Origin of the sequence: Nostoc sp., from assembly GCF_036918015.1 — a bacterium.
Taxonomy (GTDB): domain Bacteria; phylum Cyanobacteriota; class Cyanobacteriia; order Cyanobacteriales; family Nostocaceae; genus Nostoc.
The window spans coordinates 57,672-115,342 of record NZ_JBALEO010000018.1 but is presented as its reverse complement, the minus strand read 5'-3'; the positions used below and the strand labels follow the sequence as shown (position 1 = coordinate 115,342).

Sequence of the window (57,671 nt, the reverse complement as noted above, 5' to 3'; positions counted from 1 at the left end):
TGAAGAAGAGAAATATAAACCATATTATATGCACCGCACCAGTCATTGGTTAGGTTTAGATGTCCATGATGTCGGTGTTTATCAGCATGGTGAAGACAAACCACAGATTTTACAACCAGGTCAAATTTTGACAGTGGAACCGGGACTATATATTGTGCCAGATACCAAACTAGCAGAAGACCAGCCACAGACCGATCCTCGATGGGTTGGCATTGGCATTCGGATTGAGGATGATGTGTTAGTGACACCTGGGGGACATGAGGTGTTAACTGCGGGGGTTCCCAAAGAAATAGATGAAATCGAAAGATAAAAAATGGCGATGGTAGACATCATCCCTAAGAAAAGCCCCGGCGATTGAAATCGCGGCTATACAGACTTGTGTTGAGCATCTCGACTTCGCTCGATGGAGCCGGAGTCGAAATACAAAACCCACCTCCGTGGGTTTAAAACCCTTTATTTTGTATTAGTCCACGGAGGTGGACTTTGCTTTTGTAGCCGTGACTTCCAGTCGCCCAATACTTCTAAAACTCCACTAAAGGAAAAATTGTGGTGAAAGTAGAACCAACACCTACCTGTGAAGCTAGATTAATTTGACCTTGCAATAGTTTTACTAAACGCGAGACGATCGCTAATCCCAATCCTGTACTATCAGGAAGATAGGGGCGATCGCTAGAACTCACGCGAAAGTAGGGTTCAAATATCTGGTCTTGGTTTTCGGGTGCAATGCCAATTCCAGTGTCAGAAACTGCGATCGCCCATCTCTGCTTCTCCAACACCTGACACATGATAATAACAGTCCCCGACTCTGTATAACGAATCGCATTACTAATAAGATTTGTAACAATTTGTTGCAACTGAAAAGAATCTGTGATTAATTTTTCAGGGATGCGATCGCAATCGACTACGATTTGTAAATTTTTTCCCGCAGCTAAAGGTTCCAACATTTCACACACATTACCGATTAATTCACGCACATCGGTAGGTGCTAATTGGAGTTTTATCTGCCCCGCATCATAGCGCGAAAGTTCTAGTACATCATTAATTAGATGAAGTAACTGTCTACCGTTGCGTAGTACGCGTTCAATATGTTCTAGATTGGTAAAGCTGTCTTTGATCTCAGTCTTTCGTCGTTGTTGGCGTAAAAATAGATCCGAATAACCAATAATGGAAGTTAGAGGATGTTTCAATTCGTGGGCTAATTGGGAAAGATACTCTTGATTGGCGCTAATTAGCCGCGTGAGTTCTTGATTATGGAGCGTTAATGATGCGTGTAACTGCCGTAATTCCCGCAAGCGTTCCTCAACATAACTCTTGAAACATCGAGCGATCGCTTCGTCTATAATAGCGTCAATCAAACGCATGGAACGAATTATCTCTGCGGGGATTCCCTTTAATAAATCTGCTTGTAGAGCATCAAATATTACTGTTCGCAGCAGATGATATTCTCTAGCAATTTCTGCTGAATCAAAACCTTGTTCGGCTCGAATCGCTCCATGCTGAAAACTGGCAGTAACCATTGACTGAATATCATTATCTTGAGATTTTGAAAGCACTGTCACCATAGCTTTCAAGACATCGGGGATATGATCTTTGATCGCTGTGTAAGATAAGTCACCAGCACTTTCAATCCGTCTATCCTCGCGAACTGCTAAAATCCATTTATCAAGGATGGTGTCCGTTTTTTCAGCCAAGAGTTGACTAAAATCCATTATGTTAAATTCAGCTAGGAGATAGATGAGTAAACTTCTATATGCAAATAGTTTAACGACTAGAGTCGTGTTTTACCAAAATTAGTAATATCTTTCACCTACCAAAAGAAATAGATTTTACAGATTCTGTTGTTGGTGAAATCAGTATCAGTACAAAAATATTAAGAAGTATAATATATATCTTAATGCTATCAAGCTAAATATAGCAGTTAACAGCCTTGTGACTTGATTGCCAAAATTGTTTAGCTTACTGTGCAAGGATTTAATTCACAAGATAACCAAAATTATCAATTTTCTGAATTATCGAAAAGTTAGGATATGTAGTTGATTTAAGTAACAAAATAAACAACAACTATCAGAAGACAGATACTTTTACTGAAGTATCTATGTTAGATTATGTATATCAATGTTATAATGCGCATAATAACTTAGTATTTACTTAGAGTAAGTCAGCCTAATTCAACAGATCGCAGTGCGTGATGTTGGAGCGGAGGAACCAATTTGTGGGGCGTATCTCAGAGAAAGTGAGGAGTTGAGAGTGAGGAGTTAGAAATTAAATAAAATTTAGTAACTCATAACTCATAACTCATAACTTTTTTAGAAGGGCATCTCTCAGCCCTAGCCCGTCAGCTAACTTCGTAGGCATTGAGAGGAGACTGAAGAGACGGCATTTTTATAATGTTCCGATCTCATCAGTTTCCAAGGCTGGTACTGCTCAAATTTTTGTACCCGCACTTAAATCTGTTGAGGTCGTAAATGATATTTCAACTAAACTTAGCAGCGATCGCGGCGATCGCTGGACAAGCAACTTGGAAAAAGGCAAAACCGATCGTCCTTAGAGATGTCTTCATTTTACCTGTATTAGGCTTCTTGGGAATAATAGTGTTGTGGTGGATTATTGCACTTGCCAATCATGAGTTAATGCCCACCCCACCAGAAGCGCTAATTGCGAATCTAGACTACATCTTAAATCCCTTCTACCAGAGGGGCCCAGGCAATTTAGGAATTGGTTGGTTGTTGATAGCAAGTCTGCGTCGGGTATTGCTGGGCTTTTTGTTAGGTGCGGTAGTAGCCATTCCTCTAGGGTTTCTAATTGGGATGTCTAGACCGGCAATGCTAGCGCTTAATCCGATCGTTCAAATTTTTAAACCTGTATCGCCCCTAGCTTGGCTACCCATCGCCTTAGCAATTTTCAATTTAGCAGAACCTTCCGCCATTTTTGTCATCTTTATTACCTCCTTATGGCCGACTATTATTAATACCGCTTTAGGAGTTTCTAGCGTTCCCCAAGATTATTTAGATGTGGCGCGAGTGTTGGAAATGCCTCGTTGGCGACGGATTACAAAAATAATTTGGCCTGCAAGCTTACCGTATATTTTTACAGGTTTGCGAATTAGTTTAGGGATAGCTTGGCTAGTAATCGTCGCGGTAGAAATGCTCACAGGCGGTATTGGTATCGGCTTTTTTGTCTGGGATGAATGGAGTCGTTTAAACCTAAGTTCAGTATTTTTAGCTGTGTTTATAATTGGCTTAACTGGGTTAATCCTAGATTACGCCGTGGGTAAAATTCAAGAATTAGTCACCCATCGTCCTACAACTTCCAACTAATTAAATGGAATTTTAGATTTTAGATTTTGGATTGAAGAATTGAAAATCCAAAATTTAATAATATCTGTTCGCGCAGCGTCTAAGGTAACTCCAAGAAATAAATTATCCAATATTGTGGGGTGGGCTACATGAGCGCCCAGTCCAAAGGGCGGGCGAGACGCTCACCCCACAAGAGTTAATTGAATATTTTTTTATTTAGAAGTCCCTAATCAAACAAATCTAAAATCCAAAATCCAAAATTTATCCGCCAATGGAGCGACAAGAATGGGTGATAATAACTGGACTCGACGAGACTTTATCAAAGGAATCGGAGCAACCACAACGGGAATAGCGCTATCTTCCTGTGCAATTTCAGGAGATCGATCCGCCAAAGGACTAACAGAAGAAGCCTTAGCTGTACAACCACTAGTTAGATCCCAAGACCTAGAAAAATCCGATCTCACCATTGGATACGTTCCCGTTAATGATTGTGCGCCATTTGCGATCGCCTGGAAAAAAGGCTTCTTCCGCAAATATGGTTTGAACGTCACACTCAACCGCGAAGCCAGTTGGGCCACCTCTCGCGACGGTTTAATTTTTGGTCGTCTGGATGCTTCGCCCGTAGTATCCGGTGCTGTCACCAACGCCAGAATTGGTGCCGAAGGCGCACGCCATGCCCCTTTGTGTGCAGCTATGACTATTCATCGCCACGGTAACGCCATGACAATGAACAAAGCCATGTGGGATTTTGGGCTGCGTCCGTGGTACGAGTATCAAGAACAATATGGCGATGGCGCGCTAGAAGCCTTTGGGCGCGATTTTCGAGGCTACTTTGACAAGCAACCGCCAGAAAGCAGGGTTTGGGCGGTTGTTTTGAGTTCCGCCATTTACGAATACTTTGTCCGCTACGTATCCGCTGCTGCTGGTGTCGATCCCCTTAAAGAGTTTCGGATCATCATCGTTCCGCCCCCCCAAATGGTAACAAACGTGCGGATTGGTGCGATGCAAGCTTATATGGTTGCAGAACCTTGGAATACACGAGCAATAACAGGTAATGAAAACATCGGCTTTACCTTCGCCCAAGGCAAAGAAGTCTGGTTGGGACACCCAGATCGTTTATTAGGGGTGATGGAATCTTTCATTGACAAATATCCCAAAACCTATCGTTCCCTCGTCAAGGCGATGATTGAAGCCTGTCAGTATTGCAGCAAAGCAGAAAACCGCCAAGAAGTTGCCGAACTACTTACAGAACGTTCCTTTACAGGTGCTAGACCCAAAAAGAAAGATGCCCCAATCGCGAAATTTACAAGTCCGGGAATTCTCGGCAACTATAACTATGGCGGCTTTGACGGCAAAGACCGCACTATCAAAGCCGCTGACACCACGATTTTCTTCGATATTCCTGACAACCTTCCCAAACAGCCAGGAGAACACTCAACATTCTTATGGAGATCCAGAAGTATCTGGTTAATGACACAAGCAGCGCGATGGGGACAAATTAAGGAATTCCCCAAAAATGCCGAGAAACTTGCCGAACAAGGTTGGAGAACAGATTTATATCGGGAGATAGCATCAGAAATGGGCATCGAATGTCCCAAGGATGATTACAAGGTCGAACCACCAGAAGTATTTATAGATAAGAAAGGCTTCGACCCCAGCGATCCTGTGGGTTATCTGAATAGTTTTGCCATCAGGGCTAACGCTCCCACTCGCTTTTTTATGTCTTAAATTCCAAGTTTAAATTTTGATTGATGACAAAATTATTTGCGGAGCATTTGATGATGGAATATACCTCATTACCGATTAATACCCAGACCGAAGTTCTGCCCCGCCCTGGATTTTTAGAAATTGAAAATTTAGTCAAGTCTTATCCGACACCTGATAAAGATAACTTTGTCGTTTTAGATGGAGTTAATCTTACGATTGGTGAAGATGAATATATTTCTGTAATTGGTCACTCAGGTTGTGGAAAATCAACTCTACTAAAGATAGTAGCTGGTTTAGAAAAAGCAACTTCCGGCTCAGTCAGGCTAGATGGGAAAGAAATTCGTCAGCCGGGAGCCGAAAGGATGATGGTATTTCAGAACTATTCGCTGTTACCTTGGTTAACAGTACGAGAAAATATCCGTTTAGCCGTAGATGAAGTGTTAAAAAATGCTAATCGCTCTGAAAAAATCAGCATTGTAAATCAACACTTGGCAATGGTAAACTTGACGGCGGCGGCTGACAAATATCCCGATGAAATTTCTGGAGGTATGAAACAACGAGTAGGTATTGCCAGAGCCTTAGCAATTCGTCCCAAAATGTTACTAATGGATGAACCTTTTGGGGCATTAGATGCACTAACTCGTGGCAAATTAGAGCAGCAGGTATTGGATATTTGGGAAAATAATCGTCAAGCAGTGATGATGATTACCCACGATGTAGACGAAGCAATTTATATGTCCGATCGCATCGTCTTGATGACCAATGGCCCGGCTGCTAGTATCGGAGAGATTTTAGAAGTTCCTTTTGAGCGTCCGCGCGATCGCGCCGCCATGCGAAACTCAAAAGAGTATTTTGAACTCCGCAACCACGCCTTAAATTTCCTGGATCGATATTTTGCCCAAGACGAGTAAATTAGATTATCATTTTTTTAGTGGGTAGCCTAATTCAAATTCATGAAAGCTGGATTTGGAACGGAGGAACCAATGTTTGGGGCTAATCTTGCAGAGAGCGGCAATTTAAGAGTAAAAAGTTTTAACTCAGCACTCACCACGGGCTAAACGCCCCGCTATCGCTAACAGCACTCCTAAGAGAGAGACACCTTCCAGTCTTAGCCCGTCAGCTAACTCCGTAGGCAATGGAAGGAACCCCCAAGACTTTGGCTGTAATACAGTTATTATTGGGGTTTCCTTGACTAATTTAAGATTTTGGTTATCGTCACTCAATCTAAAATCGTTCAACTGAGCGACTTGTGCCGAGCATCTCGACTTCGCTCGTTGCCGTAGCCTCTCGTAGAGATGGAACCGGAGCCAAGGTAAGCCGAAGTCCAAAATCCAAAATTTGTCCCCCTGCTTCTCATTGCTAATTCATTTCATTAGGAGAAGTAAAGCTGTGCAAATTAAGCCAATGTTAGCACGTCTGCAAAGTGCCACTGGTCGAGATGACTTAATTGAACAAATGGTGCTGCTGCCAGAACCAAACAAACCTTTTTCTAAAAAACCTCAAAAGGCGAAAGTAGTTAATCTAATTGTTGCTTATGACGCATCTCCCAACAGTCATACGGCATTAGATATTGCCTTTTGGATTGCCCATCAAACGCGTTTGGCCACCAATACAGAAGTTACAGTTCAAGCCGTTTATGTAGTAGAAGATAATCAAAGCAATCAGTATCCAAATATCTTAAGCTTTCCCCAACAACAGCGTTCATTGGAATGTCAAGTTAGTGAAGTATCAAAGTCTGTCACACAGGTATTAACTCAACCTAAATTACAGACAGCGATCGCTCCTCTGCAACAAGCAGATATAATTCTCTGGCAAGCCCGAAGTTTGGCTGAAGAATGGCAGGGTTCTTTCAAATCTCATTTACGGTTTGGCTCCATTTCCACAGAACTTAACAAAGTTGTTGAATCAGAAAGTGCCGATATTTTATTTTTAGGTTGCAACTCTGTCAATCATCCAATGATTGAGGCTCTAGGTTCTAATTTTCCCTGTGCCGTTTTGGGTATTCCCAGTTGTATTGATGAATAATCGCTGTTTAAAATTTCAGTAATTTTTGTCAAATTTTGATCGGAGAAAAGTCACCTAAAACTAGGTGGCTTTTTTAGCTACCCAGTAAATAAACTTCGGGTAGAAATCAATGCAATAGTGCATAAGGCTAAAAAATAAAAATGTGTAGATTACCTTGCAATACGGTTCGGTTAAAGTTTTTTGATGAAAATTTTAGATTGCGATAAATCATCGCAAAGACAAAAGATTCATCGCGTCTCTTGACTTAACTTTTACGGAGTGGAATCGCATCGATTTATAGCGACTATCTTGAAAAGTCGAGCTTTTATATTGTAGACAAGAATCAACAAAAATCCACCTATAGAGCAATGCGCTTGGGTTAATAAAAATTGTATGTTGGGTGAAGCAAAGCGCAACCCAACAAATCCCTGGAAATTTTGGGTCTACGTTCCTCAACCCAACCTACACAACTTAAGGTTTTTGACACTAAGGAATAAGAATTAAATAACATACAATCTATGTCCTTGGTTTACCTCACCCTCAATCCCTCTCCTTTATAAGGAGAGGGAAGCTAGAGACAGGATGAAGTTTTGCATCTTATTTAATCTATGTTCCTAACCCAAGTGTATTGACCTATAGAGGGTGATAAAAAATAGCAAATATAATCAATTTAATCAAAATAAATCGCTATAAACAAGCAATTAAAAATTAAAAATCGACAGCATACAGTTAATGTTTATATGCTAATTTAAGTAATATTTTTATCAAGAGATAGTAAAAAGTTATATCTTCCGCCGGATACGGTTTTCAGCCCTTGGAGAGATGCTTTAAATAGCTAAATTCTACGATTCTGAGCTAAAGAGTTAGGTATTGCCATAGGTACAAACATAATAAATACTAAGAGTTACTTCTCAAGAAATTCTTAATTCCCCCAAATTTAAACTTAGTAGAAGGAAATCCAATGTTCCAAAGTACGGAAATCATGGTGGGACTCTATAAACCACTATTGTGGTTAGCACAGGTTTCAGCAGAACCCTCAAACGTCACACCAGAACAGGCATCAGTTCTCATTTCTGGGCCGCGCTTTTTTGTGGCTTTAATCTCCGGCGTGATTCTTGCCTTTGCTTTCCAATTAGTTCTAACTAATCTCTCCCTTGCAGCGGGTATTTCCTACCTGGGGCACTCATCTGATTCGGATTCAGATAATGGGGAAGTCGGAAGTTTGGGCGGCAGCATTCGCAAAATCGGCACAGCAGTGGGGATTTGGACATTATTCACTGTGACGATCGCCTTATTAATCGCTTCTTATTTAGCAGTAAAATTGAGCCTTGTGATCTCAGACCGAGGATTGGGAGCGATTCTCGGTTTGGTGATTTGGGGTGCTTACTTTTTGCTCCTAGTTTGGGTAAGTTCCACCACCGTCGGCTCCTTAATTGGCTCAGTTGTCAATACGGCAACATCTGGCTTTCAGGCGATTATGGGGACTGCTACCGCCGCACTAGGTGCCAAAGCTGTCAATAGCCAAGTGGTAGCCACAGCTGAAGCCGCCGCCGCCGCTGTCCGTCGAGAACTCGGAAGCGCCATCGACCCCGTAAGTATCCGGGAAAACATTGAAGATTACTTAGAAAAGATCCGTCCTCCAGAACTCGATGTATCGAAGATTCGGAGTGATTTTGAAAATTTACTCAACGATCCGCAATTAAAAGCGATCGCTGGGACTCCAGATATCCGCAACATCGACCGCCAAAAGTTTATCGAGTTAGTCAGTAGCCGCACCGATCTTTCCAAGAAAGATGTTACCCGCATTGCTGATACCTTGTATAAAGTTTGGCAGCAAGTGGTAAGTCAGCACCCACCCACCGAAGACCGTTTGGGTGAGTTGATGGATTATCTGAAATCACTTCCACCAGGACAAAGCAAAACAGACGAACTCAACGCCAAGTTGGAACGGTTATTAGCAGAAAAGAGTGGTTCCAAAGAATCTGACCAAAAGGCAGCTACCGGGCCAATTCAAAGTACACTCCAGCAAGGATTATCTGCTTTAACGGGCATTGTGTTGGGACGCACAGATTTGTCTGATTTGGATGTGGAAAAAATCTTGGGTAGTCTTACTAGCGCTAAAGATAAAGTCACCCAACAAGCAGATAAGTTAGGCTTGCCAACACCATCACAACCCTATAGCCCAATTCGGTCTGATATCGAAAACTACCTGTACAATACTTATGCTTGGCAACTGAGTCCAGAAAGAATTGCCCAGGAATTTCATGATGTCATCTACGACCCAGCAGCTGACCCTGGAATCGTCCGCAGGGAACTAGAACGACTATCCCGCAATGATTTCGCCAAAATTTTGCAACAACGAGGATTGCTGACTCAAAGTCAAATTCAACGCATTGCAAATCAGCTAGAAACTGTCCGCCAAGAAGTGCTAATAACAGTCAGAGCTGTTGAAGAAAGAGATATCGTCCAAGACTTGCAACGTGCAGTAGAAAGCTATCTGCTCGTTACTCCCAAGGCAGATTTGACATCTGAAGGCATCGAGCAGAATTTTAAACCACTGTTGGAAGACTCAGAGGCAGATTATGAAATCCTGACATTGCGACTAGCGCACATTGAGCGCCAAGAAATTCGGGAGATATTGTTACAACGTAATGATGTCCAGTTATATGAAGTAGACAGCATTCTCGATGAGTTGGAAAAACAACGCGATCGCGTCTTGGTAGAATCCAAAGGATTAGCAGAACAGGCACAATATCAAGCAGAAACCCTGTGGATAAATGTAGAATCATATCTGCGTAACACAGGCAAATCAGAACTGAATCCTGATGGTATCCGCGCCGACTTCAAAAAGCTACTGGAAGATCCGCAAGCTGGAATTAGCTCAATTCGGGCACGCTTGTCTCGCTTTGACCGCGATACTTTAGTGCAATTGTTGAGTCAACGGGAAGATTTGAGTGAAGATCAAGTTAATCAAATCATCAATGCTACTGAAGAGTCGTGGTACAGTATTCGCCACACACCCCAAGCTGTAGTCGATAAAGCTAAAGAGCAATACGATTCTGTGACGACAACGATCGCAGATTATCTACGGAATACTGGCAAACAAGAACTCAATCCTGAAGGTATTCAGCGAGACTTGACCAGATTGTTTGAAAATCCCAAAGAGGGAGCCGTTGCACTGCGCCGTCGCTTGTCGCAGGTAGACCGGGATACACTAGTGAAATTGCTCAGTCAACGCCAAGACTTGAGTGAAGAACAAGTCAATGAAATCATTGACTCCACCCAAACTTCGATTCGTAACTTTGTGCGTGCGCCTCGTCGCCTAGCTAGCCGTACACAACAAAGAGCAGAAACATTCAAAGCTTATCTGGAAGAGTATTTGCGCCAAACTGGTAAAGAAGAACTCAATCCTGAAGGTATCAAACGCGACTTGCAATTATTGTTGCACGATCCGCGAGTCGGCGTAGAAAGTTTTGGCGATCGCCTTTCCCAGTTTGACCGTGATACCATCATTGCCCTGCTGAAAATTCGGGAAGATATTTCTGATGAAGAAGCAGCACGGATTGCCGATAATATGGTGTCCGTAAGGGATCAATTTGTCGAACAAGTACGAAGCATTCAACGGGGCATTCAAGATGCAATTGACGGGGTTTTCGCCCGCATTCGTAACTATCTCAACTCCCTGGATCGCCCAGAGCTTAACTATGATAGTATCAAGCGCGATATTCGCACAGTTTTTGACGATCCCCAGGCGGGATTTGATGCCCTGCGCGATCGCCTGTCCTCCTTTGACCGTGATACCCTAGTGGCAATTATGAGTTCTCGTGAGGACATCTCCGAAGCAGATGCCAACCGAATCATCGACCAAATTGAACGGGCGCGCAACACAGTATTGCAACGTGCAGAACGCATACAGCACGAAGCCCAACGCCGTCTAGAACAGGTAAAGCATCAAGCACAGCGGCAAGCAGAAGAAACCCGCAAAGCCGCAGCTACAGCAGCGTGGTGGCTGTTTGCCACAGCATTCGTCTCCGCGATTTTCTCTGCATTAGGAGGAGCGATCGCTGTAGTTTAACAAGTTGTCTCCGCTAACTTTTCAGCCTCCCGGAATGGGAGGCTTTTCTATTTTAAGGACGTAGAGAAGAAAGTAAATAAAGAAATATGTATTGGCGAATTTTGTGTAATACCAATTGGAAAAAAATGCAACAAATAGACCATTTGTAGAGACGCGATTCATCGCGTCTTTACCCAAGGATGTGTCGCAATCGTTAATTGAATTGCTACAAGTATGTCTTTCAATATAGTTATATATGAATATCCTTTCCCGCTCTAATCTCAGCAATTAGATGGGTGAAAATAGAATTGGTTTAATGTTTTAATATTATTAAATAACTTGCAATCAAACCTCAGTCTATAATCAATAAATCACTCCGTAATTTTTGCGAGTTAATCACTATTACCTAAGTAGCAATCTCAAACAATGGAAAATACATTAATTGATAAAACCTTCCGTGACAGCAATGGCAAAATTGTTTTGGCTGAAATGCCAAACCCACCACTGATTCTTTGGATAGTAGCTAGTTTGCTAACCCTAGTTTTTACAGGTGGTAAAATCAATACAGTGTTAGACTTTCTGGCAAATGGCTCCTTGTTTACTTGGGCGTGGATGGAGCTATTTCAAGGCGTTAATTATTTTCGCAGAGCGCTAGGTCTTGCCGTATTGATTGCTATGATTGTATATAAAATTCAGTAAACATACATAATCAAGTAATAAATAATACTAATAATATAGGAGTTCTAAACTCCTTTTTTTGTCCAAAGTTCAAAATGTGAATAAAGTCATACTGAAATTATGACTTTATTACCCTGTGTTTTATTATTCAGCAATTTAAACTGAGAGCAATACAGCAAATCAATTAAGTCGTGTAACAAACAAAACTTACTGTAAAGTTAATGGGTAAGAATATCTGTTCACAAATTATTGATTAATGCTGTATAAAACTCAAAAAAATAAATTGATGGAGATTTGAATATGAAACGTATTCTATTAGGTGCATTACTTGCTCTCCCATTTGCAATTTCCTCCTTGCCGTCACAAGCATCAGCAGCAGAAATCATTGTTAGACCCAATGTTCATAGAACTGCTATTGTGCGTAAACCTGTTGTCGCTCGATATCAACGAAAGTTAATTCCTGCACATTGGGAAACAGTACGACGCGGTAACAGGTGGGTTAAGGTTAGAGTTCCTGCTCGTTATGTAAATGTAAGAGTGTAAAAGATTGTTTGAAAAGTAGTTAGCTGTGATTTTAGGCACTTGTTGATCCCCCCTAACCCCCCTTAAAAAGGGGGATTTAGGGGGATATAGAACGTTTTGTTACCGAGAAGATGACTTTTCAAAGATCCTCTAATATATAAATAGAGGCTAACAACCCTATATATAGCAAGTTCTAGGGGCAGGGTATACCGTGCCCCTACGGCTGTATTAAAACGAGAACTGCTATAAAAAGTAAATAAAAGTAGTTGATGTAAGTCAATTTAATCAGCATGAATATATATCAAAGTTCTTGGCTTTTCAAAAAAATTCTGATATTTATACTGGGAATTAGTTTAGTGACTGCCTGCGATTCCATTCAAGCTGATGAAAAAAGTATAACTAAAGAAAAAATCTTGATTGGCGATAATTATGGAGAACTATACGATCAAGGAAAGTTACGCACTTACTATTTTTACACTCCAAAATCTTATAATCTAGACCGCTCGATGCCGTTAGTTTTAGTGTTTCATGGAGATGATGGTAATGGTCAATCTATCAGTAATGTGACCCGCTTCAATGAATTAGCAGATAAAAAAGGATTTATTGTTGTTTACCCAGATGGAATTGACCAAAAATGGAGTCTTAGAGGTAATGCTCAAGGAAAGGTGGATGATGTTTTGTTTGTCAGTACTTTGATTAATCATCTTCAGCAGCAACTCAATATTGATAGTCATAAAATTTATGCCACCGGTTTTTCTAGAGGTGGCATACTTACCCAAGCACTGGCTTGTAAGTTACCTGATAAAATTGCTGGTTTTGCATCAGTAGCTGGTTCGCTCCCAGCCAGACTAAAACCTAGCTGCCAGCCTGAAACTCCCATATCGATGTTAACGATCAACGGTACAAACGATCGCGACGTACTTTATGAAGGTAACGATCGCACTCAACGAGGAGCGCTGGTTTCGATCTCAGATATGGTAGAGTTTTGGCGATCGCACGATCGATGTACCTTATCTAATCAATCTCCGAATTTTTCTGAAGATAAAGTGAAAACCGCTATCTACACAGGTTGTAGTGGCAACTCAGAAGTCTGGCAGCTAGCGGTAGTCAACGGTGGACATTTCTGGCCTGGTGGTTCTTCAACTGACGAGAACCTAAACAAATTCAACGCCAAGCTGGGGCTGAACGCCAGTGAAACAATTTGGAACTTTTTTCAGCGTCACAGTTCATGAGTAGCTAATTTTTTAAACACCATTTTGCTTAAACCATGCCAAGAGGCGTTTCCAACCATCCTGAGCTTCTTTTTCACGGTAGGAAGGGCGATAATCGGCAAAAAATGCGTGGGGTGCATTGGGATAGACGATAATTTCAGATTTGCTACTGCTGGACTTTAAGCGATCGCGCATCTGCTCTACTGTATCAAGAGTAATACCTGTATCCTTCCCACCATAGAGTCCGAGAATAGGGACTGTCAGTTTTGATGCAATATCGACGGGATACTTGGGCTGAAGTTCGGTAGCATCGCCCACAAGTTTCCCATACCAAGCTACACCTGCCTTCACCTGGGGATTATGTGCAGCATATAACCAAGTAATACGACCGCCCCAACAGAAGCCTGTAATTCCTAATTTCTCGCCATTACCCTTAGCTGACTTCTTTGCCCACTCTACCGTGGCATCAAGATCGGATAATACTTGGGCATCTGGTACTTTGGCGACAATTGGACGAATTTCGTCTATATTGCTTAACTTCGAGACATCACCTTGCCGCACAAATAATTCGGGTGCGATCGCTAAATATCCCAACCGAGCAAAGCGACGAGTGATATCCTGGATATGTTCGTGTACACCAAAAATTTCTTGGATTACCAGAACGATGGGGAAATTATCACCAGTAGCTGGTGCTGCTCTATAGGCAGGAATTTCGCCATCTTTGACCGGAATTTTCACTGCACCAGCTACTAGCCCCTTGGCATCAGTAGTGATGACTCCAGCAGAAATGGGTTGTACTGCGAGGGCGAAACCTGTCGCCACTGTAGCTGTTGCAATAAATTTGCGGCGCGTTATTTCTTTCATCATCTCTACGTTGAATTACTAAGTTCCCTTATATTTAGGTTACTGTATGGTCAAATGCGCGGAGGGGTAGGTGTACAAATTTCATACCCAAAAAAAAGTGCTTCTATCTCAATACCAGCAAGCGTTTCACCCCACTAATTGTCTAAATTCATCCGCGCAATCTCTGAAATGCTTACAATAATTGAGTTTCAGCCTTCAACCTTTCCCGACACTCTTCCCAAAGAAATTCTCTAATGCTATGATTGCTCTAGAATCGCGCAACCGTACCTTGAAAACTAAATATAGCTTGGCTTTCAGGCTCCCGCTTATTGCAATTAATCAAAATCCCTATTAGGGATTGAAACTCTGGTTGTGATCGCATTTCTTAAAACTGCCCATATATTGCAATTAATCAAAATCCCTATTAGGGATTGAAACGCTTTTGCAGCTTCAGATAATTCCGGTGAAACGTATTGCAATTAATCAAAATCCCTATTAGGGATTGAAACCTTGGTAAATTGTATTGCGATCGAGGTATTTCTTATTGCAATTAATCAAAATCCCTATTAGGGATTGAAACTAAGGGCTGCTTCTGTTGATGACATGATTATTGAATTGCAATTAATCAAAATCCCTATTAGGGATTGAAACTCCTCATCACTTTGCCCAGGATACCAAATAGCTATTGCAATTAATCAAAATCCCTATTAGGGATTGAAACGGAAGCTGCGAGGTAGGTGAGTGCGTTCAGTCTTGATTGCAATTAATCAAAATCCCTATTAGGGATTGAAACCGCACATCAGTGCTACGATATCCATTCAGTGCCATATTGCAATTAATCAAAATCCCTATTAGGGATTGAAACGATGCTATCACCCAAAAAGACCTCAAGGATTATTTAGAATTGCAATTAATCAAAATCCCTATTAGGGATTGAAACTGGTAATACCCCGGCTCAATGGAAATAGCTTCAAAAAATTATTGCAATTAATCAAAATCCCTATTAGGGATTGAAACACTAATCCACTAATTCCACCCGCTACCTGCTGACCATTGCAATTAATCAAAATCCCTATTAGGGATTGAAACAAGTTCATCGCAATCGCTATCGATCTCATCCTCATATTGCAATTAATCAAAATCCCTATTAGGGATTGAAACATATTAGTTCCTGCGTCATTTTTTCACCGCCTACCTGCTTAAGTACTATATAACAATCATCTCTACTTTATTAATAGCAGAGTCTCTTAGAGGATGTTTTAAAAGTCATGATTGATGTATCAAATATTTTTACCCCACCCTAACCCTACCCGATATATTGGCTACGGTGTACACACAAGTGTTGGTGCAGTGTATCTATCCCGCCTCGGAATAAATTCCGAGTCTCATAGCGAAAGTCTTCTTTTAGATGACTAAACAAGAAATTTAGTTCAGTCCACGCTTAGTGGACTTTAGCTATCAGCCCAGAACTAAAGTTCTGGGCGTAATATTTGCTCAGTGTGCGACTTTCACTTGAACAGAAATATTGGGTGGGTAGGATTTTTAGAGATGTGTGTACACCGTAGCCTTATAAAGGGGAGGGAACTAGATTATTTTCCGGTTTCCACCCTTGTAAAGGCTACGGTGTATACACAAGTCTGAAATAGTTTACTCACCTGGTTTTTCGCGTCAGTTTTACCCCACCCTAACCCTCCCCTTGGAAAGGGGAGGGAACTAGATTCTTATTTCCCCCCTTTATAAGGGGGGATTAAGGGGGGTAATTTATACCGTAGCTTGTAAAGGGGGGATGTATGGGGGGTAATCATTCTATTAAAATCACAGCCAACCATTTTTAAAACATCCTCTTAGCTGCTATTAATAAAGTAGTATTATTCACTTATTCGCCTGTATCACTTGCAAACTTCCACCTGCATATAAAGTAGACTTACTCACTTCAAAGCCAGTCTTAGCTAACAACTCAGCTAAATCAGTTTTTAACAATTCCCAAGCTGTTTCCGTCTCAAACAACAACAAAAACACCGATATCCCAGGCCAAAATATCGGATTTGTCGGAGCGTGAAAATCCACCAGCGTAAATACTCCTCCTGGTTTCAGCACTCGATAAACTTCATTAATAATTTTTCGTAATTGCTGAGGCTGCATCTCGTGTAATGCAACGCTGGTATGCACCACATCAAACAGATTATCTGCAAATGGCATCTCCTCGGCAAAAGCTTCTATGTATGAAGCTTCCGGTACATTTAGCCGCGCCTGTTGCAAAGACTTGGGCGAAGCATCCAAACCTGTTACATTTTGTGAAGTTTTTACTAAAAACTCCGTCGTTTGACCACTCCCACAACATAAATCTAAAACCTGGGAATCTGAGTGAATTGTTAAGCCTTGCAAAGCAAGTTGCCTAAAACGCGCCTCACCACCTACACTTAAGGCTGCTAAACGAGAGATACCATCATATAACCACTGATAACGGTAACTCCAATCTCTTAAAATTGTTGCCATTGCATATTTCCTTGCTATTAAGCTTTATATTTAATAAAGATATATTGTTAACATTAGTAAAAAACCTGAAAAGATTGGGGGAAAGTAACTGCTATGGGTCGTGTAGGCGTCTTATTACTCAATCTCGGTGGCCCTGATAAGCTAGAAGATGTCGGGCCGTTTTTGTACAATCTCTTTTCCGATCCGGAAATTATTCGCCTACCATTTCGCTGGTTGCAAAAGCCCCTAGCCTGGTTTATTGCCACGCGGCGAACCAGAACATCTCAAGAAAATTATAAGCAAATTGGTGGTGGTTCCCCATTGCGGCGGATTACAGAAGCCCAAGGGGAAGCTTTAAAAGAACAGTTAGGTTTTTTGGGGCAAGAAGTTAATATTTACGTGGGAATGCGTTATTGGCATCCCTATACAGAAGAGGCGATCGCACAGATTACCCAAGATAAGGTAGAACATCTGGTAATATTACCACTATATCCCCAGTTTTCTATCAGTACCAGTGGTTCCAGCTTCCGGCTTTTAGATAAGCTTTGGCAAGAAGATCCAAAACTTCAACCGGTTGATTACACCGTCATTCCTTCTTGGTATAAACAACCAGGCTATCTCCAAGCAATGGCGGAACTCATAGCCCAAGAACTTGAGCAATTCCCCAACCCGGATGATGTTCATATCTTCTTCAGCGCTCACGGCGTTCCGAAAAGCTACGTTGAAGAAGCAGGCGACCCTTACCAGGCGGAAATTGAAGAATGCACTGCGTTGATTATGCAGACTCTCAATCGACCCAATGCCCACACCTTAGCTTACCAAAGTCGTGTTGGCCCAGTAGAATGGCTGCAACCCTATACTGAAGATGCCCTCAAAGAACTAGGCGCAGAAGGTGTGAAAGATTTGGTTGTCGTGCCTATCAGTTTTGTCTCAGAGCATATTGAGACACTACAAGAAATTGATATTGAGTATCGAGAAGTAGCCGAAGAATCAGGAATTCACAACTTCCGCCGTGTACCAGCTCCTAATACCCATCCAGTATTTATTAATGCACTAGCCGAATTAGTGATTGATGCGCTGAGAAACCCCAGTTTCAAGCTTTCGCAAGCTGCCCAAATGAAAAAAATGGTAAAGATGTACCCTCAAGAGCGTTGGGAATGGGGTCTGACGACTAGTGCTGAAGTATGGAATGGTCGGATTGCGATGCTGGGTTTTATTGCCTTAATCGTAGAGTTGATTACCGGTCACGGCTTCTTGCACATGATTGGGCTTTTGCAGTAAATGAAAAGAGTTGGGAGTTAGGAGTTAGGAGTTAGAAGTTAGGAGTTTTAAATTTTTCTCGCTAACTTTTCACTTTTAACTTCATTCCTAACTTTTCTGCCGATACCAGTCATACCACTGCTTCGCACTACGAACTGCAAACCAGAGCAGTATTAAAGCAATTACTCCTCCTTGCCAAGGAGCATCAAAGGCAAATAGTACTAGAGCAATGCACAAGGTATCTTGAAGGAAGACTGCCCACAACGGTAAGCCACGTAACCGATAGAACCAACCAATTTGGACGAGCTGGAGTACCAAAGCTAATAAACCTCCAATTATGGCAATCAGCCAGTTTGGGGTTGCTGTTGCGGTAGCTACTCCTAACCCCATAATTGCCCCTACAAGGGGAGACATGAATAACTGAACCACTTGGAGCCATCTTTGCCCCCAGAGCTTTTTTGAGGCTAATAATTCAATTAATGACCAACTGGTGAGGCAACATAATAATATTGGTGGAGAAATGTGAGATAAAATTGGAACTTGTGACCACAAGTTGCTACCTTGCAATAACCCAATAATTAGCAAAGGTATGCCTATTCTCATTCCTGCTGCCGCAGAGGCAGAAAGTGTGGCTAGGATTTCAATCATCAAAGCACTCGTAATATTAATAAATAACTAAGTATTTGTTATGTATACTACCCAGTGCTAGCAATAATTCGAGCATCAAACAGATTGCAATATTAAATTTTGTTGGTATCTTTATATATTTTTTTTGATAATATCTGCGTATTTTTTGGGTTACAGGTTTGTAGTAAGCGCTTAAGCGCTTACTACAAGCAAATTAGTCCTAAATACCTAATCGTTGGTAAACTTCTTCTAAATGCCGCAGATGTTGCTGGGGGTCGAAACAAACCTCTAATTCTGCCAAAGACAATTTTTGGGTAACACGCGGATCTTTGCTAACCAAGTCTTGAAAGTTTCCTTCTGGCTGATTCCAAGCAGCGTGAGCGCTTTCTTGAACGATCGCATAAGCCTCTTCTCGGTTGCTTCCCTTGTCTATCAAAGCTAGTAGCACTTTTTGGCTGAACACAACGCCGCCGTAACAGTTGAGATTGCGTTTCATGTTCTCAGGATACACCAACAGGTTTTTGACCAAATCGGTTATTTCTGACAACATAAAGTGGGTCAAAGTACAAGCATCTGGCAAAATTACCCGTTCTACAGAACTGTGAGAAATGTCCCGCTCATGCCATAAAGCAACGTTTTCTAAAGCTGCACCGGCATGACTTCTGACGAGTCGTGCCATTCCCGTCAGTCGTTCCGAACGGATGGGGTTGCGCTTGTGTGGCATGGCTGAGGAGCCTTTTTGACCTTTGGCGAAAAATTCTTCAACTTCCAAAACGTCTGTTTTTTGGAGATTACGAATTTCTACAGCAAAGCGATCGATGGTTGCGGCTACCAAAGCTAATTGTTGCACGTAGTCGGCGTGGCGATCGCGGGAAATAACTTGGGTTGAGGCCGTATCGGGTTTGAGTCCGAGTTTTTGACAAGCGATCGCTTCTACACGCGGTTCAATATTCGCATAAGTTCCCACCGCACCAGAAATTTTACCGACAGCGATCGTTTGACGGAGTATTCTCAGGCGTTCTTGGTGTCGCAACACTTCTGCTAACCAACCAGCTAGCTTGAAACCAAAAGTAATCGGTTCAGCGTGAATACCGTGCGATCGGCCAGCCATCACTGTATGACGATGTTCCCGTGCTTTTTGGCGAATTACCTCAATCAAATCTTCCAGACGTTGCAACAATATATCCAGGCTGGCAACTAATTGCAATGCTAAAGCCGTATCCAAAACATCCGAACTAGTTAAACCCAGGTGAATGTAGCGTCCGGCATCACCAACATATTCATTGACATTTGTCAAGAAAGCAATGACATCGTGGCGGACTACAGCCTCAATTTCCAGCACCCGCTTTGGATCAAAATCTGCCTTGGCCTTAATTTCTTCAACTGCTTCAGATGGAATGTAACCAAGTTCAGCTTGAGCCTCACAAACAGCAATTTCCACTTGCAGCCAAGTTTTTAGTTTATAGGCTTCACTCCACAGATTAGCCATTTCGGGCAAAGTATAACGCTCAATCACAGTTCGGCACAGAATACAACCGTCATATTTTACAGTCTAATTAATGTCTAATTAATGTAGATCGCTTTTTAACGCTACTTTTTTCTCAGGGACGATACTAGTTTTTGCATCGGACATGATAATACTAATCCTGCCGTCAGCCTCTATATACGCAAACTTCACATCAGCCAAAAATTCTACACCTTGCTGACGTAACTTGCTCATCAACTCATCATCTGTAATTAACTCTCGTTGCAGATGGCGCTCAATCATCCGACCATTTTTTACCAGTAGCAACGGTGGCGGATTCAGAAAACGTTGGAACTGGGGAAGTTTGTAACCCAACCAGTTCAGCAAGTAACTCCAAAAAATCACTGTTCCTACCAGAATAGCGCCTTCAGTAATTGATGTGTAATTACTTGCCATAGCATTTTGAGCAGCTTCCGCAAATAGCACAACTACGAGTAAATCAGTAATTCCTAATGTTCCTAATTGTCGGCTAGGAAGTAGTCTTAGCACTGAGAACAACGCTAAGTAGACTAGCGATCCGCGGATAATCAACTCAAAGATGCTGATGCTAGGAATAAAAATTGCTTGCCAATTGATAAAAAACCATTTTTCCATTAGCACTGATTTTCTTCCTTGTTCAATAGAATTCTGGAAAAAATCCAGTATAAAAAGGAGTCAGAATTCATAATTGCTGAATACTTTACTCATCAACTGTGGCAAGAAGAACTAATTCACTGGGCTGGATATTAGATACTTCAATATCTATCAGATTTACAAATATAAATCTCCAGTAATTAAGGATTAAAAACGCTGATTTTTTCTTCTCTGCTTTAAGCGTTTGGGCTTTCTAAAATACTGAAAGAAGCGATTAATAAAGCGAGAAGATGGTTTTTTATTAGTTGATGCTTGTTCTCTTGGAGCCTTGCCATTATAGTTTGTGTTATCAGATATATGTACAGCATTTTTAGTTGGAACTATGCCCCTTCCATGCCTTCGGGAATAAACTTGAGTAAATTCTGCACCGAAGAAAAGAATCTGTGCGGCATAGTTAACCCAAGCCAAAATTACCACTAGTGAGCCAGCAGCACCATAAGTCGATCCAAAGCTGCCATTACCTAAATATTGTCCTAATAAAAATCTCCCAATAGAGAACAAAACTGAGGTGAGAGAAGCCCCAACTAAAACATCACTCCATGCAATTTTGACATCTGGTAGAACTTTAAAAATTAGTCCGAACAGCACTGTTGTGATTGCAAAAGAGATGATTAAATTGGCAATCTGCCAGATGAAATCAAAACCTGGTAACAGATTACTAAAGTATGTTACTAATGTTGCTAATATCGTACTAATTACTAGAGAAACTAAAAGTAAAAAGCCAATTCCGATCACCATTGCAAAGGACAAAACGCGGAGGCGAATCATGTTATTTATGCCACGTCCAGGTTTGGGTTTCACTTCCCAAATCGTGTTCATAGCATCTTGCAACTCAGTAAATAAGCCTGTAGCACCCACTAGTAGAACTACAACACTAATAATCGAAGCGATCGCTCCTGTCTTTGGTTGGTTAGCATTTTTGATCGCTGTTTCGAGAAACTTTGCGCCATCTACCCCGACTAAACCTTGAATTTGTCCGACAATTTGACCTCTTGCCGCTTCCTCTCCAAATACTGCACCTGCGATCGCAATTACAATAATTAGCAATGGTGCAATAGAAAAAATCGTGTAATAAGCTAACGCCGCCGCTAACCGTGAGGCTTTATCCTCACTCCATTCTTTGAATGTCTCTTGTAATAACTTCCAAATTTCTTGCAAATTCATCCAATCAGTCTCCTTGTAGGGGATGTTGCTTAGTCCCTGATATATTGGATACTGATTTACTGAGTTTTGACATCCTCCCAAGGGTATTTGTGAAGCGTTCTTGGGGAGGAATTTAGAATTTTATAGTGATATGACAATGCAATGTCTAAGAGGATGTTTGAAAAGTCATGATTGATGTATCAAATATTTTTTTACCCCACCCTAACCCTCCCCTTATAAAGGGGAGGGAACCGGATTTTCTTGTTTCCCCCCTTTATAAGGGGGGATTAAGGGGGGTAATAATTCGATTAAGATCACAACATACGGAATGACTTCAATTTTTTCCAGATGTTGAACCAAAAGCTGGTTAAGTTTCAAGAGCGCCTGTTCGCGGGTTGCTGCTTCGACATGATACTGTGGAAGTTCCAAGATAGATGCGATCATGCTACCATCTTCTCTAGTTTCCAGCAAAATATTGACTTTTAAATTTGTGGTCTGTGATTCTGCTGAGGTGCTGATTTTCATAAAGTTTGGACTCTGAACTCATTTATTAGAATCATAGCTTTAGCCTTGCTGTTCTAGCTGCTGGTAGGTAGCACGAACTATCTGCGTCAACCTTTAACAGATTTAAGTCATCATCCAAGAAAACTACTGCATTCTATCTATCGTGCGATATTGAATTGCTTCTGCTACATGATTGGTTTTTAGCTCATCTTCTCCTGCTAAATCTGCAATAGTCCGTGCTACTTTGAGAATGCGATCGCTAGCTCTTGCCGATAAGCCTAATTTTCTAATTGCTGCTTCTAATAAATTGCGGCTAGGATCGTCTAACTTGCACCATTTCTGGAGATGACTACTTTGCAAATGGGCATTGCAACGCAGATTTGCTTCTCCTTGGAAACGGGTAATTGCGCGATCGCTTGCTTGTTGGACTCGTTCGCGTACTGATATTGATGTTTCTCCCGTCGGTTGTTGGGTAATTTCTTCTGGTTTCAAGCGATTGACTGCAACTTGTAAATCAATTCGATCCATCAACGGCCCAGAAAGTTTTGCCCAATATTGCTCGCGTTGGCGGGGAGAACAAGTACATTGTTGAATCGTATCGCCATAGTAACCGCAAGGACAAGGATTAGTACTCGCCACCAAAGTAAACTGTGCGGGAAACATTACCGATAATTTGGTGCGGGAAATTGTGACATAGCCATCTTCTAGAGGTTGACGCAGAAATTCCAGCACATCACGTTTAAATTCCGTGAGTTCATCTAGGAACAGCACACCTCTGTGAGATAATGAGATTTCTCCAGGACGAGGGAAGCTACCACCGCCAACTAGAGAAGGCCCGGATGCCGAGTGGTGGGGACTGCGAAAAGGGCGATCGCGTACCAATGAACCACGATTTTTCAATAAACCAGCTACCGAATGTATGCGAGTCACTTCTAAAGATTCGGCAAAACTCAACGGTGGTAAAATTCCCGGTAAGCGCCGTGCCAGCATCGTCTTCCCACTACCAGGCGGCCCGACAAAAATGAGTTATCTATAGCTCTTAAAAACAATTCTTTAAAGTAAACAACAACAACTTGACAAGTACATTTGCACTGTGTAGACTATTTAAAATTGAGCTATTCAACACAGTCCATAAAGTCTACAAAGTAAATGAAAGTTCAAAGGGTACGCATCCCCAATGGCGAGAAAGTAACCTGGATTGTACTAGGGGATGATTATTTGCCCGTAGAACCAATTCGGCAGTATCTAGCTTATTTAGAAAACATTGAGCGATCGCCAAACACAATTAGGTCTTATGCTCACCACCTCAGTCTTTATTGGGAATATCTTCAAACCTACGATTTGGATTGGACACAAGTTAGCGTAATTGAGCTTGCCGAATTTATGGCATGGCTTAGAAGTCCTAATCCTCAAGTTGCATCAATCCAAGAAATGGTTGCCAAGCGTACAGAATCAACTGTAAACGTGATTCTGACTTCAGTCTGTATGCTTTACGATTTCCACGAAAAAACGGGTAAAGTACCGCATATTCCTCTCTATCGGTCACAGGTTATGCCAGGAAGGAAGTATAAAAGTTTCTTGCATCACATAACTAAAAGCAAATCGATAAGAACTCGTTTACTCAAACTCAAAGAACCAAAGCATTATCCAAAAACACTTTTACCTGAACAGGTCAAGCAACTTATTGATAGTTGCAAGCGAATTAGGGATAAATTTTTGATTTGTTTACTGCATGAAAGCGGTATGCGAATTGGGCAAGCACTAGGTCTAAGGCATGAAGACATTCAGTCTTGGGATAATCTTATCAAAGTTATCCCTAGAGACGACAATGCTAATGGCGCTCGTGCTAAAGGTAACTCTCCTTACAATGTCGATGTCACTAAAGAGTTGATGGGACTTTATAGCCAATATTTACAAGATGAATTCATGGAAATACTTGGTGATGACCTAAGTGACTATGTTTTTGTAAATCTTTGGGATGGAGAGATTGGCTCCGCAATGACATACAACAATGTCATAGATTTGTTCAATCGCCTCAAAAAGAAAACTGGGATTGCTGCTCATCCTCACATGCTTAGACATACACACGCTACAGAACTAGTTCGTGAAGGCGTGGAAATGGCTTATGTCCAGAAGCGACTAAACCATGCAAGTATTCAAACCACAATTGACACCTATGTTCATGTCAACAACGAAGACATGAAAAGAGAATATAACCAATATTTGAACAATAGACATGACGCAGAATCAGCCAGTAGCTCAGAAACAGAATAAAGTCTATCAATTTATCAACTGCCCAAAGTGTAAAAGCACCAGTTTCAGAAAAAACGGAAAAAATTTATCTGGTACTCAAAGTTATATATGTAAGCAGTGCAATAAAACTTTTACACCGGAGGCACTGGCTTTAATTCAAGAATCAAAGGAAGTAAGTGTTAATCCTAAATATGAGTATTCTAAAGATATTTGGGATTGTCGTGCATTGGGAGTTGAGGGTGGTGTAGGAAAATCCAGTTATAAGCTAAATTTCGTTCCTATAAAACAAGACTGGTTGAAAGAGACAGCGAAAACTTATTTAAAAGTTTGCTTGAGTTCTATCACATTCGCTTCTGTGCAAGAAAAACTTTGCTCAATTAGAAGATTATCAAAGTTCTTTTCAGAAAACTACCCAGATATTACTCCAGAGAATATAAACCGCGATATCATCACCGAATACACAATATATTTAGCAGGTCAAAAATTAGCATCAAGTACCCGATACAAGCTTATTAGTGATACAAAATTGTTTTTTGATTCTGCTTATCAATATCAATGGCTTGATGTCCGAAGGTATTTGGTTCGTCCTGAAGATTTTCCTAAGATAGAAAAAAGACTCCCTCGCTACATTCCAGAAGAAGTAATGCAGCAACTTAATCAATACTTGGATGATTTGGCAGAGCCAATAATGCGAATGATATTAGTATTACAAGAGTGTGGGATGCGAATTTCAGAGCTAGTAAATCTTAGCTTTGATTGTTTATTGCAGGATAAATCTGGAGATTGGTTTTTAAAATATTATCAATTCAAGATGAAAAAGGAAATTACTATACCTATCTCAAGAGAGGTTGTAAGAGTAATTCAAGAACAACAAAGATACATCCGTAAGCATTTTAATCAAGAAGAATTTAACTATTTATTCTGTGCAAATGTAGGGGCAGTCAGACCTGATTTTATTCCATCCCCTCATGTAATGCTGCGGAAAACGTTACCCAGTCATCTTAACCGTTTAGCTAAAAGAAGAAATATTTGCGGTAACTCTGGTAATTTGTGGCATTTTCAAAACCACCAGTTTCGTCATACAGTGGGAACACGGATGATAAACAATCGTGTCCCTCAGCACATTGTTCAGAGATATTTAGGACATGAATCTCCTAATATGACTGCTGTTTATGCCCACATCCATGACCAGACAATGAAAGAAGAAATTGCCAAGTTTCAAGGCAAAATTGTCAATATTTCAGGGCAGGTTGTCGAGCCAAATAATATAGAAGCAGACATAGCTGATTTGCAGTGGTTCAAGAAAAATATTCACGCACAGGCGTTACCTAATGGGTCTTGTGCCCTGCCTAGCATTTCCCAAGGATGTCCCCACGCTAATGCTTGTTTAACCTGTACTCATTTCCGAACTACTTCTGATTATTTAGCGGAACACAAACAACAGCTAGAGCAGACCAATCAGATTATTCAGAAAGCGGAAGCTAATGGATGGGTGCGCCAAGTTGAGATGAACCAGAAAATTAAAACTAATCTAGAGAACATCATTTCCGTGTTAGAGGTGGATGCAAATGACGCTTGAGCGCAATATTGATGGACTACGTGGCAATGCTCAAAGGAAACGCCAGGAGGCATTCGAGAAAGTTGAGCAAGGAATTCAGAAACTCATCAAAGAGCAAAAAGTTATAAATTTTAATGCTGTTGCCAAAGCTTCTGGGCTTAGTAAAGCTTGGCTTTATAAAGAGCCTGATATTAAGGCTCGGATAGAACATCTTAGGGAAAATAACTCAAAAATCAAGGAAATACCACCAAAACAAAAAAGCTCCGATGCTTCCAAAGATGCAATCATCAAAACTCTTAAAGAAAGAATTAAAAGGGTTGAAGCTGAAAATAGGGGGTTGCGTGACCAGCACGAAGCAATTTATGGTCGCATCCTTCAAGCTTCTGAAATAGAGCAGCGATTGGAGAGACTAGAAGCAGAGAATACTAAACTCAAGAAAGAATTAGAAGCGTGTCTTACTCAACTACCATCTCAGCCACAATCATTCTCAGCAGCTAATAAGTCCGATACTACAACTCTTTTAAGAAAAACACCAAAAAAGGAGATTAGCGATGCTATTAGAGATGAGTTAAGTTCTATGGGTATTAAGCTTAGTACCACCCTCGCTTCTAAGATACGAAACACTACCGAAGAAGTAGTATTGAATGCTATTGAAGCACTAAAAGAGCAGCTACAGCATAAGATAATTAGAAGTCCTGGGGCATGGCTGTGTAGTGCAATTGATGACGCATGGGAACCTAATCAACCCCAAGGCGTTGAAAATCATACAGCAGACTTATTTAGTGAATGGTATGGCTTGGCAAGAGAATTTGGAATTGTAATTGGGAGTCGGAAGGAGGATGATGACTCTATCTGGGTTCAAGAAAACACTGGGCATTGGTTCTCATTTGAAGAATTTTCATCAAAGTGGACAATTGAATATTTGCGCTTAAAATCTAAATAGCAGGATTCTCCTAATTAAAAAATCTAATTGGAAGAATCCTCTTTTTTAATGTGTAAATTTACCGAAGACATAAACTACATATTAAAGTAAATTTTACTAATTAATAAAAGGTAAGATTTCTTACCTTTTAGCAATATTGTTCTAATAAAAGGTGAGAAATCTCACCTTTTAGCAATATTCTTCTGTAAAAGGTGAGAAATCTCACCTTTTAGCAATATTCTTCTAATAAAAGGTAAGAAATCTTACCTTTTACACAATTACTATAGAACAAGAATACATGAGTCTTTCAAAAATTTCTTATCAATTATTTGAAGTTATTGTTCAGCAACGTATTTGTGATGGATATATCAATTCTACCCAATTATGCAAAGCACATAAAGAAACAACGGGAGAAGAAAAATATCCAAAATATTGGTTGTTGCTAGATTCCACCAAGGCAATATTAGTGAAGCTATCAGAGGTTACTAATATACCTATAGAAAACTTAACAGAGGTCATCTCTGGCAGAAATGGCGGGACTTGGTTGCACCCAAGGTTAGCTGTTAGATTTGCTATGTGGTTAAGTGATGATTTCTCGCTCCAAGTAGAGGATTGGGTTCAAAAGTGGTTTACAACCGAACAAAACCCAGTCCAAATTTCATTTAGTGAATTAAACAATCTTGTTGGATTGTTGGACACTGCTATACAAGCGGCGGAGATGACTCACACGATTCTGCATGGATTAACCTACTTTCTGAACAGAGCAAGAGAAAATCTGGAAATAATTAGAGATGTTCAGGATACAGAAAATATAATTAATAACAGCATTTATCAGCAGCAAGTAGAAAAGGCTGAAAATAGACTCAATAATTTGGCTGATAGAGTTGACAATCTTAAAATGATGAATGTTTCTCAAGAAAGCAAGGTTATACAGACAATTGATTTAGATATAAAAGATTATCAAAAAAGCAAGGAAGCTGTATTGCAGATTTGCAATCAGTCATATAATTCTAAATTGATTGAATTTTTATTAATTCAACCTGACACTGAATCAGATGGTTCTGCACCTGTTTTACTGGAATTTAAACAAGGCACATTAACAGTCAACTACAAAAAACTAGATTCTCAAATCAAATCAATATTAAATATTACTAATAATGCGAATGAGTCTGTGATTGTAATTGATTACAATCGCTTAAAAACTGAGATTTTAAAATCAAGGGATGGAAGCATTACTTTAGATGCATACTCAGACCAATTATATTTGTACATTGATTATGGTAGCCGTTTAGAAACTGTAACAATACCTAATCTTAGAGAAATTGTTGATTCTGATATTTGGAGCATTAATGATTTTTGGTTCCCTTATGTTATTGAAATCGATGAGAAACTGATAAAACAACTTAAAATAAAAGTATTGTATGATAACCCTGATACAAGCAAACAAAGTTATTATTGGGAAGCTTTTATCATTGGTAGCAATATATGGATTTCTCACTGTTCTACAATTGCTGCTGGTCAATGTAAAACAACATTATCTTATAGAGATCCTGAAAGAGAAACCTTTCGTTTTCAATTACATGAAAGCGTTGTTGAGCTTATAGCTACCTTTGATCAAATAAAATTGAAAATGCAAATAGAATATGATATGACAAGAGCTTTGATAAATTTAAATAATAATACTTATTTGTTGACTCAAAAAATTAATAAAGAGCATACATACTCTTACGACCATCCTTATTATTCTCCTCCTGAATCGCTGTTTGAGAGGAATCATGGCATAAATGTAAGTAAATCAGATTTTTATAAAGCTATAGAATCTTTTGCGTCTGCTGGCTCGGAATATGTTAACTTAAACTTTCAAAATGATGGATTGCATATCAAAGATGCCGACAAAGAAACATCGAGAGTGATAACAATTAAAACGAATATATCAGTTTATATTGTATCCGTTTTATCCATTAATTTATTATTAAATATATTAAAAGCATTTGAAGGGAATAACGTGTGCTTTGCTTTTTATAAGACAAGTGAATGTTACAGTTATGCCCAGAATTTTTTGCATATAGGATATCGTACTTATATAGATTCTTCCAACCCTATATATGTTTGGTATTCTATATTAGAGGCTATTGAGTTATCGGACAAAATCCGAAACTCTAATGGAAGCTCGTGTGAATCTGTAATTACTGCCGAGTTTAAACCTGTGTATTGGAAGGTCGAACAAGGAAAAAATTCTGATGGTTCTGAATATATTTTAGAAGCAGTGCAAAAGTCACCACATCAACGCTTCTGCCAGCTTCAGATTAGAACAATCTGCCCTTAAATCAAGAGCCAGATAACGTTTACAGATTTTTGTATAAACTTTTTTTAGAAAACTATTGCCATCCAAGCAAGCAAGTGTTAGCTTGGACTAACAAAGGGAAAGGACGTGTATAAACCTCTCTAAATCCCTAACAAAATTTATCACCAAACCCTAAACGGGGGAATCCTGTTTAGGGTTTTTTAGTTATAGGAGGATTATGGAATCACAAAAAGAAAGTCTTGACCATCAGTTGAACATCAGATTGTCTGAGCGTGAAAGACAAGCTTTAGAAATTATTTCTAAAGCAACAGGCCAAAGCAAAACAGCACTAGCTCGGTCTTTAATTACCCCAACCTTGATAGCGTTCCTATCTGCTATCCAATCCCAAAATATTGAGCTAAGTAGCTAGATTATATACTCACTACTTAGCTTCGTGGGCGATGCTTAGAGCCGGGGCGGCCTCCTAAACCATCCTTCGGAGGGTGCAATTCCCTCATCGTCCAAACCTGCCAATATTATATCGGTAGTTGAAATTAATGTCCCTATTGCTAGAAAATCAGTTAGATTTATTTAAAGCTTAGTAGGTAAAAATGCTATGAGTGATATTGCTGAATCTGAAGTAGTTACAGCTATTGCTTGTGATATTCCTCTTGGAGAATCAGTTCTAGATGCTTATATGTTGCCTGACGGCGAAAAGCGTTTTGGAATTGAAGGTATTGGTATCGCTTTAGGTCATACAAATCGCTGGTTTTACAACCGCACAAAAAGACAGTCAAAATGGCTGCAAATCTTACAGGGTATTGGTTTTACAGGCGCACAACTTGATTTGAAAATAATTAGAGAATTCGATGGTAGAAGTGTAAGAGGTGCGTCTAAAGCAAAAACTATAAGCTTACGCGATTTTGTAAAAGTTGTAACCTGCGAAGCAATTGGTCAACGTAATATTAAAGCTATTATTCTTCTTGCCGCTTTTGCTGAAACAGGATTAGAAAAAATACTGGACGATGCTTTTGCTGGGCGTTCTATAGAATTTCTACTAGAAAAAATTGTTCATTACAGTAAATGGACTTACGAAGAACTGGAAGAAGTTCTCAAGTATAACCGAGAAGAGGTTGCATTTCTTTATGCTTGGAGTGGGCGAGACTTATCAAAACGTAAAAATCCCAATTCCTTTTTATCTTCACAGAAATGAATGTTTTGAAAACATCTCCACATTGTGGATATGTCTACGACGTGGAGATACTATCAGTAAAGGGTTGCAATTTTTTAGCTATAGATAAGAATACATTATGCCCACCAGCCGCAGCAATTTCTAAAGCACGACGCCCATGAGCTTGTCCTTTCACATCATGCAAATCTGCGCCAGGGTAGGATACTGTTGTTGTCTGTGTTGTACTATCTATCTGCACAGGTTTGTAACGCCCTGGATTATTTAAAAAATCCACCACCTCAGACAAATGCTTGCAGCCATAAACAGCCAAATCTTCAACTACCGCCGCTTCTTGGGCATTATCAGCAGGGAGAACTAAACCTGCAATTCCCATCTTTTGGGCTGCTGCTGCGATCGGTAATACACCAGCCACGGGACGCAAACTACCATCCAAAGAGACTTCGCCCAAAAATAGATAATCTCCCAACAAATCAGCGCTAACTTGCTCAGAAGCCGCTAAAATTCCTACACTAATAGGCAAATCGAAACAGGGGCCTTCTTTGCGTAAATCTGCCGGAGTTAAATTAATTACTATCTTTCGCATTGGAAAGGCAAAGCCAGTATTTTTCAGAGTTGCTTTGACTCTTTCTCTTGATTCTTGAATTGCTGAATCTGGCAGTCCCAAGACAACAATTCCCGGTAATCCTCCTGACACATCGACTTCCACGCCAACTTTGACGGCATCGATGCCTACAATTGATGCACTCCAGACTCTAGCAAGCATTGCTTATATAACAGTAAACCTTTAGAATCTCTAGCAGATGAGTTGGTAAATTGGCATTAGTAAAACCACATAGACGATTTTTTTGAATTACAGCAGTTTTCATCTATTTGAACCACATCTGTCGTAAGTTATCACAGCGGTGCATTGGTGTCAACTTAAGCCGAAAACTATATGGGACAGGCGTTTTACAAATCCCTCACGCCCTCATCCCCTCTTCTCCCAAGGGAGAAGGGGAATTGAATGTCTAGCTCCCCTCTCCCTTGGGAGCTACGGTATACACACAAGTCTCAAATAGTTGAAAAACCCAAGGTTTTACCCCACCCTAACCTTGGTTTTGCCTGCGCGATACTCAGCGACTGCCTCACCTGCCACTTTAGCAAGGAAAATTTGGGACTTTGCAAAGGGTCTTATCCCATTGAACTTCATCTTCAAGTTCTTCTAGAATCATTAGAGCGATCGCTTTCATCTTCAGAAACCCAACATGAACAAGGATCAAGCGTTGGGTTTCGTTCCTCAACCCAACCTACAGATGTTATAAGTATTTAACCGAACCTGATATCAGGGGTAAAAGATTGACCACCAATGCGATCGCAGAGCTTGTGAGAAATGCGGGAGTCGTTAATTGAATTCGGGCAGTCGTTGATTGAATTCGGGCAGTCGTTAATTGAATTCGGGCAGTCGTTAATTGAATTTGGACAGTTGTTGATTGAATTTGGACAGTTGTTGATTGAATTCGGACAGTCATTAATTGAATTCGGGCAAACCCCAATAATTTACATAAAGCTATTCAATATAATTATGCTAACCACAGTCATTACACCCTACCCCCAACCCCTCCTCGCAAGCGGGGAGGGGAGACAAAGCGTAGCTTTGGCGGGGTGGGGTTCTTCGGGTTTAATAAGCAATCAAGCGGACATGATGTTATTAGAAGTGACAAAATTGTTAAAAACCCTCGGCGTTTCATAATTGTTTGTAATTTAAATTGCAGAAAATTTTGCCTGATAGAGAATATTTATCAGGTTTTTGGCAATTTTTTAGTTTTGGGTACTAAATTAAACACGGTAGGGACGCACACTTATGCGTCCCTACCGTGTAATCAAGTTTTAGATGCTGAAACTTTAGCTTGTTATTACCGCCAATGTTGAGGTATTTTCAGGTTTTCCGGTAGGATGGTTGTGCGATCGCCAATTGCTTGTTCAATCTGCTGTGATTCTACATTTTCCGAGCCACTCAAGTTGGCTCCACAGAGATTAGCTTCTTGGAAATTAGCTTCTTGGAGGTTAGCTGTACTCAGTAATGCACTGTCTAGATTAGCGCCAGCCAGTTTTGCTCTTTGCAAGTTACTGCCAATCAGGTTTGCATCTTGGAGATTGCTACCCTCGAAGTTGACTTCTTCTAAGTTGGCATCACAAAGGATTGCTCCTTCCAAGTTGGCATCACAAAGAACTGCTCCTTCTAAGTTGGCATCACACAGAACTGTGCCTTCCAAGTTGGCATCGTAAAGGATGGCTTGAGAAAGGTTCGCTTTTCTAAGAACTGCGCCTTGAAGATTGGCTTCTGGGAGGATTGCTTTTTGCAGGTTGGCTTCATAGAGGATTGAGCCACAAAGACAGGTAACAGATAAGTCTGCTTCAGAGAGGTTTACTCTGGTAAAATTGACCCATTGCAAGTTAGCCCCGACGAAAATTGCTCTAGAGAGGTTAGCTTCCGTTAAGTCTGCATTGCTGAGGTCTGTATTGCGTAAATCGAGTTTCTGATTGACTGGATCTTTATATGAATCGCGTCTGCCAATGACAGTTAAGGCTGTTTGAATATCTGTAGGAAGTTTTGATGATTGCAGTGACTCATCCTCATATTCCCTATTCACTGGGGCATTCTCGCGGATAAAAGCAGCGAGGATTTCCATGATTGTCCAATGATCTTTCGGAGAATCCTTGGCAATTCGTTCTAAAGCATAAATTGCGGCAAATCGCGTTTCAATCTTTTCATTTCCCAGTTGTTCAATCGCTTTAGAAAAGCGTTCAGAAACAATTTCTTGTGGAGCTAATGGTGTCTGATTGATACAATTTACGATATTGTTATCCCAAGCTATTGTTCCAGACAGGAGTTGCGTTAACAAGCTGTGATTCTCATCCAGAGAGAGTCTAGAGGTATAGTAAGCATTAAGAATTAATGCCAATCCCCCAATAATTATGGCAATGGTTGTTAATGCTTGAGTGATGTATTCAATTTTTTCTTGATTTGAAAATCCTTGAATATTTTCAAAAAATAATATAATTAGACTGAATGATAAAATAAATATAACTGAGACAAATGCCAACAAAGTCGTGAGTCCATTGGTCTTTATGAAAGACATGTCATAAGTCTTCATATCCGACTCCTTACGGAAGTAAATTTAGGTTGATTCTAAGAGTATCCGTAAAGTTATGATAGAGTACAAACACGGATAAAATTGGCGAACTATTAAATCTACTATATAAAAATTATCTATATAACAATCCTGAATTATTTATGAGGAACAAGATCCTTGAATTTCTAGAGAAGCTAGGGATCTGATTATTCACGAATGATTAGATATCTGATGAAATTAAATATGCTGTATCCAGAAACCTTGTAGAGACTTAGTACTGCAACATCTCTACACTCTTTTTTACTCATGTTTATTTGATAAAAATTTTCAGGTATTTAGTCCACAATCCAGACGGGGAATGAAAAGTAGTGTAATTCAATTACTTGAAAAGTACTGTCAATAGGGTGATATAAATTTTTGACAAGAGAATAAACTTTTATATCAACACGCAGTTGGGGCACAACATTTTTCTGGATTACCCGGAGTATTCCAGGCAATTAAAAAGACCATATTACTGGTGAAGAATAGTTTAAAATCTGTAACATTCAGCCAGTTCAATTACTCAGGTTGATGACACGCCCTAAGTAGATTGGACTAAGTTAGAAATCGCCACGAGCAATTCCTCTGGTGCTACAGGTTTAACAATGTGCTGTTGAAATCCTGCTCTTAGTGCGTATTGCTGATTTATTTCGCCTGCATAAGCAGTCAAAGCGATCGCAGGCATCTTTTTTCCCCCGATTTTTGCTTCTTGAGTCCGCACCTGTTGCATCAGCATATAGCCGTTCATCTCTGGCATTCCAATATCGCTGAGTAAGATATCTGGCTTTGACTGGGTTAGCGCTTGTAATGCTTCATATCCTGATGCTACTGCGGTGACGATCGCACCAAACTGTTCCAGCACAAAGCTAAAAAAGTCGCGGGTATCATCATTGTCATCCACAACCAGCACTTGTAAACCCATCAGGGGAGAGGAGGAAAAAACGGCAGTTGAGGAATCAGTATTTGTGTCATCCTCGATCGTTGCACTGTTCTTGATTAGCGGCAATCTAACAGTGAAAATCGCTCCTTTGTCCTCGCCAAGACTTTCAGCCCAAATCCTTCCCCCGTGCATTTCAATCAAGTGACGAGCGATCGCTAAACCTAACCCTAATCCACCAAACCTTCTAGTTGTTGTACTATCACCTTGACGGAAATAATCAAATACATGAGGTAGAAAATCAGGGTTAATGCCTTTACCTGTATCGCTGACAGTAATCTGCGCTTGAGCGTCGATGCGCTCCAATCGCACATTTACTTTTCCCTCAGTCTCAGTAAACTTGACGGCATTCGAGAGAAGATTCCAGAAAACTTGCTGTAAGCGGGCTGAATCGCCCAAAACTTTCCCCACATTTGGATCGAGCATCGTCTCAATCTGAATAGTTTTAGCCTCTGCTGCCAATTGCACTGTTTCTATTGCGCCTTCAATGGTGGATACCAGATCGACTGGGATCGTGTTGAGGCTGAGTTTGCCTTGGAGGATGCGAGAAACATCTAGTAAGTCTTCAATTAGTTGAGCTTGTAATTTGGCATTGCGCTCAATAGTTTTCAGTGCTTTGTTGAGCGATTCCTCGTCAAATTTCCGGCTCTGCAATAGTTTTGCCCAACCGAGAATCGGATTCAAAGGCGATCGCAATTCATGAGAAAGTACCGCCAAAAACTCATCCTTGATGCGATTAGCAGCTTCAGCTTCCGCCCTGGCTGTTTGCTCTAGTTGTAAAAGGCGATCGCGTTCTGATTCGCTGCGTTTGCGATCGGTGATATCAGTTAGCATAGCGATCGCACCTAAGCACTCACCCCGTTCGTTCAAAATCGCTCTTGCAGAAATCAGTGTCCAGATGTACGAACCATCCTGGCAACGCAATCGCCCTTCTTTAAGATCGCTCCCTTCTCCTTTGAACCACTCCAGTTTTGCTTCGGCTGCGATATCATCAGCCCGATCCATAAAATCAAATATAGAACGACCGATTATTTCTTCTGCCGGATAACCCAACATCTGAGATATCCGCTGATTCACAAACTCTGTTCGGGTTTTGGAGTCAATCATCCAGATTCCCTCATAAGAAGTATCAACAATTCGGCGATATTTGGCTTCACTCTTTTGTAAAGACTCCTCTGCTTGCTTGCGCTTACGCCGCTCCTTAGCTTCCCGCAAGGCGCGTTGCACCGAGGGAACTAGCCGCCCTAGTCGTTGCTTTAATACATAATCGGTTGCACCGTTCTTCAAAGCTTCGATCGCTAATTCTTCACCCAGTACCGCAGAGACAAAGATAAAAGGAATCTCAGGACAAAGATTTCGGGCAATTTCCAAGGCAGAAATTCCATCAAAAGAGGGCAAGGCATAATCGGCAAGAATTAAATCGAAAGCGTTTGTTTCCAAAGCCGCTAGGAAATCAGCACCAGTTTCGACTCGGATCAGTTCGCAATTAATTCCCCCTTCGGTTAATATCATTTGGGCAAGCTCTGTATCTAACAGGCTATCTTCCAAAAGGAGGAAACGCAGGACATTCATCAGTTGCTCTCCTTTTGAGGATGAGGCGCTGGCGGTAAAGCACCAACGGGAGGCTGATTGATCACTGCCCAAAATAGGCCGACACCTTTAATAGAATCGACAAAATCATGGTAATCTACTGGTTTGACAACATAAGCATTCACCCCTAACTCGTAGCAGCGAACTAAATCCGGTTCCTCGCGGGAAGAAGTCAGTACCACAATTGGAATTACTCGCATTACTGGGTCAGATTTGAGTTGTGCCAGCACTTCTAACCCATCAATTTTAGGCAGTTTCAAATCGAGCAATACCACAACAGGATATCCCTCCATTCGCAACCGGAACAACCCCCGGCGATAAAGATAATCTAATGCTTCTTCGCCATCACGTACCACCACTACTTCATTGGCGAGATGGTTTTCTGACAAGGCGGCTAGGATTAACTCTGCATCGTTGGCACTATCTTCAATTAGCAGAATTCGCTTCAGTTCTTTCATCCACTCTCCTTCTGGGACAATTTAGGCAGCGAGAAATAAAAGGTGGCGCCACTGTCAACTACAGCCTCTGCCCAAACTCGACCATTATGCCGATGAATAATGCGTTGCACGTTTGCCAATCCAACACCAGTGCCTTCAAATTGTGGGTCGCTATGCAGACGTTGAAATACTCCGAATAGCTTGTGTACATATTGCATATTAAAGCCTACGCCGTTATCTCGTACAAAAAAGACAACTTCGTTTTCATTGTCAATACTTCCAACAGTAATTTCTGCTGGGTTTTGAGTCTGGGTATATTTTACGGCATTGCCTATCAGGTTACGAAGCACCAGCCGCAGCATGGAGGGATCGCCCTGCGCTTCTGGCAGTACCTTTATCTGCCAATGGATTGTGCGTCCTGGGGTTTCTGCAATTAAATCGCGTTTTACCTCATCTACCAATTCCTCCATATTGAGGTTGATGTAGCGCATTTCGGTGCGCCCCATACGAGAAAATGTCAGCAATTCATCAATCAGTATTCCTGCCTGTTTGGCAGTTTCGGCAATTATTTTCAAATAGCGCTGACTCGTTTGATCTAAGCTTGTTGAGCTATGGCGCTTCTGAAGTAATTCGATAAATCCGGCGATGTGGCGCAGCGGTGCCCGCAAGTCGTGAGAGACTGAGTAAGAGAAGGATTCGAGTTCTTTATTGGCGGCTTCGAGTTGGGCAGTACGCTCTTGAATTCGTTGCTCTAGCATTTCATTGAGTTGTTGCAAGGCGGCTTCGGCAACCTTGCGATCGTGAATGTCGCTGGCAATGCCCACCCATTTGATAATCTGTCCGCTTTGATCTCGAAATGGTAAACCCCGGACAATATGCCAACGATAGCTACCATCAGAAACTTGACGGAAGCGAATTTCTATTTCGTAGTTGGTGGCGTTAGCAATAGCCTGCATCGAAGTTTTCAAGACGCGATCGCGATCGTCGGGGTGAATGGCATAAATCCAGCCATAGCCAGCAGTCTGCTCCATTGTCAGTCCGGTAAAATCTAACCAGTATTGATTGCAATAGGTAATACCACCATTGCGTAGGCGTAGCCCGTCGTAGACATCGCCCATCCAAATAGCCTGTGGCGACACTTCTGTTAAAATTCGGTATCGCTCTTCGCTGTCACGTAGCGCTTCTTCTACCAACTTGCGATCGTGGATATCAACACAAGAGCCGATATAGCCAAGAAATTCCCCCGTTGGTGCAAACCGAGGCACACCAGTATCTAAAAGCCAACGGTATTCGCCATCAAACCGTCTAAGGCGATATTCCATTTTAAAATTTTGTCGGGCATCAAAAGCATTGGTGTATGTATCCAAGCAACACTGAAAATCATCAGGATGAACACCTTCAGTCCACCCATTGCCCATCTCTGACTCCAGAGTTCGCCCGGTAAAATCTAGCCAGGGTTTATTAAAGTAGTTACAAAGTTTGTCAGTGCCGGACATCCAAATCAGTACGGGAGCAGTGTCTGCCATCTGGCGAAAGCGTAATTCACTTTCGCGCAACGCGGCTTCTGCCCGATCGCGATCGCGTAGCGCAGCTTGCTGTTCGCTAATATCGGTGACTAACGCCACATACCCTTCAACGATTCCCTCTTTATTAAACTGGGGAACGTAAATGGCATTAATGTAACGTGTCCCACCATCTTTATAAGGAACTTTACTTTCAAAAGTAACCTGCACTCCTGCTAGTACTTGTTCCACATAAGGACGAATCACTTCATAAGCAGATTCACCCAATACTTCCCAAAGATGCTTCCCATAAACTTCTACCGTCGAATGCCCAAACCAATCTTGATATGCTCGGTTATTGAAGCGGTAGCGTTGTTCTGAATCTACAAAGGTAATCAGAACTGGCAATGTATCTGTAATTAAACGAAGTTCTGTTTCTCGTTGGCGCAGTGCTTCTTCTACGAGCTTACGGTTGGTAATATCACGCCAGCAATCTATGGCACCAATAATCTCACCTTGAGAATCCCTAATCGGGACGACATTGGCGATCGCTGTAATTGTAGTACCATCTGGACGTTCAATGATACATTCTTCATCGCTGATCGTTTCGCCATAGCGCGTAGCACGGTATAGAGGTAGTTGCTCTAAGGTAAGGGGCGTTACACCATCAGCCAAGAACAGATCGTAGAGCTGAATATAAGATTCAGAAGACATACCAACAAGAGATTCACTCGGTCTGCCCAAAAGTTTTTGCGCGAGTTTGCTGTTAGCGATGATTGGGAAATCAGGGGGGCCGCCAGCGATCGTAATTCCCTCTGGGACGTGTTCTAGGAGCATTTGCAGGATGCTCTGGGCTTCTTCTGCTTGGCGGGCGCGATGCTGGGCTTCTGCTTGGGCTTGTTTGCGTTCGCTTAAGTCAAGAACAAAACCAATGATTGTCCGATCTCCCTGTTTAGCAAAACCAATTAGAACGGGAACTAAAGAGCCGTCTTTGCGAATGTATTCCTGTTCAAAGGGCTTACAACTCCCAGTAATTGTCAGTTCTTGAATCCCTCGCTCGCTCACCTCGATATATTCGAGTGGAACGATCTCGCCCCAGCGGATTCGACCAGAGCGCAAATCCTCGCGGGTATAATTGAGCATTTTTAAAAAGGCATCATTGGCTTCAACAATTAAGCCGTTTAGATCGGCCACAATCATCCCAATAATATTAGACTCGGTTAAGCGACTAAACCGGGCCTCGCTTTCGCGTAGTGACTTCAGGTTCGCCTCAGCTTGCCGTTGGGCTGTGCGGCGTGATGCGTTAAGCCAGCTGATTAACCCTGCTGTCAGCATGAACACTACCAAGGGAACTACAATATTCAGATTTGTAATGTTCTGCGCGTGGAGTGACTTAAAAAAGAAGTAATTAACTGCAAAAGTAGACAAAAGGGTTGCAAGTAACCCTGGCCCTAAGCCCCCGTACCAGGCACTCACCATCACCGCACCAAAAAACAGCGCCCCAGGCGTTGAAGTAAGATATGGATTGAGTAGTAGGGTTGCCCGCAGTGCTAAGGCAACGGATAGGAAGGCAACACCATAGTGCAGAAGTTTCTCCCGGATGAATGCGCCCTTGTCTCTATTGCCATAAAAGATGTTTTGGGATTCAGATGTCCTCGCCTTACGACTCATAACCCTACTCTGCTGCTGGAAAATACTGATTTAGCAGTCTTTTCCCAGGTTCACCCATCTTCCGTAACATTTCTTCTATTAGTTTTAGCGCTATTCGTGAAGGGACTGTATGTCCATTCTCCCAACGGTTGACTGTTTTGAAGGAAACTCCTACCTTAGCAGCAAACTGTTTCTGAGAAAGATTGAGCTGCTGACGAAGTTCCCGAATTAAATCTAAAATTTCCAGCTGCTTTGTTAGAGACATCTCTGTGTTTTATCCCCATAGGATAATTAGCGTAGGACAGGTGTCTTATTCATTGTCTCTTACTCAGGGAAAATTTTAAAAGTGATATCATGTCCGCCAAATTACCCATAATAAAAGAACCCCTCCCCGCTCTTCGGGACTTTGGGAATCAGTTGATCTCCACCCATGCCCATAAGTGGTCTAACTGTTTCAAATGGTACTTCCAAGTCATAAGCTGCAAATGCCTCCACGCAGGTATTTGCATGAGCATCATTACTTAAAACCAGTGTGCCATCAATATCTAAAATCACCCCTTCTAATGCCATGAAAAACCTCGGCTGACGTTTTGTTTTATAGCTGATGATGGCATGGCAAATAGTTTAGTTCATCGTCCTAACAGAAGAGAAGGAGGTTAGAGAAGAGATGGCGATCGCTTATAATTCAATACAGTTCAGATAAGCCTGTTTTTTCTTTCCCCCGTTCCCCATTCCCTTGCTTGATCGTACAGTGCCGGAGGCGGACGCTAAGAAAGCTTGTAAAATTTGTTAGTTAATGATGTGGAAGTGTTGGAGAATCCTGCTGAGTTGTCGGGTGAAGCGGTGTTGCCGGGTTTTGTCTTGAATTTGCGACGGGTGTGGGATTGAAAGCATCTTGCTCGCTACGCGTTAATTAATGCGTAGCTTGCTTCTCGCTGGAGGCGAGTATTACGAATTACGAATTACGAATTACTTGATATTCTCGCAGAGATGGCGATCGCTCTCACTCAAATTCACATTAGGATTCTGCAAATAATAATGCAGCCAATTGCAACCCCGCACCAACAATTGGTCTAGATTCTCAACAGGCCACAACCGCGCTGTATTGTCAGCTGATGCTGTGGCGATGGTTTTACCGTCCGGGCTGAAACTGAGACTTCTTACACTACCTTGATGCCCTTTGAATTCTTGTAGCAATTGTCCGTTGAGTGTCCACAACCGCGCTGTATTGTCAGCTGATGCTGTGGCGATGGTTTTGCCGTCTGGGCTGAAACTCACACTTAAGACACTGCCTTGATACCCTTTGAATTCTTGTAGCAGTTGCCCGTTAAGTGTCCACAACCGTGCTGTGTTGTCAGATGATGCCGTGGCGATGGTTTTGCCGTCTGGGCTGAAACTCACACTATATACCCAGCCTTTATGTCCTTTGAATTCTTGTAGCAGCTGCCCATTGAGTGTCCACAACCGCACTGTCTTATCTAATGATGCCGTGGCGATGGTTTTGCCGTCTGGGCTGAAACTCACACTTAAGATACTGCCTTGATGTCCTTTGAATTTTTGTAGCAGTTGCCCGTTAAGTGTCCACAACCGCGCTGTATTGTCTAATGATGCCGTGGCGATGGTTTTGCCGTTCGGACTGAAACTCACACTTAAGACACTGCTTTGATGCCCTTTGAATTCTTGTAGCAGTTGCCCGTTGAGCGTCCACAATCGCGCTGTCTTGTCAGATGATGCCGTGGCAACGGTTTTGCCGTCCGGGCTGAAACTCACACCATTGACTTCGCCTTGATGCCCTTTGAATTCTTGTAGCAGTTGCCTGTTGAGCGTCCACAATCGCGTTGTCTTGTCAGATGATGCCGTGGCAATGGTTTTGCCATCTGGGCTGAAACTCACACCATTGACTTCGCCTTGATGCCCTTTGAATTCTTGTAGCAGCTGCCCATTGAGTGTCCACAACCGCGCTGTATTGTCTAATGATGCCGTGGCAATGGTTTTGCCATCTGGGCTGAAACTCACATTTAAGACACTGCCTTGATGCCCTTTGAATTCTTGGAGCAGTTGCCCGTTGAGCGTCCACAATCGCGCTGTCTTGTCAGATGATGCCGTGGCAATGGTTTTGCCATTTGGGCTGAAACTCACATTTAAGACACTGCCTTGATGCCTTTTGAATTCTTGTAGTAGTTGCCCTTTGAGCGTCCACAACCGCGCTGTCTTGTCAGATGATACCGTAGCGATGGTTTTGCCGTCCGGGCTGAAACTCACACTATTAACTTCACTTTGATGCCCTTTGAATGCTTGTAGCAGTTGCCCTTTGAGCGTCCACAACCGTGCTGTATTGTCAGATGATGCCGTAGCAATGGTTTTGCCGTCCGGGCTGAAACTCAGATTATACACCCAGCCTTGATGCCCTTTGAATTCTTGTAGCAGCTGCCCATTGAGTGTCCACAACCGCGCTGTATTGTCAGCTGATGCCGTGGCGATGGTTTTGCCATCCGGGCTGAAACTTACACTTAAGACACTGCCTTGATGCCCTTTGAATTCTTGGAGCAGTTGCCCGTTGAGCGTCCACAACCGCGCTGTCTTGTCAGATGATGCCGTGGCGATGGTTTTGCCGTCCGGACTGAAACTTACACTTAAGACACTGCCTTGATGCCCTTTGAATTCTTGGAGCAGCTGCCCGTTGAGCGTCCACAACCGCGCTGTGTTGTCAGATGATGCCGTAGCGATGGTTTTACCATCTGGGCTGAAACTCACACTATAAACATAGCCTTGATCCCCTTGGAACTGATTACGTTCTTTAATTTTATCGAGAATAGTATCCAAAGCAAGAATAGGGCTGATAGCTGGATATTTTTCTAAAAGGCGACCATTTTTTACAAGAGTTTTTAAATTTTTACCACTCTGCATTGCTGCCACCAGGGATTCTAACTCAGCATACTCAAACTGTCTTAAGGCGTTAACTCCAGACCGTTCTAGGTTTGTTCCTTGTTGTGCCTCTATTTGTGCTGTTTCTGCTGCTCGTTTTGCTTCAAAGGATGATATACCTGCAAATAACAATAGACATACCGCTAAACCAGAACTCACTCTCAACTGCATCCACCCTTGGCTAATTTGTCGCTTGGCTTCTTGTTGAGCATCAACTAATATCTGTCTTGCATCTTGTTCAAGCTTCAGCCTCTCTTCTACTTGCAAGCGTTGTTCTCGCTCTCTAGCTAATTCTGCTAATATTTCATTACCCTGTTGTTGGCGAATGAACGACACAAGATAATCATGCACCAATTGATAACGGTCAGCCGGTGATTCTGGTAACAGCAACACTAATCTTGATGCCACAAAAATTTTTAACACCAAATCTAGTTTATTGGCTTCTGCTGGCAAATCTGCTGCTAACTCAGCACGAGTTTTTAAAGGACGAGTCCCATTTTCATCTGTGAGTAAATATAAAACCAGTCGTGCAACCTGTTCATTCTCCGCGCCACAGTCTGTAATTACTTCTTCTAAAAATTGCTCAACTAGTTTCTCTTTAGTACCAAACTGACGATACTTATCTAAAGTTGTAATTTTCTCAGTTTGTAATTGCGTCCCCACAATTTGTAACTCAATGGGGCGAACCTCACCCAAATCACCGGCTAAATCGCGCACTAATTCATCAATCAAATCAGGTTCCAGATAAAAGTGAGAGCGTTCTGTTAAACTCTGTACTACAGCCATCGCATCGGCTGGCGAAAAGTTACCCAAATGATAGCGAATATTTTTATCGAGAATATTATTATTAATTACACTTAAATCAAACAGACGGTCTAATTCTAATAAATAATGTAAATAATCTTCCCGCAAAGACAGAATTACCTTGACAAAAGGAATATCTAGACAAACTCGCAAAAACTCATAAAATGCTCGTCGTTGACCTTGGTCTGGATAAACAAAGAAAAACTCCTCAAACTGGTCAAACATTAAAACCGTCAACAAATTCCGGTCAGCATTTCTCCGTAATTGTTCTAAAATAGCTGCTGATGAATCAAGATTAGCAAATAATTGATTCCCTCTCACTTCTTCAAAAGCCTGAGCCAAACTCTGCCCCAACATTCCCACCCAATCGGTATAAACTCGCAACAAAATAGGTAAAGCATCTCGCTCACCAATTGCTTGCTGTTGCAACGCCGGGATTAATCCACCCTGCAAAATCGAGCTTTTACCCACTCCTGACTGACCATGAATTACAGTCAACTTATGCTCAGTCCCGCCAATTCTTTCTTGTAACCGCTTAACATCTTGTCCCCGACCAGAAGCAGCAATTTCTTGAGCAATGGTTTCAGGATTTTCTACTTGCAACTGTGCAGAGTTAATTGCTTGTCGCTGCGGGTTGAGATAAGATGCCCCAACAAAAGCGCGGAAACCATACTGTTGTTCAATTTGTAATTGCTCTTGCTTAATATTAAAAGCTTTAAGATATTCACCTTGTTCAAAATAAAGTGAGCATAACCTTTCTAATATAGATATATATAATCGCGGGTTATACTGATGATTACTTTCAGCTTTAGCAGCTTTTAAACTATTAATTGCTGCTTCAGCTTGACCTAAACCCTGTTGAGATTTTGCTAAAACAAACCGATACAATCCAAATTCACCTGATTGAAGATTAGGGATATCAGCTAATATTTGCAATGTTTGTCCAGCAAGTTGGTTGGCTTCTCCCCAGCGTAACTGTTCTAAGGCTACTTCTGCTAAAAAACCATAATCTTTAGCCAACTGCAACGGCGTGCCATAATTTTGATGTAGCGGCAGAGATTTTTCCACAAGGCTTTGCAACTCTGGCCATGCTTGTAAACGTTGTAGCACTTCACCCAGTTTAGTAATATGTTTTGCAACTAAATCTGAACGTTGTGCTTGTTCAAAAATTTCAATAGCTTGCTGAAGATAATTTCTAGCTTCTTGCCAATAGCATTGATTTTCTGTCTGATTTTTTTCAGCTTGGCGGTTGTAAGCTGAAGCAATATTAACGAGTAATATACCTTGTCGTTCTAAATAATTACTTTGTTGCCAGAACCCCAAGCTTTGTTGATAATGTCCTAAAGCAGAATCTATCTGGTCATGTAGATAATCATTTAAACCAAGCAAAAACTCTAAACTTGCTTGAAGTGCAGCTTCTAACACTTCCCCTCGATTTTGCAAATCTTGACGGGCGGTTTCTAGTTCCCGGCACATTTGGGGATTGGGCGTTATGTCACCTGCAAAGATTTCATCACTTTTTTGCTGGAGAAAGTTGACTAACTCATCAGTAGAATTTTCAAAATCAATGATAGTTGCCCAACTTTCTAAATCAGTTGCTAATCGAATCAATTTTTGCAAAACTGAATCATTAACCCACAACAATATCGGAAATGGGAAGTTTTTTCTAAACTCCTCTCGTACTTGGTTAGCTGAAGTCAGAACTGTATCAATATCTTTAACTGACTCCAAACCAAAAATCATCAATACAGGTGGCTGTTCATCTCCCAGTTGTTCGCGTATATTTGTGTAAAGCGTTTTAACTGATGCAGGTAAAGTAATTTCGCGAATGTGTACAGGAGATAATTGGCGCAGGCGTTCTACCATACGCTGACGTAAATCAGCATAGTTACAGCGCAGCAAAATCAGCGAAAATTCTCCCTGCGAAAGGGTAATTGTTCGCACCAGAGTTTGCAATGAACGTTCATTGTCAAAGGCTAAATTTTCTGGCTCTTGCTGATTACTCATAACATACAGCAGTTTTCTTTTGCATAAAGTACAAAGCTATGGGTTTTGAGGCAGGGGGCAGAAAGGATGACGGACGATTTCTGCTAGTTGTAAAAAGCTGTAGTTGTGAAGATGACAACTGACACGGTTCCCGGACTTGTTGAAACGGCTCCCGGACTTGTTGAAACAGCTCCCGGACTTGTTGAAACGGCTCCCGCACTTATTGATATGGCTCCCGCACTTGTTGATATGGCTCCCGCAGTTATTGATATGGCTCCCGCAGTTATTGATATGGCTCCCGCACTTGTTGATATGGCTCCCGCACTTGTTGATGTAGCTCCCGCACTTACTGATGTAGCTCCCGCACTTACTGATGTAGCTCCCGCACCTGATTTATCGCGGTATCTGGAAAACCTCATTTCTATTTCTCTCTTCCTTTAAGGCTACAGTGTACACACAAGTCTGAAATAGCTGATTAACCAAGGTTTTACCCCACCCGAACCCTCCCCTTATAAAGGGGAGGGAACTAGATTTTTTGTTTCCCCCCTTTATAAGGGGGGATTAAGGGGGGTAATTGTTCATATATGCCGATTTATAACCTAAATTCCTTGGCTTCAGCCAAAATCGGATTAATATCAAACCAAGAACCATCCTCATTCCGGTATTCAAATACAAACATACTGCGGAGCAAAAGTTCGTATCTTTCATGACCTCTCAAATTTTTCTCTTGCGCTACCTCACGCAGTAATTCCCATTCATCGGGCGTAATTGCCAAAGTTAGCTCATTGCGGCGCTGTTTAATCACTCTATTTACGCACTCTTGCGACAAAGGTGGGTCTTCTTGCTGAAGACAACGAAACAATAACATTAACAAATTACGCAAATGACCACCGCTAACTTGGCAAAGTCGCTCTAAAGTATCAGGACTATCAAAAACCTCAGTAATTAAATTCCGACTTTGTTCCCAACTGACACCAGGAAAAGCCCTTGCCATAACCATCTGTTGCAGCAGTAGAATTCCCTGTGAAAATTGCGAACCATCTTGTAATTGCACAGGAACCATCGGCAAAACCTTGGGGTCTACGCCAAAGCGATTTGTTAACCTTCCTAAAGCGTTGGAAAAAATCAATACTAACGGAATGGTATAAACAACATGACAATTTAGCTGGTTTAACTGTTCGCCCCGTTCCACAAAGAGATATTCTGGCTGGTAATGACCGGAAGGTTTCTGAGAGTTATCCACTCTGTCGAGATTATCTATAATTACCACCAGTCCTTTTTTACCCTGCTGCTTGAGTTTTTCGATCGCAGGCCTGAGCAATTCTTTGTTAATTGATTCTAAAATACCATTGGTACGCGGTTCTAAATATTGCCGTAACTGACCGCGAAGTTTGGGGCTATCTTTAGTTTTGGCGGTAATCTTGGCAATACCTACAGATAATTCCGCCTCAACGCCTATATCTAGCGGCGTTTGCAAAAACTCAGAAATTTCCGTAAACAGATTTTTAAAGTATCCTGGTTTGAGGTTAATTTTGATTGCTTCTAAACTTTGACTCACCTCACGAGCTACTGCTAATAAAATATCTGTAACATCAATATCAGCCATATCCAGGCTTTGGCTAGACTCGAAATAAACCACATGAAACCCCTGCTGCTCTAACTCTGCCTTTAGCCGCAGTAATTCAGTGGATTTGCCACAACCGATATGTCCGGTAAACAATTGACAAGTGGGTTGCTCAGGTGAAAGGCGGGTGATAGTTCGCCCAAGTTCCTCAATAATCTTGGCACCACGCACTTTAGAGAAATCAATATAATATTGTCTATCCTCCGGTTTGCTCACGACCAGAGTTTTACTGGGGTTGCAAGCTTGAAAAAACCTGACTAAATCTAGTTTCATCACAAATTACCCGAAATCAGCCTAATGCTCTTGCCCATTTCAGTGATTATACAGACGATAAAGCGGCTATTTCGGAAAAAACTTCTTCAGATTGAGCGATATCATGTCCGCTTGATTACTTATTAAAACCCAAGAACCCCACCCCGCCAAAGCTACGCTTTGTCTCCCCTCCCCGCAGGCGGGGAGGGGCTGGGGGTGGGGTGCAATGACTGTGGGAATCATAACTAAACCTTGTCTACCTTGAGAACCGTAGTTTTGTAGGTTGGGTGCAGCGATAGCGTAACCCAACATAAAATTTGGTGGTAATGTTGGGTTGCGTTTCACTCCACCCAACCTACATAAATATATATATCTTTTAAAAAACTTTTGTCTGTTTAATTAAACAGAATTCAGATGAACCCCACCCCCAACCCCTCCTCGCAAGCAGCTAAAAGGTTCAACCATGATGCTCAAAGGTTCAAGTTTCAGTATCTAAGGGTGAAACTTGAGCTTTCCAATGTTTGGGTGGTTGAAGATTTTTCGGTAGTATGGTTGTGCGATGCCTACGGCGGTAAACTACGCCTTTTGCCAAATCAATCTGGTGTTGTTCTAGGTTTTTGGCTTCGTAAAGGTATGCGCCTTCCAAATTGGCTTTCCACACTGTGCTTGTTCAAGATACTAAAACTTCACTGAGGATAACAACAGGTAAAGCAGGAACATTACGAAAGCCTTTATCGTTGGTAATAAATTGGTTAGAATTAACAGATAAAGCTGTTGCAGCATGAATAGCATCGGGTGTTTTGAGGTTACTTGTAGCCCGAAGATTCGCAGCTTGTCGAAGTAGTGATTGACTAATAGGAATTAATTGTACTTGAGATAATAATAGTTCTTCATAGTCTGCTACTAAAGAATTATTACCATTACGCAATGGAACAACTAAAACCTCCATTAATATTAGTTCACTGCTGATGATTTGAATTTCTCTTGTATAAAACTTAGACCATAGTGGTTGCAGAAGAGAGTAATAATCAGGGTTGCCTTCAATCGTATAAATAGCCACCGGAGTATCTATATAAACAGAGCCACTTGTTGGAAGTATTAGCTGTCCCATGATAAGCGTTCTTCTTGTAGTTGTCTGTCTATATCCTCAGCACTTCGAGAAGGGTGTCTCCTACGGCTTTCTTCTATAATGTCGAGTACAGAACGATGTTTTGGTTCAGATTTTTCTGGTAAAATCACAAATACATCAACGCTATCACCTATTTCAGCTTCTGGAATTTCAATTTCTATTTTGTTTCCTGGTAAAACCTTGGTTGTGATACGTAAAGCTGATTGCATGGTTTTCTCTCAACATTTATTAAGACTGTATGCAAGATTGTTCTCTTCTATATTCTCCTACAAACCATAGAGGGCGGTAGTACTCTCATATATATTCTTGTTTTTCGCTAAATAAATAATCTAATAAATAAAATTAGAGTTACAAACAAATTACTCGGTATGTCTGTCTTGTTATTAGATATAGCTTTCATCTTCTTCATCTCCAAAATATTTACGGAGATTTTTGGTAAAAACTATAGCACTAAGTGAAAATGGTAGAATACGCCCAAATAACGAATGATGCTGTGATAACTTAACTTAACCCAATTGCCGCCAATGTGCCGGTGCTTCGATATAATCAGGTAGGCGAGTGGTGCGATCGCCGAGTGCCTCTCTAATCTGCTGTAACTCTAAGTTTTTCGCTCCTGTCAAAATAGTCCCTTCCAGTTTGACATCATTGAGATTAGCTTGTGAAAAGTTAGCTCCCATCAGGTTTGCCTGAGTCAGGTTAGCTTGATAAAAGGTTGCCCTATAAAGGTTTGCTCCAATCAGATTAGCCTGATATAGGTCAGCTTCCGTTAAGCTAGCTTCTGAGAGGTTGGCAAAATAGACTTCTGTTTGGTGGAGTTTGGCTGCATTCAAATTAGCCCCAGAAAGGTTAGCTCCATTTAAGTTCGCCCCACAGAGGTTAGCACCAATCAAACCCGTTTGGTGTAGGTTGGCTTTACCCAATTTTGCTCCTTGCAAGTTAGCTAAAAACAACTTTGCTCCAGAGAGGTTAGCCATTTTTAAGGTCGCTTGTTGCAAGTTAGCTTTATAAAGGTTCGCTCCCTGTAAGTTAGCAGCCCGCAGACTTGCACCAGAGAGGTTGGCTGAACGCAGGTTTGCTCCAGAGAGGTTAGTGCGATTCAGGTTAGCCCAACAAAGGTTGGCTCCATATAAACTAGCTTTTATTAATTTGGTTTCATAAAGAATCGACCTAATAAGTTTAGCGCCACTAAGGTCACATCCACTCAAGTCAGCCCCACGTAAGTCAGCCCCACTCAAGTCAGCGCCACGCAGGTCTGCTTGTTGCAGGTTAGTTTTTAGCAGGTCTGCTTGTCTAATATCGGTGTTACGTAAATCAAGTTTTTGATCTTTTGGGTCTTCGAGTAAATTACGCCTGCCGATAACAGTCAGGGCTGCTTGAATATCGGTGCGTATTTTGGGGAATTCTTCATGGAGATTTTGCTCCAACTGCGGTGTCGGACGCGACCCACCTCGACGCCGACTTGAGTAAATTGCTCCTTGATATTCCGGCTTTTGTTGCTCGCCTTTTACGTGCTGGATGGGTGCATTCTCTCGCACAAAGGCAGTGAGGATTTCCATAATTGTCCAGTGTTCTTGAGGAAAATCCTGAGCAACCCTTTCTAAAGCATAAATTGCACCTGTCCGGGTTTCCACCTTTTCATGGCCTAACTGGGCAATTGCGCCCATAAAGCGCTCTGCAATCAATCTGTCTTGATTGAGTTTGGCGTTTTGCAAGCCAATTTCTAAGTTTTTCTCAGATGCGATCGCACTCTTCTGCATCGCTTGGGCACGTCTTGCTGCATAATAAGTATTAAACATTGCTGCCGATGCCAGAAAAACTATTGCAGTAGTTGTTAAAGCTTGGTTTCTATACTGGATTTTTTCTTGAATTGACAATTCTTTAATATTGGACAATACGAAGAAAATTACAGTCAACGAGCAGCCAAATATAGCTGTTAAAGTTATCAACCAATTCAAAAGAGCGTCTGTCTTTTTAGAAGACATGGTAAAAATTTTCCTTACAACCTAGAATTATTACTTAGATGTTGAGGAAAAATAGTATAGCATTTAGCAGAAAATTATAATAGGTGTCAAAACACTCATTGAACTAAGGAATTATATCGAATATACTTTTACATCACGACACCAAGAAATGCTGGCGCTACAAGAATTACGAATTACACTGAGAATAGGGAGTAGGTAATAGGAGTAGAGAAAAAATTTTCATTCAAGCGGATATGATATTACTCAGAGAATTTGCTTTCTCTGAGGTTTGCTCCATCAAGTATGGTGTCATTAATAATTACTCCATACAAGCTAGCTAGATATAAACTAGCACGATGCAGGTTAGCTCCAGAAAGGTTAGCTTTCTCTAGATTGGCTGCACTAAGGATTGCTCCTTCTAAGTTCGCTAGATATAAATTAGCTCCTTCTAAATTAGCTGCACTAAGTATTGCCCCCGCTAGATTAGCTTCTCTAAGATTAGCCCCAGCGAGATTAGCTTGATAGAGATTTGTCTGTTGTAGATTCGCCCCTTTCAAGTTTGCTCCTCTCATATCCGTGAAGCTCAAATCAAGTTGCTCATTTACTGGGTCTTTGTTTGCATCTCTTCTGGCAATAACAGTCAGCGCAGCTTGAATATCTACACGAATTTTTGTTGACAGGTTACTCGTTACTTCCTCTTGGGGCATATAAGGAGCATTCTTTCGTACAAAAGTAGTAAGAATATCTACGATCGTCCAGTGATACTGTGGATAGTTATAGGCAATTTGTTCTAAATCATTAATTATAGCTAGACTGATTTCTATAGTGTTATTTCCTAGCTGTTCGCTTGCTCTTCTTAAGCGTCGTTTTAGCGAATGATGCTGATTTTGTTTAACTTGTTTTTGGAAAATTGGTATCCGCAGGAATATTTGGGATAGCTGGATGGGAGTTTTTGATAAAATATTTTTCATAGGATTACGAGGATTAATAATTAATGAAAATAAATTTAAATGATCGCTTTTTATTGAAAAATTTATTTGCGTCTGATATTGTTTTATACATATTTAGTACTGAAATCTATTTATGTAATCAACAAAATGGAAAATATAACTTCCGAGTAAGTAGACATAAGCATACATACTCTTGGCATTTTCAATAATCAGTTGTATTCACTGCACCCCACCCCTTAATCCCCTCCCCGCTTGCGGGGAGGGGAGACAAAGCGTAGCTTTGGCGGGGGTGGGGTTCTTCGGGTTTAATAAGCAATCAAGCGAACATGATATGACTCCTGTTAGCGGATAGCTAAGGTTTAGCCCATTCTGAGTTCTGAACTCTTCTTCAAAATCATTGATTAACTAAAAATGACTATTACAACTCAGCAAAATATACAACCAATAGTTAAAAATCTAGTGTTAATTGGTGGCGGTCACAGTCATGCTATTGTTATAAAAATGTTCGGTATCAAACCGTTAACAGGAGTACGTTTGATACTGATTACCACAGCATCAGAGACAGCCTACTCTGGGATGTTACCAGGACATATTGCCGGATTTTACAGCCACAATGAATGCCATATTGACTTGCGACCCTTGGCGAACTTTGCTCAAGTACAATTGTATATTGACACGGTAGTTGCCCTTGACTTAAAAAACAACAAAGTTCTTTGTGCTAACGGACTTGCGGTAGATTTTGATGTGCTGTCTATTGATATTGGCAGCACTCCAGCCATACTGTCTGTATCAGGTGCGGCAGAATATGCGATCGCAGCTAAACCAGTATCGCAGTTATTAGAGCATTGGTATGAACTAATTGCAGCTGTAGGTAAAAATCCTCAAGAACCAATTAGGATTGCGATCGTAGGTGGTGGCGCGGGCGGTGTAGAATTAGCGCTATCGATACAATCTCGTTTACATCGGATTTTGGATGAAACTCAACAACCTATTCAAAACCTAGAAATTCATTTATTCCAACGCGGACAAGAACTGATGCCCAATTATCATCAATCAGTGCGGCATCAACTTCAGCACATTTTAACTGACCGAGGTATTAAGCTACATCTGGGAGAAACTGTGTGTAAAATTGCACCTAAAACCCATAATGAAGCTAAAGAAGGATTTGAAATAAAATGTGAATCTGGTTTGACAGTAGAGTGCAATAAAATTTTTTGGGTAACACAAGCATCAGCACCCGAATGGTTAAAAAACGCTAGACTAGGAACTGATGAGCAAGGTTTTATTCTAGTAGAAGACACGTTGCAATCTCAAACGCATCCGCAGGTATTTGCATCTGGTGACATTGCCACAATGGTAAATCATCCACGTCCGAAAGCTGGGGTATTTGCTGTTAGACAAGGTAAACCCTTGTTTGAGAATTTGCAGCGAATTTTATTAGGCAAGCCGCTCAAACCTTATAAGCCACAGAAAGAATATTTGAGTTTAATTGGTACGGGAGATGGACGAGCGATCGCAACAAAAGGCATCTTCACTTTACCACCTCACAAACTCTTCTGGCATTACAAAGATTGGATTGACCGCCGCTTCATGAAAGGACTGGGGACTAGGTGAGATGAGGCAATACGGTTCGGTTAAGGTTTTTTGATGGAAATTGTAGAGCGCAAAGATCCGATAAATCATTATAAAGACGCGATAAATCGCCGTCTCTACAATAATCAATCTTTTGTAGAGACGGCGATTCATCGCGTCTTATCTTAACCCAACAGTATTGGGAGATGAGGGAGATGAGGAAGATTAATTAAACAAGTGTCTTCCCAATCCCCCGATCAAAGCTGTTCAATTAACTCAATAATTTGTTGGTAATACTGGATATTCCCTTCTTGGTAATACAAGTCTGCGGATTTCTGAAAATCTCTAATTGCTCCTTGAGAGTCTCCCAAATTCCGGTAGACATCTGCCCGAAGGATGTAAGCTGAAGCCCAATTAGGCTGACGCTGTAAGGCTTGGTTTAAGTCTGTAAGCGCTCCTTGTAAGTCTCCCAACAGAGAACGGCTACGACCCCGATTGTACCAGTCTTCGGCAAAGCTGGGGTCAAGCGCGATCGCTCGACTGTAATCTTCTATTGCCCCTTGATAATCTTCTAAGGCATAGCGAGCATTAGCCCGATCGCTGTAAAATGCAGCAGATTGGGGATTTATTTGCAAAGCTTGGGTGTAATCTGCGATCGCACTTTCATATTCTTCTAAAGCATAGTGGGTAGAACCTCGGTTGTAATATGCTTCAATTAAATCAGGATTAATTTTTAATGCTTGATTATAATCTGTAAGCGCTCCTTGTTCATCCCCTAAAAGACGACGCGCATTTCCCCGATTGCAATAGGCTTGGGAAAAATCAGGAACAAGCTTTATCGCTTCAGTGTTATCATCAATTGCTCCTTGTAAATCTTGCAGAGCTTCACGGGCAATACTCCGACCATAATAAGCTGCGGCTAAGTTATCATTAATTTGCAATGCTCGATCGTAATCTTTAATTGCGCCTTTATGATCTCCTATAGAACGACGAGCTGCCGCGCGATCGCAATATCCTTCTGCTAAATTAGGATTGAGTTGTAATAGGCGATTGCTATCTTCAATTGCACCTTGATAGTCTCCCAATCGCCGACGAGCATTTGCCCGAAAGCCATATACTAAAGCGAGAGTCGGATTTTCTTGCAATGCTTGGTCATAATCTGCGATCGCACCCTGATAGTCTTCAAGAGTACTACGAACTAGACCCCGCTCACAATAAGCTTGCACATCATCAGGATTCAGCTTTAATGCTTGGTTAAAGTCTGCAATTGCTTCATGATAGTTTTTGAGGTGAGCAAGCACCAGACCCCGATTATAGTACGCTCCAGCAAAGTTGGGATTGATTTTTAGGGCATGGTTGTAATCTGCGATCGCACTTTGATAATCTGCTAAAGCGTAGTGAGCATTACCTCGGTTATGATAAGCCTCTGCCAAGTTAGGATCTAATTGTAATGCTTGGTTATGGTCAGCGATCGCTTCCTGATAATTGCCTAAAATCTGGTGAATATTGCCGCGATTGCTGTAAGCTGCGGCAAAATGAGGATGCCATTGTAAAGCTTGCTGAAAATCTGCGATTGCCCCTTGACGATCTCCACGTTCAAAAAGAGTTACGCCCCGATTATGATAAGCATTGGCAATATCAATATTGATATTATCAGCTAATTGGGTACTCGTTTCTATAGTTTGGATATAATCTGCGATCGCTTTGTCGTAGTTTTCCAAAGCAAAGTAGGCATTGCCCCGACTGTGGTAAGATTGGGCTAAATTCGGATCTAGTTGTAATGCTGCGTTATGATCGGCGATCGCACCTTCATAATCGGCTAAAAAGTAACGAGCATTAGCCCGATTGTAATAAGCTAAGGCAAAATTGGGATTGATTTCGATGGCGCGGTTGTAATCTGCGATCGCACTGCGATAATCTTTGAGTTGACCAGTTAAAATCAGCCCGCGATTATGGTAAGCTTCGGCATAATCAGGATTTAGCTTGATTGCTTGGATGTAAGCTGCGATCGCTGCTTGATAATCTCCTTGCAAATTGTGGTTTAATCCTTGGTTAAAAAAATCTTCAGAATTCATATAATTTTTTAGCTTTTGACATTCTCTAGCCTAAAGCATCAAGATTCTTAACGATATGTTTTGAAAATTATTCCAACTACTGTTGTGTCTGTTGCTAGGATTTTTTATTTCAATTTTGCGAATCGATTTCATTTATTTGAAAGTTTGCTGTTGTTATAGGAAAGTGCATATTGATTTTTGTTTCAATCCTGCTAAACATTACTTAAGTTTAGGGTGCGCCTTCTGACATAAGCGTTGCGATCGCGATGGTGGACTAAATAATCATAATTATGTACGTATAATTAGTTATAATTCCCAGAGTCATTGCACTCCACCCGCGAGGTGCTTCTCCCAGGGGGAGACGCTGCGCGTAGCTTGCTTCCCCGGAGGGGTATAAGTCGGGAAACCCGCTGTTAGCACCTGGCTCTTTGGGCTTCTTCGGGTTTAATAATTAATCAAGCGGACATGATATAGCGTTTCCTAATCATACAAGATACATCTTAGCCCCCTCCTCGCTTGCGGGGAGGGGGTTGGGGGTGGGGTTCTTGTACATCACTTGGGCCGAGAACCGCTATATTAGGTATTCAATCCACCATTGTTGAGTTGAGTTACTAATGACCGATGCAGTGAAACCTTGACTCGTCCTCGGAGTCAGCTTTACTCCTGATCAACTTTTTCAATGTCATCAGGTGTACCAGTGGCAGAAATTTTTGATGTGCCGGATTTACCTGCACCGGAGTTACCACCAGAAGCGCCAGCACCCCCTGAGTGTTTAGAATCCGTGTTGCCTTGTTCTTCTTGGAGCTGTTCAAGCCGGTTTTTTTCTTGAGCTTTATCTTTTTGGTCAGCCATATCTTATTTACATTTTTCGCGTAGCGATCGCTTTTAACTTTAACATTTTCCCGATTCTTGCGACATAACTAAACAAATGCTTTTAATTGGAGCTTCTAGACTGCGTTGCCGCAATAGCTTACTTCGCTTGTTGATTTTTGGGTTATGAGATTGCCCAAATCCCTTTGCACACATCGTTGTAGTGCCTCGAAATTTACGTGCAGACGCGATTGTGAACATAATTGGTGGAGCGATGAGCAAAAGCGCCAACAGAATGTATTGATTTGGTCAGTTTTAAAACAACATAGCCACAAAAGTTCTCTGATAACATTCAACATTCATTCTTCTGTGATTTGCATGACAAAAGGCTCTCTCTAGCGAGGGCGATAATGCCTAATAGTCAGACAACATCAGTATTAAAGCGTGAATATAAAACTTCTCATTTCTCCTCAATCACTCACGTTTTTGTTAGCCCAAAAGTCATCAAAGATTGTCATCATTGATACGCGAACTCCCGAAGAATACGCTATTTCTCATATTCCTCAATCCATAAATATTAGAGCTTTTTTCACCTATCTTTTAGACAGTTCCTACCCAGCAGGATTAAAGAAATTACAAGAGTATTTTGCACAAATTTTGAGTGGGGTAGGAATATCGGGTGCAGAATGGTTAATTGTTTATGAAGATACTTTAAATAAAGGTTATGGTCAATCTTGTCGAGCAGCTTTCTTACTGAAATATTTGGGTTGCGCTCAGGTATCTATCTTACACGGAGGATATAGAGCATGGCTCAAGGCAGGATTACCTACTACTGATGAAGTACCATTACGTGAAAGCAGCATCTTTAGATTGCATCCCAACGCTGATATGATGGTGACTACCGCCGAGATGTTGCAAGCAATTGACAATCGAGCAATTATTAAATTAGATGTGCGCGACAGCGAGGAATGGCTTGGGTTGAGTTCTTCTCCCTATGCTGTTGATTTTTGTCCTCGCAAAGGTAGAATCCCTAACAGTATATGGTTAGAATGGCATCGTTTGATGAATTCCGAATCGCAAATCCCCATGTTCCGATCGCCAGATGAAATCCGAGAAATTTGTCAATCTGTAGGTATTACTTTAGAGTCCATTGTGTACATTTACTGCTTTAAAGGTTCAAGGGCTGCCAATACATTGATAGCCCTCGAAGAGGCAGGGATTTCTGCCAGAAATTATTTTGGCTCTTGGAATGAATGGTCTCGTGACTTATCACTACCCATTGATAGCAGAGTAATGTGAAGAAGGTAATTCAGGATTGCTATATAGCGTTTCCTAATCACATGAGGTACATCTTAGCCCCCTCCTTGCTTGCGGGGAGGGGGTTGGGGGTGGGTTTCTACCTCACTCAACCGAGAACCGCTATATCTTGGATAATGGGACAGTAGACATAGATAATCTATGGTCTATCTTTTCAGACTTCGTTTGCATAACTTCAAACTTCCAGTCTGAAGAATAATCAGGCAATTCATAACCAACACTCTTAACATGAGCCAACATCAACTCATCTCGTTGATGCCAAACAGCAAATATTTTCTCCCTGCCATCATATAGTGTTTCTAAATCAATTTGATAAACCTCATTAACT

Annotated in this window: 45 protein-coding genes, 4 pseudogenes, 1 CRISPR repeat array and 2 riboswitches (2 of these 52 cut by a window edge); of the genes and pseudogenes, 21 read left to right on the top strand and 28 right to left on the bottom strand. The window is 41.4% G+C overall.

The annotated features are described in order from the left end of the window. Nucleotides 1-310, top strand: the 3' portion of a protein-coding gene (locus V7K61_RS05025; protein ID WP_335051492.1) for an aminopeptidase P N-terminal domain-containing protein. 1,001 nt of this gene lie to the left of the window's left edge; the window shows 310 of its 1,311 coding nt (coding positions 1,002-1,311); its start codon lies off the left edge, out of view; its stop codon occupies nucleotides 308-310. Nucleotides 311-521: 211 nt separating this feature from the next. Here the strand turns inward: V7K61_RS05025 and V7K61_RS05020 are convergent, their stop codons facing one another. Next, complete coding sequence (locus tag V7K61_RS05020; RefSeq protein ID WP_335051490.1) at nucleotides 522-1,709, bottom strand: sensor histidine kinase; 1,188 nt, start codon at nucleotides 1,707-1,709, stop codon at nucleotides 522-524. A gap of 441 nt (nucleotides 1,710-2,150) precedes the next feature. Further along, nucleotides 2,151-2,369: riboswitch (cyclic di-AMP (ydaO/yuaA leader) on the top strand. Between the two features lie 96 nt (nucleotides 2,370-2,465). On the opposite strand from V7K61_RS05020, the gene ntrB reads away from it, so the two are divergent. The 8 genes from ntrB to V7K61_RS04980 all read left to right on the top strand — a co-directional run bounded on the left by ntrB (nucleotide 2,466) and on the right by V7K61_RS04980 (nucleotide 13,493). Then, nucleotides 2,466-3,317 carry a nitrate ABC transporter permease gene (ntrB, locus tag V7K61_RS05015; RefSeq protein WP_335051488.1) on the top strand — a complete coding sequence of 284 codons (852 nt, stop codon included), beginning with the start codon at nucleotides 2,466-2,468 and terminating at the stop codon, nucleotides 3,315-3,317. 264 nt (nucleotides 3,318-3,581) lie between these two features. Further along, nucleotides 3,582-5,024, top strand: coding sequence for an ABC transporter substrate-binding protein (locus V7K61_RS05010; RefSeq protein WP_335051486.1), 1,443 nt, complete (start codon nucleotides 3,582-3,584; stop codon nucleotides 5,022-5,024). A gap of 53 nt (nucleotides 5,025-5,077) precedes the next feature. Continuing rightward, nucleotides 5,078-5,914, top strand: a complete 837-nt coding sequence (locus tag V7K61_RS05005; protein ID WP_335051519.1) for an ABC transporter ATP-binding protein — start codon at nucleotides 5,078-5,080, stop codon at nucleotides 5,912-5,914. Between the two features lie 16 nt (nucleotides 5,915-5,930). Continuing rightward, nucleotides 5,931-6,153: riboswitch (cyclic di-AMP (ydaO/yuaA leader) on the top strand. Between the two features lie 254 nt (nucleotides 6,154-6,407). Next, a complete protein-coding gene (locus V7K61_RS05000; protein ID WP_335051517.1) occupies nucleotides 6,408-7,028 on the top strand; it encodes a universal stress protein in 621 nt (206 codons plus the stop codon). A gap of 940 nt (nucleotides 7,029-7,968) precedes the next feature. Further along, nucleotides 7,969-11,082 (top strand): MFS transporter, encoded by a 3,114-nt coding sequence (locus tag V7K61_RS04995; protein WP_335051484.1) that lies wholly within the window; start codon nucleotides 7,969-7,971, stop codon nucleotides 11,080-11,082. A 405-nt stretch (nucleotides 11,083-11,487) separates the two neighbouring features. Beyond that, entirely contained in the window at nucleotides 11,488-11,760 is a 273-nt protein-coding gene (locus V7K61_RS04990; RefSeq protein ID WP_335051482.1) for a hypothetical protein, read from the top strand. A gap of 279 nt (nucleotides 11,761-12,039) precedes the next feature. Further along, on the top strand, nucleotides 12,040-12,282 hold the full coding sequence (locus tag V7K61_RS04985; RefSeq protein WP_335051480.1) for a hypothetical protein: 243 nt from the start codon (nucleotides 12,040-12,042) through the stop codon (nucleotides 12,280-12,282). Nucleotides 12,283-12,617: 335 nt separating this feature from the next. Continuing rightward, on the top strand, nucleotides 12,618-13,493 hold the full coding sequence (locus V7K61_RS04980) for an extracellular catalytic domain type 1 short-chain-length polyhydroxyalkanoate depolymerase (protein WP_335051478.1): 876 nt from the start codon (nucleotides 12,618-12,620) through the stop codon (nucleotides 13,491-13,493). A gap of 12 nt (nucleotides 13,494-13,505) precedes the next feature. On the opposite strand, the gene V7K61_RS04975 is transcribed toward V7K61_RS04980, so the two are convergent. Together V7K61_RS04975 and V7K61_RS04970 are read right to left on the bottom strand one after the other, a co-directional pair. Continuing rightward, nucleotides 13,506-14,336: a dienelactone hydrolase family protein gene (locus V7K61_RS04975; protein WP_335051515.1), complete on the bottom strand. Its 831-nt coding sequence runs from the start codon at nucleotides 14,334-14,336 to the stop codon at nucleotides 13,506-13,508. Between the two features lie 307 nt (nucleotides 14,337-14,643). Further along, nucleotides 14,644-15,476: a CRISPR direct-repeat array (repeat unit 37 nt; unit sequence ATTGCAATTAATCAAAATCCCTATTAGGGATTGAAAC). A gap of 711 nt (nucleotides 15,477-16,187) precedes the next feature. After that, complete coding sequence (locus tag V7K61_RS04970; RefSeq protein WP_335051476.1) at nucleotides 16,188-16,811, bottom strand: class I SAM-dependent methyltransferase; 624 nt, start codon at nucleotides 16,809-16,811, stop codon at nucleotides 16,188-16,190. A 93-nt stretch (nucleotides 16,812-16,904) separates the two neighbouring features. On the opposite strand from V7K61_RS04970, the gene hemH reads away from it, so the two are divergent. Next, nucleotides 16,905-18,071 carry a ferrochelatase gene (hemH, locus tag V7K61_RS04965; RefSeq protein WP_335051474.1) on the top strand — a complete coding sequence of 389 codons (1,167 nt, stop codon included), beginning with the start codon at nucleotides 16,905-16,907 and terminating at the stop codon, nucleotides 18,069-18,071. An 87-nt stretch (nucleotides 18,072-18,158) separates the two neighbouring features. Here the strand turns inward: hemH and V7K61_RS04960 are convergent, their stop codons facing one another. From V7K61_RS04960 to V7K61_RS04935, 6 genes and pseudogenes are all read right to left on the bottom strand, one after another. Beyond that, nucleotides 18,159-18,698, bottom strand: coding sequence for a DUF4126 domain-containing protein (locus V7K61_RS04960; RefSeq protein ID WP_335051471.1), 540 nt, complete (start codon nucleotides 18,696-18,698; stop codon nucleotides 18,159-18,161). 199 nt (nucleotides 18,699-18,897) lie between these two features. After that, entirely contained in the window at nucleotides 18,898-20,193 is a 1,296-nt protein-coding gene (purB, locus tag V7K61_RS04955) for an adenylosuccinate lyase (protein WP_335051469.1), read from the bottom strand. 51 nt (nucleotides 20,194-20,244) lie between these two features. After that, on the bottom strand, nucleotides 20,245-20,796 hold the full coding sequence (locus V7K61_RS04950) for a DUF421 domain-containing protein (RefSeq protein WP_335051467.1): 552 nt from the start codon (nucleotides 20,794-20,796) through the stop codon (nucleotides 20,245-20,247). A gap of 186 nt (nucleotides 20,797-20,982) precedes the next feature. Next, complete coding sequence (locus V7K61_RS04945) at nucleotides 20,983-21,999, bottom strand: YihY/virulence factor BrkB family protein (RefSeq protein WP_335051464.1); 1,017 nt, start codon at nucleotides 21,997-21,999, stop codon at nucleotides 20,983-20,985. Nucleotides 22,000-22,212: 213 nt separating this feature from the next. Then, nucleotides 22,213-22,503: a hypothetical protein gene (locus V7K61_RS04940; protein WP_335051462.1), complete on the bottom strand. Its 291-nt coding sequence runs from the start codon at nucleotides 22,501-22,503 to the stop codon at nucleotides 22,213-22,215. 123 nt (nucleotides 22,504-22,626) lie between these two features. Further along, nucleotides 22,627-23,508 (bottom strand): annotated as a pseudogene (locus tag V7K61_RS04935) (YifB family Mg chelatase-like AAA ATPase); the annotation flags it as partial. A 123-nt stretch (nucleotides 23,509-23,631) separates the two neighbouring features. On the opposite strand from V7K61_RS04935, the gene V7K61_RS04930 reads away from it, so the two are divergent. The 6 genes from V7K61_RS04930 to V7K61_RS04900 all read left to right on the top strand — a co-directional run bounded on the left by V7K61_RS04930 (nucleotide 23,632) and on the right by V7K61_RS04900 (nucleotide 30,712). Continuing rightward, a complete protein-coding gene (locus V7K61_RS04930; RefSeq protein ID WP_335051460.1) occupies nucleotides 23,632-24,756 on the top strand; it encodes a tyrosine-type recombinase/integrase in 1,125 nt (374 codons plus the stop codon). Continuing rightward, nucleotides 24,719-26,314, top strand: a complete 1,596-nt coding sequence (locus tag V7K61_RS04920; RefSeq protein ID WP_442936292.1) for a tyrosine-type recombinase/integrase — start codon at nucleotides 24,719-24,721, stop codon at nucleotides 26,312-26,314. The genes V7K61_RS04930 and V7K61_RS04920 overlap by 38 nt, the downstream gene beginning before the upstream one ends. After that, a complete protein-coding gene (locus V7K61_RS04915; protein ID WP_335051458.1) occupies nucleotides 26,304-27,236 on the top strand; it encodes a DUF6262 family protein in 933 nt (310 codons plus the stop codon). Before V7K61_RS04920 ends, V7K61_RS04915 begins: the two co-directional genes overlap by 11 nt. Before the next feature lie 277 nt (nucleotides 27,237-27,513). Next, the gene (locus V7K61_RS04910) at nucleotides 27,514-29,541 is read left to right on the top strand and encodes a KilA-N domain-containing protein (RefSeq protein WP_335051456.1); all 2,028 of its coding nucleotides are present in this window, start codon (nucleotides 27,514-27,516) and stop codon (nucleotides 29,539-29,541) included. Nucleotides 29,542-29,737: 196 nt separating this feature from the next. Further along, on the top strand, nucleotides 29,738-29,929 hold the full coding sequence (locus V7K61_RS04905) for a hypothetical protein (RefSeq protein ID WP_335051454.1): 192 nt from the start codon (nucleotides 29,738-29,740) through the stop codon (nucleotides 29,927-29,929). A gap of 186 nt (nucleotides 29,930-30,115) precedes the next feature. After that, complete coding sequence (locus V7K61_RS04900) at nucleotides 30,116-30,712, top strand: hypothetical protein (RefSeq protein ID WP_335051452.1); 597 nt, start codon at nucleotides 30,116-30,118, stop codon at nucleotides 30,710-30,712. Between the two features lie 91 nt (nucleotides 30,713-30,803). Here the strand turns inward: V7K61_RS04900 and V7K61_RS04895 are convergent. Continuing rightward, nucleotides 30,804-31,454: pseudogene (locus V7K61_RS04895) on the bottom strand (magnesium chelatase domain-containing protein); the annotation flags it as partial. A gap of 240 nt (nucleotides 31,455-31,694) precedes the next feature. Here V7K61_RS04895 and V7K61_RS04890 point away from each other — a divergent pair. Continuing rightward, entirely contained in the window at nucleotides 31,695-32,000 is a 306-nt protein-coding gene (locus tag V7K61_RS04890; RefSeq protein ID WP_335051450.1) for a hypothetical protein, read from the top strand. Here the strand turns inward: V7K61_RS04890 and V7K61_RS04885 are convergent. The 7 genes and pseudogenes from V7K61_RS04885 to V7K61_RS04855 form a co-directional block, all read right to left on the bottom strand. Then, on the bottom strand, nucleotides 31,987-32,199 hold the full coding sequence (locus V7K61_RS04885; RefSeq protein WP_335051448.1) for a hypothetical protein: 213 nt from the start codon (nucleotides 32,197-32,199) through the stop codon (nucleotides 31,987-31,989). The two genes, V7K61_RS04890 and V7K61_RS04885, sit on opposite strands and share 14 nt — an antisense overlap. 384 nt (nucleotides 32,200-32,583) lie before the next feature. Continuing rightward, nucleotides 32,584-33,810: a pentapeptide repeat-containing protein gene (locus V7K61_RS04880; RefSeq protein WP_335051446.1), complete on the bottom strand. Its 1,227-nt coding sequence runs from the start codon at nucleotides 33,808-33,810 to the stop codon at nucleotides 32,584-32,586. A gap of 574 nt (nucleotides 33,811-34,384) precedes the next feature. Continuing rightward, nucleotides 34,385-36,352 carry a hybrid sensor histidine kinase/response regulator gene (locus tag V7K61_RS04875; protein ID WP_335051444.1) on the bottom strand — a complete coding sequence of 656 codons (1,968 nt, stop codon included), beginning with the start codon at nucleotides 36,350-36,352 and terminating at the stop codon, nucleotides 34,385-34,387. Then, nucleotides 36,352-36,828: a response regulator gene (locus tag V7K61_RS04870; RefSeq protein WP_335051442.1), complete on the bottom strand. Its 477-nt coding sequence runs from the start codon at nucleotides 36,826-36,828 to the stop codon at nucleotides 36,352-36,354. The genes V7K61_RS04875 and V7K61_RS04870 overlap by 1 nt, the downstream gene beginning before the upstream one ends. Then, the gene (locus tag V7K61_RS04865; protein ID WP_335051440.1) at nucleotides 36,825-39,980 is read right to left on the bottom strand and encodes a PAS domain S-box protein; all 3,156 of its coding nucleotides are present in this window, start codon (nucleotides 39,978-39,980) and stop codon (nucleotides 36,825-36,827) included. Before V7K61_RS04865 ends, V7K61_RS04870 begins: the two co-directional genes overlap by 4 nt. A gap of 4 nt (nucleotides 39,981-39,984) precedes the next feature. Next, entirely contained in the window at nucleotides 39,985-40,224 is a 240-nt protein-coding gene (locus V7K61_RS04860; RefSeq protein ID WP_335051438.1) for a helix-turn-helix domain-containing protein, read from the bottom strand. A gap of 140 nt (nucleotides 40,225-40,364) precedes the next feature. Beyond that, a pseudogene (locus tag V7K61_RS04855) lies at nucleotides 40,365-40,529 on the bottom strand (HAD family hydrolase); the annotation flags it as partial. 228 nt (nucleotides 40,530-40,757) lie between these two features. Here V7K61_RS04855 and V7K61_RS04850 point away from each other — a divergent pair. After that, a pseudogene (locus V7K61_RS04850) lies at nucleotides 40,758-40,847 on the top strand (Uma2 family endonuclease); the annotation flags it as partial. 81 nt (nucleotides 40,848-40,928) lie between these two features. On the opposite strand, the gene V7K61_RS04845 reads toward V7K61_RS04850, so the two are convergent. Beyond that, nucleotides 40,929-45,695 carry an nSTAND1 domain-containing NTPase gene (locus tag V7K61_RS04845; RefSeq protein WP_335051436.1) on the bottom strand — a complete coding sequence of 1,589 codons (4,767 nt, stop codon included), beginning with the start codon at nucleotides 45,693-45,695 and terminating at the stop codon, nucleotides 40,929-40,931. A 111-nt stretch (nucleotides 45,696-45,806) separates the two neighbouring features. On the opposite strand from V7K61_RS04845, the gene V7K61_RS04840 reads away from it, so the two are divergent. Further along, nucleotides 45,807-46,115 carry a hypothetical protein gene (locus tag V7K61_RS04840; RefSeq protein ID WP_335051434.1) on the top strand — a complete coding sequence of 103 codons (309 nt, stop codon included), beginning with the start codon at nucleotides 45,807-45,809 and terminating at the stop codon, nucleotides 46,113-46,115. A gap of 151 nt (nucleotides 46,116-46,266) precedes the next feature. On the opposite strand, the gene V7K61_RS04835 is transcribed toward V7K61_RS04840, so the two are convergent. From V7K61_RS04835 to V7K61_RS04805, 7 genes are all read right to left on the bottom strand, one after another. Then, on the bottom strand, nucleotides 46,267-47,571 hold the full coding sequence (locus tag V7K61_RS04835) for a P-loop NTPase fold protein (protein ID WP_335051432.1): 1,305 nt from the start codon (nucleotides 47,569-47,571) through the stop codon (nucleotides 46,267-46,269). A gap of 66 nt (nucleotides 47,572-47,637) precedes the next feature. Then, nucleotides 47,638-47,895: a hypothetical protein gene (locus tag V7K61_RS04830; RefSeq protein ID WP_335051430.1), complete on the bottom strand. Its 258-nt coding sequence runs from the start codon at nucleotides 47,893-47,895 to the stop codon at nucleotides 47,638-47,640. Between the two features lie 133 nt (nucleotides 47,896-48,028). Further along, nucleotides 48,029-48,211 (bottom strand): hypothetical protein, encoded by a 183-nt coding sequence (locus tag V7K61_RS04825; RefSeq protein ID WP_335051428.1) that lies wholly within the window; start codon nucleotides 48,209-48,211, stop codon nucleotides 48,029-48,031. A 9-nt stretch (nucleotides 48,212-48,220) separates the two neighbouring features. After that, nucleotides 48,221-48,661 (bottom strand): type II toxin-antitoxin system VapC family toxin, encoded by a 441-nt coding sequence (locus V7K61_RS04820; protein WP_335051426.1) that lies wholly within the window; start codon nucleotides 48,659-48,661, stop codon nucleotides 48,221-48,223. Then, nucleotides 48,649-48,888, bottom strand: a complete 240-nt coding sequence (locus V7K61_RS04815; protein ID WP_099101828.1) for a hypothetical protein — start codon at nucleotides 48,886-48,888, stop codon at nucleotides 48,649-48,651. Before V7K61_RS04815 ends, V7K61_RS04820 begins: the two co-directional genes overlap by 13 nt. 297 nt (nucleotides 48,889-49,185) lie before the next feature. Further along, nucleotides 49,186-50,661, bottom strand: a complete 1,476-nt coding sequence (locus tag V7K61_RS04810; RefSeq protein ID WP_335051424.1) for a pentapeptide repeat-containing protein — start codon at nucleotides 50,659-50,661, stop codon at nucleotides 49,186-49,188. 239 nt (nucleotides 50,662-50,900) lie between these two features. Continuing rightward, a complete protein-coding gene (locus V7K61_RS04805) occupies nucleotides 50,901-51,611 on the bottom strand; it encodes a pentapeptide repeat-containing protein (protein WP_335051421.1) in 711 nt (236 codons plus the stop codon). Nucleotides 51,612-52,001: 390 nt separating this feature from the next. On the opposite strand from V7K61_RS04805, the gene V7K61_RS04800 reads away from it, so the two are divergent. Further along, nucleotides 52,002-53,204, top strand: coding sequence for an FAD-dependent oxidoreductase (locus V7K61_RS04800; RefSeq protein ID WP_335051419.1), 1,203 nt, complete (start codon nucleotides 52,002-52,004; stop codon nucleotides 53,202-53,204). A 215-nt stretch (nucleotides 53,205-53,419) separates the two neighbouring features. Here the strand turns inward: V7K61_RS04800 and V7K61_RS04795 are convergent, their stop codons facing one another. Together V7K61_RS04795 and V7K61_RS04790 are read right to left on the bottom strand one after the other, a co-directional pair. Further along, nucleotides 53,420-55,237 carry a tetratricopeptide repeat protein gene (locus tag V7K61_RS04795; protein WP_335051417.1) on the bottom strand — a complete coding sequence of 606 codons (1,818 nt, stop codon included), beginning with the start codon at nucleotides 55,235-55,237 and terminating at the stop codon, nucleotides 53,420-53,422. 636 nt (nucleotides 55,238-55,873) lie between these two features. After that, entirely contained in the window at nucleotides 55,874-56,068 is a 195-nt protein-coding gene (locus V7K61_RS04790) for a hypothetical protein (RefSeq protein ID WP_094350397.1), read from the bottom strand. A 402-nt stretch (nucleotides 56,069-56,470) separates the two neighbouring features. On the opposite strand from V7K61_RS04790, the gene V7K61_RS04785 reads away from it, so the two are divergent. Then, entirely contained in the window at nucleotides 56,471-57,325 is an 855-nt protein-coding gene (locus V7K61_RS04785) for a sulfurtransferase (RefSeq protein ID WP_335051415.1), read from the top strand. A 120-nt stretch (nucleotides 57,326-57,445) separates the two neighbouring features. Here the strand turns inward: V7K61_RS04785 and V7K61_RS04780 are convergent, their stop codons facing one another. Further along, nucleotides 57,446-57,671 carry the 3' end of a plasmid replication protein, CyRepA1 family gene (locus V7K61_RS04780; RefSeq protein WP_335051413.1) on the bottom strand. The gene runs 2,942 nt beyond the window's last position, so only the last 226 of its 3,168 coding nucleotides appear in the window; its start codon lies beyond the right edge, outside the window — the gene reads right to left on this strand; the stop codon is at nucleotides 57,446-57,448.

Excerpts from the sequence above, each read along its gene's own strand:
- V7K61_RS05020 (WP_335051490.1), bottom strand. The coding sequence starts at position 1,709 with ATGGATTTTAGTCAACTCTTGGCTGAAAAAACGGACACCATCCTTGAT.
- ntrB (WP_335051488.1), top strand. The coding sequence starts at position 2,466 with ATGATATTTCAACTAAACTTAGCAGCGATCGCGGCGATCGCTGGACAA.
- V7K61_RS05010 (WP_335051486.1), top strand. The coding sequence starts at position 3,582 with ATGGGTGATAATAACTGGACTCGACGAGACTTTATCAAAGGAATCGGA.
- V7K61_RS05005 (WP_335051519.1), top strand. The coding sequence starts at position 5,078 with ATGGAATATACCTCATTACCGATTAATACCCAGACCGAAGTTCTGCCC.
- V7K61_RS05000 (WP_335051517.1), top strand. The coding sequence starts at position 6,408 with ATGTTAGCACGTCTGCAAAGTGCCACTGGTCGAGATGACTTAATTGAA.
- V7K61_RS04995 (WP_335051484.1), top strand. The coding sequence starts at position 7,969 with ATGTTCCAAAGTACGGAAATCATGGTGGGACTCTATAAACCACTATTG.
- V7K61_RS04990 (WP_335051482.1), top strand. The coding sequence starts at position 11,488 with ATGGAAAATACATTAATTGATAAAACCTTCCGTGACAGCAATGGCAAA.
- V7K61_RS04985 (WP_335051480.1), top strand. The coding sequence starts at position 12,040 with ATGAAACGTATTCTATTAGGTGCATTACTTGCTCTCCCATTTGCAATT.
- V7K61_RS04975 (WP_335051515.1), bottom strand. The coding sequence starts at position 14,336 with ATGAAAGAAATAACGCGCCGCAAATTTATTGCAACAGCTACAGTGGCG.
- V7K61_RS04970 (WP_335051476.1), bottom strand. The coding sequence starts at position 16,811 with ATGGCAACAATTTTAAGAGATTGGAGTTACCGTTATCAGTGGTTATAT.
- hemH (WP_335051474.1), top strand. The coding sequence starts at position 16,905 with ATGGGTCGTGTAGGCGTCTTATTACTCAATCTCGGTGGCCCTGATAAG.
- V7K61_RS04960 (WP_335051471.1), bottom strand. The coding sequence starts at position 18,698 with ATGATTGAAATCCTAGCCACACTTTCTGCCTCTGCGGCAGCAGGAATG.
- V7K61_RS04950 (WP_335051467.1), bottom strand. The coding sequence starts at position 20,796 with ATGGAAAAATGGTTTTTTATCAATTGGCAAGCAATTTTTATTCCTAGC.
- V7K61_RS04945 (WP_335051464.1), bottom strand. The coding sequence starts at position 21,999 with ATGAATTTGCAAGAAATTTGGAAGTTATTACAAGAGACATTCAAAGAA.
- V7K61_RS04940 (WP_335051462.1), bottom strand. The coding sequence starts at position 22,503 with ATGAAAATCAGCACCTCAGCAGAATCACAGACCACAAATTTAAAAGTC.
- V7K61_RS04930 (WP_335051460.1), top strand. The coding sequence starts at position 23,632 with ATGAAAGTTCAAAGGGTACGCATCCCCAATGGCGAGAAAGTAACCTGG.
- V7K61_RS04920 (WP_442936292.1), top strand. The coding sequence starts at position 24,719 with ATGACGCAGAATCAGCCAGTAGCTCAGAAACAGAATAAAGTCTATCAA.
- V7K61_RS04915 (WP_335051458.1), top strand. The coding sequence starts at position 26,304 with ATGACGCTTGAGCGCAATATTGATGGACTACGTGGCAATGCTCAAAGG.
- V7K61_RS04910 (WP_335051456.1), top strand. The coding sequence starts at position 27,514 with ATGAGTCTTTCAAAAATTTCTTATCAATTATTTGAAGTTATTGTTCAG.
- V7K61_RS04905 (WP_335051454.1), top strand. The coding sequence starts at position 29,738 with ATGGAATCACAAAAAGAAAGTCTTGACCATCAGTTGAACATCAGATTG.
- V7K61_RS04900 (WP_335051452.1), top strand. The coding sequence starts at position 30,116 with ATGAGTGATATTGCTGAATCTGAAGTAGTTACAGCTATTGCTTGTGAT.
- V7K61_RS04890 (WP_335051450.1), top strand. The coding sequence starts at position 31,695 with ATGTCTAGCTCCCCTCTCCCTTGGGAGCTACGGTATACACACAAGTCT.
- V7K61_RS04885 (WP_335051448.1), bottom strand. The coding sequence starts at position 32,199 with ATGACTGTCCGAATTCAATCAACAACTGTCCAAATTCAATCAACAACT.
- V7K61_RS04880 (WP_335051446.1), bottom strand. The coding sequence starts at position 33,810 with ATGTCTTTCATAAAGACCAATGGACTCACGACTTTGTTGGCATTTGTC.
- V7K61_RS04875 (WP_335051444.1), bottom strand. The coding sequence starts at position 36,352 with ATGAATGTCCTGCGTTTCCTCCTTTTGGAAGATAGCCTGTTAGATACA.
- V7K61_RS04870 (WP_335051442.1), bottom strand. The coding sequence starts at position 36,828 with ATGAAAGAACTGAAGCGAATTCTGCTAATTGAAGATAGTGCCAACGAT.
- V7K61_RS04865 (WP_335051440.1), bottom strand. The coding sequence starts at position 39,980 with ATGAGTCGTAAGGCGAGGACATCTGAATCCCAAAACATCTTTTATGGC.
- V7K61_RS04860 (WP_335051438.1), bottom strand. The coding sequence starts at position 40,224 with ATGTCTCTAACAAAGCAGCTGGAAATTTTAGATTTAATTCGGGAACTT.
- V7K61_RS04845 (WP_335051436.1), bottom strand. The coding sequence starts at position 45,695 with ATGAGTAATCAGCAAGAGCCAGAAAATTTAGCCTTTGACAATGAACGT.
- V7K61_RS04840 (WP_335051434.1), top strand. The coding sequence starts at position 45,807 with ATGACAACTGACACGGTTCCCGGACTTGTTGAAACGGCTCCCGGACTT.
- V7K61_RS04835 (WP_335051432.1), bottom strand. The coding sequence starts at position 47,571 with ATGAAACTAGATTTAGTCAGGTTTTTTCAAGCTTGCAACCCCAGTAAA.
- V7K61_RS04820 (WP_335051426.1), bottom strand. The coding sequence starts at position 48,661 with ATGGGACAGCTAATACTTCCAACAAGTGGCTCTGTTTATATAGATACT.
- V7K61_RS04815 (WP_099101828.1), bottom strand. The coding sequence starts at position 48,888 with ATGCAATCAGCTTTACGTATCACAACCAAGGTTTTACCAGGAAACAAA.
- V7K61_RS04810 (WP_335051424.1), bottom strand. The coding sequence starts at position 50,661 with ATGTCTTCTAAAAAGACAGACGCTCTTTTGAATTGGTTGATAACTTTA.
- V7K61_RS04805 (WP_335051421.1), bottom strand. The coding sequence starts at position 51,611 with ATGAAAAATATTTTATCAAAAACTCCCATCCAGCTATCCCAAATATTC.
- V7K61_RS04800 (WP_335051419.1), top strand. The coding sequence starts at position 52,002 with ATGACTATTACAACTCAGCAAAATATACAACCAATAGTTAAAAATCTA.
- V7K61_RS04795 (WP_335051417.1), bottom strand. The coding sequence starts at position 55,237 with ATGAATTCTGAAGATTTTTTTAACCAAGGATTAAACCACAATTTGCAA.
- V7K61_RS04790 (WP_094350397.1), bottom strand. The coding sequence starts at position 56,068 with ATGGCTGACCAAAAAGATAAAGCTCAAGAAAAAAACCGGCTTGAACAG.